Origin of the sequence: Streptomyces flaveolus (assembly GCF_044765825.1) — a bacterium.
Classification (GTDB): domain Bacteria; phylum Actinomycetota; class Actinomycetes; order Streptomycetales; family Streptomycetaceae; genus Streptomyces; species Streptomyces flaveolus.
On the sequence record NZ_JBIWKU010000006.1, the window covers coordinates 404,509 to 462,179 of the forward strand.

Sequence of the window (57,671 nt, forward strand, 5' to 3'; positions counted from 1 at the left end):
GCGGCTCGGGACACGTGCCGGTGTCCTCGCCGATCGAGTTGATCTCCGCGTTCGGCCTCGGGTCGCCCGCGTAGTCCCGCTGGTCCGTGCACTTCTTGCCGGACCCACCGGTGGGGGCGTCCGGCCCGGCGGTGGGGGACTGGGCGACGTTCGACGTGGTGGTGGAGGGCGCGGCCTTGTCGGCGCCACCGCCGTTGTCGCAGGCGGTGAGGGCCAGGCCGGCGGCCATGACGGCGAGGGCGAGTACCGGGAACGTGCGGCGAGCGGTCATGACGTTGTCCTCCACGGGTCTGGGCCTCATCGAGCAGGCGCTCTACGTCTCCCAGGAGGGCCCGGACGCCGGGGCGGGTTGCCCCGGCGCCGGCGTCAGGACACGTCTGTGACGAGCGGGGAGCCTCGTCGTGACGTTGTCTCAGGTCAGGCGGCGGGCGAGGGCGCGCAGGAGCGCCACCACCCCGGCCGGGCCGTCCACCTCCAGGTCGGCGCGCTTCCTCAGCTCCGTCACTTCGTCGCTGCCGCTGCACACCAGGAGCCCGGGGATGCCCTCGGCGCGGAGCCGGTCCGCGGCCGCGAAGGCGGGGAGGTCGCCGAGGTCGTCACCGGCGTAGAGGACGGATCCCGCGTCCACCTCCCGGACGTACTCCCGCAGGGCGGCGCCCTTGTCCATGCCCGGCGGGCGCAGTTCCAGGACCATGCGGCCCGGTTCGACGATCAGGCCGGTGCGGGAGGCCAGCTCGGCCAGCGGCGCGCGCAGGGCCTCGAAGGCGGCCTGCGGATCGGCGGCCCGCCGTGTGTGCACCGCGACCGCCCGGCCCTTCTCCTCGATCCACACGCCCTGCCCCGCCCCGGAGGCTTCCAGCACACCCGGCAGCCCGGCCCGGACGGCGGCCACCCCCGGGTGGGGCGGCGGCGCGGTGACCGTACCGGTGGCGGCGTCCCAGCGCTCGGCGCCGTAGTGGCCGAGGACGACGAGGTGGTCCAGGCCGGGGACGTCCGCGAAACCTCCGTGGTGGACGGCGACCTCGGCCGGACGGCCGGTGATCACCGCGACGGAGGCGACCTTCGGGGCGAGGGCCGCGAGCGCGGGCACCGCGTCCGGGTGCGCGCGGGCCAGGTCGGGGTCCGGCACGATCGGGGCGAGCGTCCCGTCGAAGTCGAGCGCGATCACCGCGCGGCCCGGGCGGGCGAGGAGGGCGTCGAGCCCCTCGCGGCCGGCCTCGGTCGCGGGCGTCGGCAGGTGGTCCGCGGGGACCTGGGAGTCGGGGGTGGATTCCTTGTGGCTGCCCATACGGCGAACCTATCCCGCAGGCGCGGGAACCAACCTCAGCGCTCGCCGCGCCGCGCCTCCCGCACCCGGCGCAGCCGGTTGACCGTCACCGGGTCGAGGGCCAGGGCGCGCGGGTCGTCCAGGAGCGCGTTGAGGAGCTGGTAGTAGCGCACGGGGGCCAGGCCCAGTTCCTCACGGATCGCTCGTTCCTTCGCGCCGGGGCCCGGAAAGCCGCGGCGCTCCAGCGCGAGGATGCCGCGCTCCCTTGCTCCGAGGTCCATGTACGGCACCGTAACGCCCGCCACCGACAGCGGCGCTATTCGGCGCTGCCCGCCCGCATCGCCGTCGCCTGGATCTGGCCGAGGACCTCCGAGGGGCTGCCGCCGGGGACGACCGCCTGGCCGATGCGCTTCTTGACGTCCGCGCTGACCGAGGCCCAGGAGGTCTTGCCGACCGGGTAGAGCTCGGAGAGCAGCAGTTCGTCCAGGAAGGGCTTGAGGTCCTTGTCCTCGGCGGCCGTGCTCATCGCCTCGGACGCGGAGGTGGTGACCGGCAGCAGGTCGTACTCGCGGGAGAAGTCGAGGACGTTCTCGTCGCTGTAGACGAAGTCGAGGAAGTCGCCGATCTCCTCCTGGTGGCCGTTCTTCTTGAAGGCCGTCATCCAGTCGGTGACGCCGAGCGTGTTCCTGCTCTCGCCGTCGGCGCCGGGCGTGGGCACCATGCCGTACTTCACGCCCTTGGCGGACGCCGTCTTCATCAGCGAGGGGTGGCCGTTGAGCATGCCGACGTCGCCGTTCGCGAAGGCGGTGAAGGCGTCGGCGCGGTTGAGCTTGCCGGGGGCGACCGGGCCGGTGAGGCCCTTGCCGACCAGCTCGTCCCTGAGCCAGGTGAAGGTGGTGACGTTCTGCGGCGAGTCGATGGAGTAGGTGCCGACGTCGTCGGTGTAGCCGCCTCCTCCGCTGAGCATCCACTGCATCGTCTCGGCCTGCGCCTCCTCGGCGCCCAGCGGCAGCGCGTACGGGTACTTCACGCCGTCCGCCTCGAGCGCCTCGGCCGCCTCGGCGAGGTCGTCCCAGGTCTTGGGCGGGGTGACGCCGGCCTTGTCGAAGAGGGTCTTGTTGTAGAAGAGCACGCGGGTGGAGGCGGCGAACGGCAGGCCGTACTGGACGCCGTGGACCTGGCCGGCCGTGGCCAGCTGGGAGACGAAGTCGGCCTGGACCGGGATGGAGAGCACGTCGTCGGCCCGGTAGAGCAGGTCCTTGGCCGCGTAGTCGGCGTAGGCGCCGATCTGCGCCATGTCGGGGGCCTCGCCGGCGTCGACCATCTCGCGGACCTTGCGGTCGACGTCGTTCCAGGAATAGACGGTGACGTCCACGTGCACGTCGGGGTGCTTGGCCTCGAAGGACTTGGCCAGCTCGTTCCAGTATTCCTGGGAGCTGTTGTCCTTGCTGTCGCCGTAGTCGGCGGCGACCAGTTTCAGCGTCACCTCGTCGGAGCCGCCGGTGAGCCCGCAGCCGCCGAGGACCGCCGTCAGCCCCAGGGCGGACACCGCCGCGATCGTTCCAGTCCTGCGCCGCTGCACTGTTCCTGCCCCGCCCCTGCTGTGTGTCGATCGGTTCGATCGTCCGCTTACCGGACTAAGGTCTACACCACGTGAGTGGACTAGACCTCTCCCGGGTGTACGGGCCACACTGTCCCCCGTGAAACATGTCATCGCCCTCGATGTGGGCGGCACCGGGATGAAGGCCGCCCTGGCGGGGCCGGGGGGCGAGCTGCTGCACCAGGCCCGCCGCGCCACCGGACGCGACCGCGGGCCCGAGGCCGTCGTCGCGGGCATCCTGGACTTCGCCGCCGAACTGCGCGCCCTGGGCGCCGACCGGTTCGGCGAGGGCGCCGTCGCCGCCGGTGTCGCCGTCCCCGGCATCATCGACGAGGAGCACGGCACCGCCGTGTACGCCGCCAACCTCGGCTGGCGCGACGTCCCGCTGCGCGCGCTGCTCAGCGAACGGCTCGGCGGCATCCCGGTCGCCCTCGGCCACGACGTGCGCACCGGCGGGCTCGCCGAGGGCCGCATCGGGGCCGGGCGGGGCGCCGACCGGTTCCTGTTCGTGCCGCTGGGCACCGGCATCGCGGGCGCCATCGGCATCGACGGCCGGGTGGAAGCGGGCGCCCACGGCTTCGCGGGCGAGATCGGCCACGTCGTCGTGCGCCCCGGCGGCACGCCGTGCCCGTGCGGGCAGCGCGGCTGCCTGGAACGGTTCGCGTCCGCGTCGGCCGTCAGCCAGGCCTGGGCCGAGGCCTGCGGCGACCCGGAGGCGGACGCCGCCGACTGCGCCAAGGCCGTCGAGTCGGGCGACGCCCGCGCCGCCCGCGTGTGGCAGGACGCCGTGGACGCGCTCGCCGACGGGCTCGTCACCGCGCTCACTCTGCTGGACCCGCGCGTCCTGATCATCGGTGGCGGCCTCGCGGAGGCCGGGGAAACCTTGTTCACACCACTGCGGGACGCCGTCCGGCGGCGCGTCACCTTCCAGAAGCTGCCGGAACTCGTTCCCGCGGCCCTGGGGGACACCGCCGGCTGCCTCGGTGCCGGGCTCATGGCCTGGGACCTGCTCGACACCACTCCCACGACCGCGACTCCCCCGGAGGTAACCACCTGATGGCCCCAAGCAAGGTTCTCGCCGGTGCCCGGGTGGTACTGCCCACCGGCACCGTGGACGACGGCCGCGTGATCGTCGACGGCACGCGGCTCGCGGACACGGCGCCCCCGGACGCGGAGACCGTCGACCTCACCGGTCACTGGGTGGTCCCCGGCTTCGTCGACCTCCACAACCACGGCGGGGGCGGCGCCTCCTTCGCCGGCGGCACCGCCGAGGAGATCCTCCGAGGCGTCCACACCCACCGCCTGCACGGCACCACCACGGTGGTCGCCTCCGCCGTCACCGGCGACCTGGACTTCCTCGCCCGGCACGCCGGGGTGCTCGCCGAGCTGGCCCAGCAGGGCGACATCGCCGGCATCCACTTCGAGGGGCCGTTCATCTCCCCGTGCCGCAAGGGCGCGCACGACGAGGAGCTGCTGCGCGACCCCGACCCGGCCGAGGTCCGCAAGCTGATCGACGCGGCGCACGGCCACGCGAAGATGATGACGCTGGCCACCGAGCTGCCGGGCGGCCTGGACTCCGTGCGGCTGCTCACCGAGCACGGCGTGATCGCGGCCGTCGGGCACACCGACGCGACCTACGAGCAGACGCTCCAGGCCATCGACGCGGGCGCGACCGTCGCCACGCACCTGTTCAACGCCATGCCGCCGCTCGGCCACCGCTCCCCCGGCCCGATCACGGCGCTGCTCGAGGACGAGCGGATCACCGTCGAGCTGATCAACGACGGCACCCATCTGCACCCGGCCGCGCTCCAGCTGGCCTTCCACCACGCGGGCGCGTCCCGGGTCGCCTTCATCACCGACGCGATGGACGCCGCCGGCTTCGGCGACGGCCGCTACATGCTCGGCCCGATGGAGGTCGAGGTCGCCGACGGCGTGGCCCGGCTGGTGGAGGGCGGCTCGATCGCCGGCTCCACGCTCACCCTGGACCGCGCCTTCAAGCGGGCGGTGACGGTGGACGGGCTGCCCGTCGAGGACGTCGTCGCCGCGATCTCCGCCAACCCGGCCCGGCTGCTCGGCCTCGCGGACCGGGTCGGCTCGCTGGAGCCCGGCAAGGACGCCGACCTGGTGGTCCTCGACGCCGGGTTCGACGTGGTGGGCGTGATGCGCCGGGGCGAATGGGTGGTCGGTCCGCAACTGGGCTGATCCGTCCCGAGTCCGCCTCCGGACCGGCCGACGGTGGCCGGTCCTGGGGCTGGGCCGACGGCCGTCCGTTTGGCATGATCGTGACTCCGGAAACGTCTTCGGAACACATGGCGGACACAGACCATCGGGGGAGGTCGGCACGGGTGATTCTCACGGTCACGCTGAACACCGCTCTCGACATCACGTACCGCGTCCGGTCCCTGCGGCCCCACAGCTCCCACCGGGTCACCGACGTGACCGAACGCCCGGGCGGCAAGGGGCTGAACGTGGCCCGGGTGCTCGCGGCCCTCGGGCACGAGGTGACGGTGACCGGCTTCGCGGGCGGCCTCACCGGACGCGTCGTGCGGGAAGGGCTGACCGGCGTCCACGGGGTGGCCGACGCGCTCGTGCCGGTCGCCGGAACGACCCGGCGCACCATCGCCGTCGTCGACCAGCGCACCGGCGACACCACCCAGCTCAACGAGCCGGGCCCGGCCGTCGCCCCCGCCGAGTGGAACGCCTTCCAGGAGGCCTACGCGGACCTGCTCGCCGGCGCCTCGGCGGTCGCCCTGTGCGGCAGCCTGCCGCCGGGTGTGCCGGTGGGCGCCTACGCCGGGCTGGTGCGCACCGCGCGCGCGGCGGGCGTGCCGGTGCTGCTGGACACCAGCGGGGAGCCGCTGCGCCGGGGCGTCGCCGCCCGCCCGGACATGATCAAGCCGAACGCCGACGAACTGGCCGAGCTGACCGGCTCGCACGAGCCGCTGCGGGCCGGACAGGCGGCCCGGCGGCGCGGCGCCGGGTCCGTGGTGGCCTCCCTGGGCGCCGAGGGCCTGCTCGCGGTGACCCCCGAGGGCCACTGGCGGGCGGCACCGCCCGCGCATGTCCGCGGCAATCCGACCGGCGCGGGCGACTCCGCGGTCGCCGGCCTGCTGTCGGGCCTGGTGGAGCACCTGCCCTGGCCGGACCGCCTGGCCCGCGCGGTCGCCCTGTCCGCGGCGACGGTACTGGCGCCGGTGGCGGGCGAGTTCGACCGGGCGACGTACGAGGAGCTGCTGGGCCGGGGGGTCGCGGTGACGGCGGAGGCCGGCGCCGCGTGACCCGCTAGTCCTTGACGTTGCCCTTCTTCAGGGAGAGCTGGTCCAGCAGGACGTTGCACTTGTCGCCGTCGCCGCAGGACAGCGAGATCGTGTTGGTGCCCTTGTTCAGCGTGGGCCAGGCATAGGTCTTGGTCCAGCCCTTGGCGAAGTCGCCGTCCGCCGCGCGCGCGAAGTTGCTCAGGTTCATCTTGCTGCCGAACGGCTTGCCGTTGACGGTGAGCGTCATCGACTGGTCCTCGCCGGCCGCGCTGTAGCGGGCGAAGAGGGTGTAGGCGCCGTCCTCGGGGATGCCGTTGACGGTCCAGGTGACCGAGGCGCCGGGCTGGTTGAGGTTGGTCACGTAGGCGCCGCCGTCCGACTCGGCGCCCTCGATGTCCGAGGCCGTCGCCACGCCGGGCGACAGCTGCAGCTGGCCCGCCTGGGCCGACGGCAGCTTCACCTCGTCGTCGGCGCTGCTGCTCGCCGACGGGGTCGGGTCGGTGCTCTGGGACTGGGTCGGGGCGGTGTCGCCCCCCGCCTCGTTGCCGCCCTTGTCGTCGTCCGCGCCGCTACTGGTCATGGCCACGGCGATGCCGATGACGACCGCGGCGACCACCGCGACCGCGCCGATCAGCAGGCCCTTGGTGTTGGGGCCGCGGCGTCCGCCGCCACCGCCGCCGCGGGACGGCTGCTGCGGGGCGGTGGGGGCACCGCCGCCGGGGATCGTCTCCGGCGCGGCGTAGTGCGCGTTCGGCCGGCCGTAGGCGCCCTGCTGCGGACCGTAGGCGCCCTGCTGCTGCGGGGCCGCCTGGCCGTACGCGGCGGTCGGGGCGGCCTGGCCCTGCGGTGCCCCGTACTGCCGTGTGCCGACGGGACGCACCCGGTTGACGGAGTTCGGGTAGCCGTAGCCGCCTGACGGCGGCTGGGCTCCGTTGGCCTGCCCGTCGGCGTACAGGTAGCCGAACGGGTCGTCGTCCTCGGGCGTGCTCGCGCCGTTGTTGCCGGGCGTCATCCCTAGGTCTCCTAACCAGGTGCGGTGCGTTTGCGGTTCAGGTGGTGAGAGGGCGAGCCTACCCGCTCCGACTGACCCGAACGGGTGACTCCGACCGCATCAGTACGCTGACCTGGGGATCATCCCGCACGGCGGTGCTGTTTGGGACGAGATCGTTTCTCTACGTACATCCGTTCGTCAGCGGACTTGAGGACTTCGTCCGCCGTCATGCCGCAGTGGGCCCATCCGATGCCGAAGCTGGCGCCGACGCGGACGGCCCGTCCCTCGGCCCGGATCGGCTGGATGATCTCGTTGCGCAGCCGTACGGCGAGGTCCTCGGCGTCGGCCCGGCCGAGTCCGTCGGCGAGGATGACGAACTCGTCACCGCCGAGCCGGGCCACCGTGTCGCCGTCCCGCACCCCGCCGCCGAGCCGGCGGGCGACCTCGATGAGGACGGCGTCGCCCGCGTTGTGCCCGAACCGGTCGTTGATCGACTTGAAGCCGTCCAGGTCGCAGAAGAGGACCGCGAGCCCCTTGGTGCCGTCGTCCCGGCCGTCGCCGGGGGCGACGGTGTGGACGTGGTGGTCGTAGACCCCGTAGGGATCGGCGCCGGAGCGGAAGTCGAAGGTGTGTCCCCCGGAGTCGGTCACGGGGTGCCCGTAGGCCGCGTCCATCGCGTCGGCCACCGCCGCGTGCGGGGACTGCGGGCGCCGGCACAGCCGGGCGGCGAGCCGGGCGCGCAGCTCGGCGGAGTTCGGCAGGCCGGTGAGGGAGTCGTGGGAGGCGCGGTGGGCGAGCTGGAGCTCGCGGCGCTTGCGCTCCTCTATGTCCTCGACGTGGGTGAGCAGGAAGCGGGGCCCGTCGGCGGCATCGGCGACGACGCTGTTGCGCAGGGAGACCCAGACGTACGTGCCGTCGCGCCGGCCCAGGCGCAGCTCGGCCCGGCCGCCCTCGGCGGAGGTGCGCAGCAGGGTGCCGATGTCCTCCGGGTGGACGAGGTCGGAGAAGGCGTAGCGGCGCATCGCGGAGGCGGGGCGGCCCAGCAGCCGGCACAGGGCGTCGTTGGTGCGCAGGATGCGGCCGTGCTGGTCGCCGCCCATCTCGGCGATGGCCATGCCGGAGGGGGCGTACTCGAAGGCCTGCCGGAAGCTCTCCTCGCTCGCCCTGAGGGCCTGCTGGTCGCGTTCGAGGCGGACCAGGGCGCGCTGCATGTTGGAGCGGAGGCGGGCGTTGCTGATGGCGATGGCGGCCTGGAAGGCGTACATCTGCAGGGCCTCGCGGCCCCAGGCGCCGGGCCGGCGGCCGTTGCGCGGGCGGTCCACGGACAGGACGCCGATCAGTTCGCCGCTGGTGTCGCCGCGTCGCGGGCCGGGCGCGTACATGGGGGCGAAGAGGCGGTCCGAGGGGTGCCACTCGTCCTCGAAGCGGGGCGCGGGCCCGTCGGTGTACCACTGCGGGACGTCGTCGTCGTCGAGGATCCAGCCCTCGGTGTGGGGTATGAAGATCAGGTCGCCCCACTGCTCGCCCATGCTCAGGCGGCGCTCCCAGGACTCGCGGGAGCCGGCCCGGCCGGTGATCAGGGCCTCGGCGGCCTGGTTGCCGGAGAAGGCCGCGACGACGAGGTCGCCGTCGGGGCGGACCAGGTTGACGCACGCCAGCTCGTACCCGAGGGCCTGGACGACGCCGTCGGCGACGGTCTGCAGGGTGTCCGCCAGGCTGCGGGCCGTGTTCATGTCGGCCATGACCTGGTGCAGTTGCCGCAGGGACGCAAGGCGGACGTAGGGCTCCGACTCGGTCTCCATGCTCGCCCTCCCCCCGAGACCTCGCAGCGAATCAAGGGTTCTCTTCGGCGTATCGTCCTTACCAGCTTCCGCCACTGAATCACAGCGCGCTGCCCACTCGGTACACAGGGTCAACAATTACTTCCTCTTGTGACTCAAGTCACAGCCAAAGATGAACAATTGAGTGGTGATTCTGCGTTTTCCGCGTGTGTTTACCGAACGCAAAATTTGTAGGTATGCGCACGACTCCTCCCGGACGCCTCCTCCCGGGGTCCTAGGCCGGTCCTAGGTCCCGGTTCGGACCGGGGTCCGATGCCGGGCCGGCGGGCCGCCGATTAGCGTGGCGGGGTGCCGAACACTCCCTCCCTCGCGTCCCCCGCACCCTCCGCGTTCTCGGTGCCGTCGCCGGCCTCCGGGCATGCTGAAGGGGTGAGCAACGACGAATTCCGTGCCGCCATGTCCCGGCTGGCCTCGGGCGTGGTCCTGGTGACCGCCCAGGAGCCGCCGCTCGACCCCGACGATCCGGGGGCGCCGCGCGGCGAGGACGTCGGGATGACGGCCACGGCGTTCATGTCGGTGTCCCTGGACCCGCCGCTGGTCCTGGTCAGCCTGCGGGAGGGCTCCCGGATGGACGACCTGCTCGACGAGCAGCCGCTGTGGGCGGTCTCCGTCCTGTCCGAGAGCCAGCGGCACATCGCGGGGCGCTTCGCGATGAAGGGGCGGGTCAGCGACCGGCTCCTCTTCGAGGACATCCCGTACGTGCGGGGCGAGGTGTCCGGGTCCCCGCTGGTGGGCGGCGCCCTGGCGACCCTGGAGTGCCGCACCGAGCAGCGCATACCGGCCGGGGACCACACCCTGGTGATCGGCCGCGTCCTGACCGCCGCCCTGCCGAGCGCGGACGGGGGGCCGCTGACGTACTTCCGGGGGCGGTACCGGCACTTGGACTGAGCGCTAAATTCGCTCGTCCGGCGTGCGGGCGCCTCCTAGGGTGCCCGCATGACGACCAGCACCACGCTCCGCCTGGAGCGGATCACCCCCGCGAACATCGAGGCCGCCCTCGCGATACGCGTACGCCCCGAGCAGGAGTTCGCCGTCTCCCCGGTGGTGAAGTCGCTCGCCGAGGCCTACGTCCGCCCCGAAAAGGCCTGGCCGCGCCTCATCCTCGACGGCGACCGTCCCGTCGGCTTCGTCATGGGCTTCTTCGGCATCGACTGGTACGACGACGGCAGCGCGCTGCGCTCCGGCCTGTGGCGCCTGAACATCGCCGCCGAGGAGCAGGGCCGGGGCTACGGCCGCTTCGCGGTGGAGTCGGTGGCCGCCGAGATCCGGCGCCGCGGCGGCAACGAGTGCTTCGTCACCTGGCACCCCGGCGAGAACGGCCCCGAGAACTTCTACCTGGGCCTCGGCTTCCGCCCGAACGGGGAGAAGGCCGAGGAGGAGACGGTGGGCGTGCTGGCGCTGACCTGAACGCGCCCCGAAGGGGCGCGGGGAACTGCGCGCTCAGCCACGACGAACCCGCAGGCACACTCGACAGTCACCCCCGCCCCCTCACCCCCAGTCCCGCGCGGAGCGCCCCCGCTTGGTCTCCGACCGCTGCTTCTTCTCCCGCAGCCGCCGCTCGTTGATGCCGCGCGGGATGCGGGTGGGCCTGCGGGTCTTGGGCGGCGGCGCGGTCGCCTCCGCGAGCAGCGCCGCGAGGCGCACGGCGGCGGCCTCGCGGTTGCGCCACTGGGAGCGATGCTCGGAGGCGCGCACGGTGACGACCCCGTCGGTCAGCCGACCGGCCAGCCGCTCCAGCGCCCGCCGCTTCCACACCTCGGGCAGCGCCTCGGTGCGCGCCAGGTCGAAGCGGAGCTCCACGGCCGTGTCCGTGGTGTTGACGTGCTGCCCGCCCGGCCCCGAGGAGCGCGAGAAACGCCAGACGAGCTCGGACTCGGGAAGCGAGACGGAGCCGCGGATGACATGGGGACCGGACATGCCGTCCATGTTCCCGTCCCGGGGCGGCCCACGTCACCCGAATATCCTCGGCCCCGGACTCGGTAAAGAAAGTAAAGAGACCTGGAACCTTGCGTACCCCTCTCGCGTTCATGGGGGTAGCTGTAGCTTTCTTGCCGTACGTACACGAGGGAAGGGACTCCCAACAATGGCTGTAAGCCTGTCCAAGGGTGGCAACGTCTCGCTCACCAAGGAGGCTCCGGGCCTGACCGAAGTCACCGTGGGCCTCGGCTGGGACGTCCGTACCACCACCGGCACCGACTTCGACCTCGACGCCTCGGCGATCGCGGTCAACACGCAGGGCAAGGTCTACTCCGACGCCCACTTCGTGTTCTTCAACAACAAGCAGACCCCGGACAACACGATCGTCCACACCGGCGACAACCGCACCGGCGAGGGCGCCGGCGACGACGAGGCGATCAACGTCAACCTGGCCGCCCTGCCGGCCGACATCGACAAGATCGTCTTCCCGGTCTCGATCTACGACGCCGAGAACCGCTCGCAGAACTTCGGCCAGGTGCGCAACGCCTACATCCGCATCGTCAACCAGGCCGGCGGCGCCGAGATCGCCCGCTACGACCTGTCCGAGGACGCCGCCACGGAGACCGCGATGGTCTTCGGCGAGCTGTACCGCAACGGCGCCGAGTGGAAGTTCCGCGCCGTCGGCCAGGGCTACGCCTCGGGCCTGGTGGGCATCGCCCAGGACTTCGGCGTGAACGTCTGACGTCCGTCTGCCCGTTGGCAGTTCGCAGGCCCCCCGGCCCGGTGCCGGGGGGCCTGCGGCGTCAGGGCAGCAGGCGCTGTTCCTTCGCCACCGAGACCGCGCCCGCGCGGGTGTCGACGCCCAGCTTGTCGTAGATGCGGCGCAGATGGGTCTTCACGGTGGCCTCGCTGATGAACAGGGCCCGGGCGATCTCCCGGTTGCCGAGACCGGTGGCGAGCTGCGCCAGGATGTCGCGTTCACGGCCGGTGAGGGAGGGGCGCGGGCTGCGCATGTTGGCCATGACCCGGCTGGCGACCGGCCCGGACAGCGCCGTACGGCCCCGCGCGGCGGCGTGGATCGCGGCGAACAGCTCCTCGGGGCGCTCGGCCTTGAGCAGGTAGCCGGTCGCGCCGGCCTCGATGGCGCGGGTGATGTCGGCGTCGGTGTCGTACGTGGTGAGCACCAGGACGTGCGGGGGCGGGCCGCCGGTGGCGGTGAGGCGGCGCGTGGTCTCCACCCCGTCGATGCCCTCGCCGAGCTGAAGGTCCATCAGCACCACGTCGGGTGCCAGCCGAGCGGCGAGGGCGAGCGCCTCCTCCCCGGTGCCGGCCTCGCCGACCACCTCGATGCCGGGGGCGCTGTCGAGCAGGGCCAGCAGTCCGGCGCGGACGACGACGTGGTCGTCGCAGACGAGGATGCGCACGGGGTCCGGGGCGGCCGGTTCGGTCATCGGGGTGCCTCCAGCGGGTCGGCCGGGTCGGTCCGGGGCGGGTCCAGGGGGACGGCGGCGGACACGACGGTGCCCTCGCCGGGGGCGGACTCGACGGTCAGGGTGCCACCGAGCCCGCGCAGCCGGGCACGCATGGCGGGCAGTCCGTGTCCGCGCACCCCGGACGGGGCGCCGGGCAGCGCCGCCGGGTCGAAACCGTGGCCGTCGTCGGTGACGTCCAGGACGGCCTGGTCCTCCAGGAGGGTCAGGGTGAGCGCCGCGGTGGAGGCGCCGGCGTGCTCCCGGACGTTGGCGAGGGCGCCCTGGGCGATCCTCAGCAGGGCCGACTGGACGCGATCGGGCAGCAGCGGGGCCCGGCCGCCGTCGTCCACGTGGACCCGCACGGTGAGGTGGTCGCCGGACTCCCGCTCGGCCAGGGCGCCGAGCGCCGCCACCAGGCCGCCGCCGCGGGCGAGGTCGGCCGGGGCGAGGTCGTGCACGAAACGGCGGGCCTCGGCGAGATTGTGCTCGGCGACGGACGCGGCGCCCCGGACGTGGGTGCGGGCCTTGCCCGGGTCGGACTCCCAGACCCGCTCGGCGGCCTGGAGCAGCATCCGCTGGCTGGACAGGCCCTGGGCGAGGGTGTCGTGGATCTCCATGGACAGCCGCTGGCGTTCGGCGAGGGTGCCCTCGCGGCGTTCGGCGGCGGCGAGTTCGCGGCGGGTGCGGATCAGGTCGTCGATCAGGGCGCGCTGCCGGGCCGCCTGCCGTTCGGTGTGCAGGAACACGGCCGTGGCGATGGCGGCGACGGCCGGCGGGGCGAGCAGCAGGTTCGGGTCGAAGCGCCCGGCGAGCCGGAGCTGCGCGGCGACGACGAACACCGTCAGGACGGTCACCAGCACGAGCGCCGCCCGGGCCGGCAGGGTCCGCAGGCCGGTGTAGAAGAGGGGCACCGCGCACCAGGAGAAGCTGGGGGCGAGGACGACGAGCACCATCCACACCGCGACCACCGCACCGAGCCAGGCCAGGCTCCGCCGCGTGGGCCGTGCCCCGGCGCCGCTGAGCACGGGCCCGAGCAGGTGCAGCGCGGCGAGCGCGAGGGACAGGGCGATGATCCAGGGGGTGCGGGGCTCGCCGGGGTGACGCAGCAGGAAGCGGGCGAGGGCGCCGCCGAGCAGCAGGAAGAACGCCACGTGCAGGACGGCACCGAGCCACCGGGTGTCCGGGTCGTAGGGCTTCGGCATCCGCGCACGCCTCCTTTCCACCGTGGTGTCCTTCCACGCTGAGCTGTGCGTTCACTCCCATGGTGACCTGCCCGGACGGTGGAGGGGTCAGCCGATCGGACGACCCCGCCGTCGCCCGTTCCGTCGCGGGGGAGCAGCCGGAACGGCGACCGCACACCCCGGGTGCGGAGCCGAGGGTGGAGAGCAGAAGGACGGAAGCGGCCCGCAGGGGCCTCGACGCGGACCGTCCGCCCCGACCCCGAGGAGCATCCACCATGAAGAAGTCCCTTTCCCGGCGCGCCCGTATCGCCACCGGCGGCGCCGTCCTCGCCGCCGTCGCCGCGGGCACCTTCGGCACGGTGGCGGCCAACGCCTCGGCGCCGGAGGCCGCCCCGGACGCCGCGGTGGCCGCCGCCCCCGCCGCCGCGGCCGGCAAGCGCGACACCACCACCTCCACGCACCTGACGATCGGCGCCGCCACCGAGGCCGCCCAGGCCGCGCTGAAGGCCGCCGCGAAGGACGGCCAGCGCGTCACGGTCGCCGTCGTCGACCGCAACGGCAACACGATCCTCACCATGCGCGGAGACGGCGCGGGCCCGCAGTCGTACGAGTCGGCCGTGAAGAAGGCGTACACCGCCGTCTCCTGGAACGCCACGACCACCGAGCTGGAGGGCCGCCTGGAGAACGCCCCCAACCTGAAGGACATCCCGGGCACGCTGTTCCTGGGCGGTGGCGTCCCGGTCACCGCCGGCAAGGCGCCGATCGCCGGTATCGGCGTCGCGGGTGCCCCGTCCGGCGCCCTGGACGAGAAGTTCGCGCAGGCGGGCGCGGAGGCGCTGGGCTAGGCCCTGCCGACCGACGGGCGCACAGGCCGGATCCGGCGGGCGTTTCACGTGAAACGCCCCCTAGGATCACGGCGTGCGCCTCATCCGTCTGCTCGTAGCCGCCGCCACCGTCACCGCCCTCGCGGCGTGCAGCAGTGGTGGCGGCGGTGGTGTCGACGGCACCCCCGGCGGTTCGGGCGTGCGCGACCCGTACTTCCCGAAGGCGGGCAACGGCGGCTACGACGTCGGCCACTACGACCTGGTTCTGGACTACGACCCGGGCACCGGGCGTCTCACCGGCACGGCGACGATCACGGCACGTGCCACCCAGGACCTGTCCGCCTTCAACCTGGACCTCAAGGGCCTGGACGTCGAGAAGGTCACCGTGGAGGGCCGGGAAGCCCGCTTCAACCGGGCCGGGCAGGAGCTGACCGTCCGCCCGCCGGACGAGCTGGACGACGGGGAGACGTTCCGGGTGCGGGTCCGCTACTCCGGCGAACCCGAGACCGTGACCGACCCGGACGACTCCGAGGAGGGCTGGCTGCCCACCGACGACGGCGCGGTCGGACTCGGCGAGCCGACCGGCTCGATGGCCTGGTTCCCCGGCAACCACCACCCCTCCGACAAGGCGACGTACGACCTCGCGGTCACCGTCCCCGAGGGCTACGGGGTCGTCTCCAACGGGCAGCCGGCCGGCGAGACGACCAAGGCCGGCCGTACGACGTACCGCTGGCACACCGCCGAGCCGATGGCGAGCTACGTCGCCACGGTCGCCGTCGGCGACTGGCGGATCAGCCGCTCGGTCACCGACGACGGCCTGCCGGTGTACACGGCCGTCGACCCGGAGCAGGCCGACGCGAGCCGGACGGTCCTCGCACAGATCCCCGCGATCATGAAGTGGGAGCGGGACGTCTTCGGCCCCTACCCCTTCTCCTCCACCGGCGCGATCGTCGACCGCCCGGACGACGCCGGCTACGCCCTGGAGACCCAGACCCGGCCCTACTTCCCCGGCGCCCCCGACACCGAGACCCTCGTCCACGAGCTGGCCCACCAGTGGTACGGCGACTCCGTCACGCCGAAGACCTGGCGCGACATGTGGCTCAACGAGGGCTTCGCCACCTACGCGGAGTGGCTGTGGACGGAGGACCACGGCGGCGACACCGCCCAGGAGACCTTCGACGCGCTCTACGACGGCGACTACTTCGACGACGAGGCGGCGAACCAGGCCGTCTGGGCGTTCCCGCCCGGCAAGCCGTCCGATGCCGCCCACATCTCCGACAGCCCGGTCTACCAGCGCGGCGCGATGGTGCTGCACCGCATCCGGCAGACGGTCGGCGACGACGCCTTCCGCGCCCTGCTGCGCGACTGGGCAGCCGCCCACCGCCACGGCAACGCGGACACCGACGACTTCACGGCGTTCGTGGAGAAGTCGGCCCCCGGGAAGGACTTCACGGAGATCTGGGACGACTGGCTGTACGGGGGCGGGAAGCCGGAGCGCCCGTGAGACGGGGCGCCGGCCGCCGCCTCACTCCTCGAACGCGTCGAGCAGCCGGGGCAGGTCCGGCGGCCACAGGGCCTCGGACGCCTCGGCGAGTTCCGCGCGGCTCCACCAGCGCCAGGTGAGGATGCCGTCCGCGGCGTGCGCGGCGGCGAGGTGCGGGCCGGTGGGCTCGCGCCGGGGGCCGTGGGCGACGTAGATGTGCTCGTGCTGGCGGACCGGGCCCACGCTCAGGTGGGTGAAGTCGTGTTCCCAGGTGCACAGCAGCGGACCGGGCTCAAGGTCCGTCCAGCCGGTCTCCTCGCGCAGTTCGCGCAGGGCGCCCTCGCGGGGGCTCTCGTCCTCGTCCAGGCCGCCGCCGGGCATCGCCCAGTGCACGCCGACCTCGACGTTGTCGTACCGCAGGAGGAAGACCGCGCCGTCGGGGTCGAGCACGGCGACGCGGGCCGCGCGGCGCGGGATGCGCAGCGGCTTGCGCAGCACCGTGCAGGGGCGGGCGGCTCGCAGGTCCCGGCGGTGACCGACGGTCTCGTAGCCGAGGGCGGCCCAGAAGGCGAGGGCGTCGCTGTTGCCGTCGAGGACGGCGAGCCGCAGACCGGCGTGGCCCGCGGCCCGGAAGCGGTCCTCGACCAGGGACGCGAGCCGCCTGCCGTGACCCTTCCGGCCCCGCTGCGCGTCCACCATCAGCAGGCCGATCCACGGGTCGGGATCGGCCGGGTCGGGATGCCGGGCGAGGGTGACCGCGATCCCGACCAGCCGGCCCGCGTCCCGGGCGAGCAGAACCTCCGCGCCCGGCCGCGCCAACTCGTCGGCCAGCGCCGCCGCCACCTGTTCCGGACGGATGTCGTCGGGGTCCGGGAAGTCGCCGCTGAGGGCGTGGAAGGCGCGGTGGGACGCGTAGAGGGCGGTCAGCTCGGTGAGGAGCGGGCCCGGGATGTCGTGGTCGGGAGCGAGCGTGAGCGGGGTGATGATCACGCGGGGCAACCTACCCCGCCCCGGTCCTGCGGTGGCCCGGAAGCGGGGGCATGACACCATCACCTGCGTGCTCGACATCGGCTACGCCCTCTCCACCCGTTTCCCCGACCCGCCGCAGACCGACTACCGCCGCGCGGACGTCCACGCCCTGCGGCACGACCTGTTCTGCGGGGACGTGTACCTCGCCGACACCAAGGAGGACCGGGAGATCTCCACGGCCTGGGGATGGGTGCCGGTGCTGGACTTCGCGTGGGCGCTGTGCGACATCGTGGAGCAGGTCGACCGGGACCCGGCGGGCTCCCGGGCCGCCCGGCCGCAGCACGCCGAGCTGGACTTCACCGAGTCCACCGACCGTCTGCTGTTCGAGCGCCGCTTCGGCTGGGTCGACATCGAGGCCGAGTGGCTGCCGGCGAGCGAACCGCCGCTGTCCTTCTCGCACACCGCCCTGCGCCGGGAGGCCCGGGACTTCCTCCACGACCTGATCGCGGACCTCACGGACATGCACGAGACCCTGGCGGAGAACCCGGCGATCTGGACCCTCCAGGCCCGCTTCCCCCGCGTCTCCTGACCGCGCCCGACCCGCTCGGCCGGGCCCTGGGCGCGCCCCCTACTCCTCCGCCAGCACCCGAACCCCCAGCTCCGCCGCCAGTACCGGCGCCAGGTCGAGCAACTGGGCCGGGCTGATCACCGACCCCGCCAGCCGGTCCACGCCGCGGGCCAGCTCCAGCGGAGCGGCACCGCGCAGGTCGACGTCCGTCAGGGTCGCCGCGCTGAGGTCCGCGTCCTTCAGGGCGCAGCCCACGAACGCGACCCGCTCCAGGCGCGCGCCCCCGAAGTCCGGCTCGACCAGGACACAGCCCTCGAAGACGACGTCCTTGAGCCGGGCCCGGCGCAGATTCAGACAGTCGATCTTCCCGCCGCGGATCAGGACCCGCTCCAGCGCCGCCCCGTGCAACTGCGTGCCGCCCAGCCGGGCGTCGACCAGCTCCACGTCGCGCAGCGTGGCCTCGGCGAGGTCCGTGCCGACGCCCCGCACGCCGGTGAGGACCGAGTCGAGCAGCCGGGCGCGCGGCAGGGACGTCTCGTCCAGCACGCACCCCGTCAGCGCGCAGTCCATGAAGCGGGCGCCCGCGCCGTCCTGTCCGGCGAAGTCCCTCTCCAGGAACTCCAGCCCGTCGTAGTCGCCGTCCGGCTCCAGTCCTCCGCCGCCGTACGGCTCCAGCGCCGGCAGCCGCACCTCGGGGCGCCGCACCGCCCGCACCGCCGCCGCAACGCCGCTGCCGCCCGCCACTCTCCTCGCCATGCCCCCATGCTGCACCCCGCCACTGACAACCGCCCCCACCTGCGGCTTCGTGATCTCCTCCGACCGCGTGTCACGTTTCCCGGCCGCTCATCCGTCGTACTCACGGAAAGACACGACACCAGGCGAACCCGACCCGAGGGAGCCCCCAGCCATGCACCGCATCACCGTCGTCGGCGGCGGCTTCGCCGGACTGACCGCCGCCATCACCGCCGCCGAGGCGGGCGCCGAGGTCACCGTCCACGAGGCCCACCACACGTTCGGCGGACGGGCCCGCACCGCCGACGGCCCGTACCGCACCAACGAAGGCCCGCACGCCCTCTACAACGGCGGCCCGCACTGGTCCTGGCTCAAGCAGCGCGATCTGATCGGCCCCCTCGCGCCCCTCCCGCCGCTGGAGGCGGCCCGGCTGCGGCTGCGCCACCGGGGCGCACTGCGCCGCACCCCGCCCCTCGCCATGCTCAGACTGCTGCGCCGGGGCATCGGACCGGCCCCCGTCGACACCGACTTCCTCACCTGGGCGACCGGCGTCGCGGGCGAGGAGGGCGCCCGTGCCGCCGCCCACTACTGCGCCGTCGCCCTCTTCCACCACGACCCCGGTTCGCTGTCCGCCGCCTTCGTGCAGGAACGCCTGCGCCGGGCGGCCAAGCTGCCGCCCGAGGCGCACTACCCGCGCGGCGGCTGGGCCGGCGTCATCGACCGGATGGCCGCCCTGGCATGGAACCTCGGGGTCCGGATGGAGACCCTGTCCCGGGTCGACACCCTCCCGGCGGACACCCCGGTCGTCGTCGCCACCTCCCTCGACGCCGCCCGCCGTCTGCTCGGCAACCCCGCGCTGACCTGGCCCAGCGGGCGCACCACCCTGATCGACCTGGCCGTGCGGTCCCGGCGCGGCGACGCCTTCGCGGTCTCCGACCTGGACGCGCCGGGCTGGATCGAGCGGTTCACCGCGCAGGACCGCACCCTGGCACCGGCGGGCCAGCAACTGATCCAGGGGCAGATCCCGATCGCTCCGGACGAGTCGAAGGCCGACGGCACCGCCCGCGCGGAGCACCTGCTCGACCTGGGCTTCCCGGGCTGGCGCGAGCGCGTCACCTGGCGGCGCGAGTCCGTCGCGAACGGCCGTACCGGCGCCGTCGACCCGCCCGGCACCACCTGGCGTGACCGGCCCGCCGTCGACCGCGGCGACGGCGTCTACCTCGCCGGGGACCAGGTCGCCGCGCCGGGACTGCTGTCGGAGGTCTCCTTCAACAGTGCCCTGACGGCCGTGTCCCTGGCGCTCGGCCGGAAGGAGCTTGACCTCAAGCAGGCTTGAGGTCGTTGAGTGGGCCCGGACCACGAGCCTCACAAGGGGGACCGCCATGCGCGCCATCCGTCTGCACACCTTCGGCCCGGCCGAGAACCTCGTCCTCGAAGAGGTCGAGGACGCCCGCCCGGGCCCCGGCCAGGTCCGCGTCGCCGTCCGCGCGGCGGGCGTCCACCTGCTGGACACCGCCCTGCGCGAGGGCGTGCGGGGGCCGGCGCCGGAGCTGCCCGTCCTGCCCACGGTCCCCGGCCGCGAGATCGCCGGTGTCGTCGACGCCCTCGGCGAGGGCACCCCCGAGCGCTGGCTCGGCCTGCGGGTCGTCGCCCACCTCGGCTTCGCGCCCGGCGGATACGCCGAACTCGCCGCCGTCGACGCCGGCCGCCTCCACGAGATCCCGGACGGCCTGGGCTTCGCCGAGGCCGTCGCCATGATCGGCACGGGGCGTACGGCGATGGGGATCCTGCAGTTCGCCGACCTCGGCCCCGGCTCCGTCGCCGTGGTCCCGGCCGCCGCGGGGGGCATCGGCACGCTGCTGGTGCAGTACGCGAAGAACGCCGGCGCCACCGTCGTAGGGCTGGCCGGAGGCCCGGCGAAGACCGCCCGCGTCGCGGCGAACGGCGCCGACCTCGCCGTCGACTACACCGACCCGGACTGGCCGGCCAAGGTCCGCGCCCATCTGGGCGGCCGGGCGGCGACCGTCGTCTTCGACGGCGTGGGCGGGGACGTCGCCCGGGAGGCCGTCGCCCTCCTGGGACCCGGCGGCCGGCACCTGGTCTTCGGCTGGTCGGGCAAGGGCCTGCGCGACGGCGGGCCCTACCTCGTCGACGGCGTGTCCCAGCAGGTGCTCGGTCCGGTGATGATGGAGAAGGCCGGCGGGCCCGACCCCGTCCGCACCCTCGAACTGCGCGCCCTCGCCGAGGCCGCCGAGGGCCGCCTCTCCCCCGCCGTGCACCGCTTCCCGCTCGCCGAGGCCGCGGCAGCGCACCGCGCACTCCAGGACCGGGGGACGACCGGGAAGGTGGTTCTGGAGCCCTGACCGGGCGACGGACCCACGGACGACCGGAACAGGATGCGTTACATCCCGATTCATGGTCTTCTGGCCAAATGAGTGCCACCCGGACAGGTGAGGGAACCGCCTCCGCGGACGCCGACCCCCGCCGCTGGTGGGGGCTGGTGGTGATCGCCCTGGCCCAGCTGATGGTCGTCCTCGACGCGACGATCGTGAACATCGCGCTGCCCTCCGCGCAGCGCGACCTGGGCATGTCCGACGCCAACCGCCAGTGGGTGATCACCGCCTACACCCTCGCCTTCGGCGGTCTGCTGCTGCTCGGCGGACGCATCGCCGACCTCGTGGGGCGCAAACGCACCTTCGTCATCGGGCTGATCGGCTTCGCCGCCGCCTCCGCGCTCGGCGGCGCCGCCGTGAGCCCCGCGATGCTCTTCGGCGCCCGGGCGCTGCAGGGCGTCTTCGCCGCCGTCCTCGCGCCCTCCGCGCTGTCCCTGCTGACGACCACCTTCACCGACTCCCGGGAACGCGGGAAGGCCTTCGGCATCTACGGCGCACTGGCCGGCAGCGGCGCCGCCGTCGGCTTCATCGTGGGCGGCGTGCTCACGGAGTTCCTGAACTGGCGCTGGTGCCTGTTCGTCAACATCCCCATCGCCGTCGTCGCCGTGACCGGCGCCCTGGTCCTGCTCCGCGACCGGCCCGGCCACGCCGACGTCCGCCTCGACGTCCCGGGCGTGGTCCTCGGCTGCGGCGGCCTGGTGGCACTCGTCTACGGCTTCAGCGAGGCCCAGCCGCGCGGCTGGTCCGACCCGCTCGTCCTGGCGCTGTTCGCCGCGGGCGTCGTCCTCCTGGGGATCTTCGTGTGGTGGCAGACCCGGGCGCCGGTGCCTCTGCTGCCGCTGCACATCATCCGCGACCGCAACCGCGCCGGCTGCTTCCTGACGATGATGCTGGCCGTCATCGGCATGTTCGGGCTGTTCCTGTTCATGACCTACTACCTCCAGGTCATCCTCGACTACTCCCCCGTGCAGACCGGCCTGGCGTTCCTGCCGTTGACCGCCACGATCGTCATCGGCTCCACCCAGATCTCCGCCCGGCTGCTGCCCCGCGTGGGCCCGCGCATGCTGATGGCCCCCGGCATGCTCCTCGCCTCCGGCGGCATGGTGATCCTCACGCAGATGACCGTGCACTCGCAGTACACCACCGACATCCTGCCCGCCCTGCTCCTGATGGGCCTCGGCATGGGCCTGACCTTCATGCCGGTCTTCTCCACCGCCACCGCCGGTGTCGCCCCGCAGGACGCCGGTGTCACCTCGGCGACGGTCAACACCTCGCAGCAGGTGGGCGGCTCGATCGGCACGGCACTGCTCAACACCGTCGCGACCAGCACCAGCGCCTCCTGGATCGCGTCCCACCTCACCGACCCCACCCGGCGGGAGGAGATCATCAAGGAGGGCATCGTCCACGGCTACACGGTCGCCATCTGGCTCGCCGCCGGCATCATGCTGCTGGCGGGCGTGATCGCGGGCCTGATGGTCACGGCCAAGGCCCCGAAACACGGCACCCCGGCCGACAACCCGGTCCCGGAACCGGTGGGCTGAGGCTCCACGGGCCGCCCGCACCCACGCCGCGGCGCGGAGCGCTCAGTGGCGGCCCGCCACCCGGTCCGCCAGCAGCGCCAGCCGGGACGACGACGCGCGGTGCGTCGTGCGCTCCCGCCGGTCCGCCTCCCGGTACACGGCGTACATGCCCTGCACGCCCAGCCAGCGCAGCGGCTCCGGCTCCCAGCGGCGCACCCGGTGCCCCACCCACGGCAGGTCGGTCAGCTCGGTGCGGCCGCCCTCACCCGAGTCCCGCCGCACCAGGTCGCCCAGGGTCCGCCCGGCCAGGTTGGCGGTGGCCACACCGGAACCGACGTAGCCGCCCGCCCAGCCCAGCCCCGTCGACCGGTCCAGGGTGACGGTCGCGCACCAGTCGCGCGGCACCCCCAGCACCCCCGACCACGCGTGCTCGATCCGCAGCCCGGCCAGGGAGGGGAAGAAGCGGACCAGGATCTCCCGCAACGCCTCGACGGTCGCCGCCTGCGTCGTGCCGTCGTTGTCGGTGCGGGAACCGAAGCGGTAGGGCACCCCGCGCCCGCCGAGCGCGATCCGGCCGTCGGCGGTGCGCTGCGCGTACATGTAGGCGTGCGCCATGTCGCCGAGGGTCTGACGGCCCGCCCAGCCCACCGACTCCCACTGCTCGTCGGTGAGCGGCTCGGTGGTGATCATCGAGGAGTTCATCGGCAGCCAGGTCCGCCGCTGGCCCTTGAGCGAGGCGGTGAAACCCTCGGTGCAGCGCAGTACGTAGGGCGCCCGGACGGTGCCGTAGGGCGTCACCGCCTGCCGGGGCCGGATCTCCGTGACCGGCGTCGACTCGTGGACCGTCACCCCGAGGCGCTCGACGGCCGCCGCGAGCCCCTTCACCAGCTTCACGGGATGCAGCCGCGCCCCGTGCGGCGTCCACGTCGAACCGACGGCGCCCGCCACCCTGATCCGCTCCGCCGTCTCCCGGGCCCCGTACAGCTCCCGGTCCTTCTCGCCGAACGCCAGCTCGGCCTCGTGGAACGCCTTCAGCCGGGCCGCCTGTGCGGGCGTGCACGCCACTTCCAGCACCCCGCCCCGGTGGACGTCGGCGTCGATGCCCTCCTCGGCGGCGGCCCGGATCACCTCGTCCACGGTGTCGTTCATCGCCCGCTGCAGCCGCACCGCCGCCTCGTGGCCGTGCAGCTTCGCGTACCGGTCGCGGCCCGCGATGCCGTTGTACAGCCAGCCGCCGTTGCGGCCGGAGGCGCCGTAACCGCAGAATCGCTGCTCCAGGACCGTGATCCGCAGGGACGGTGCCGCCTTCTTGAGGTAGTACGCCGTCCACAGTCCGGTGTAACCGCCCCCGACGATCACCACGTCCGCCGACGCGTCCCCGGCGAGCGGCTCCCGCACCGCCGGGAGACCGTCGTCCGCGTACCAGTAGGAGATGCCACCGTTCACGACGCCGCTGCTCGGGCTGCTCATGAGCAGGACGTTAACCCTGGTGAAGGTCCGTTGTCTGCTTCGGATTCCGTGGACTTTCGGCGCCCGCACGGCGCCTCGGCAGATGACAAAGCACATGACCGGGCCGCCGCCCGCCGGTACCGTCACCGGACGTGATCGACGTTCCGGCCGCCCTCGCGGCATCCCAGGCGAAGTACAACGGGGAAGCGGGCCGCGCCTTCATCGACGCGCTGCCCGAGCTGGCGGCCGGCTTCCTGGACCGCTGGCGACTGCGCCTCGACGGCCCCCCGATGCACGGCTGGGCGGCCCTGGTGCTGCCCGTCCTGCGCGGCGACGGCACACCGGCCGCGCTCAAGCTCCAGATCCTCGACGAGGAGACGGCGGGCGAGCCCCTCGCCCTGCGGCTGTGGGACGGCGACGGGGCGGTACGCCTGCTCGACCACGATCCCGCCACCGGCACCATGCTGCTGGAGCGCCTCGACCCGACCCGCACGCTCGGCCACGTCGAGGACTCCCGCGCGGCGGTCCTCGTCGTCGCCCGGCTGCTCGCCCGCCTCACCGCCACCCCTGCCCCGCCCGGCCTGCGCGGCCTCGGCGACATCGCGGCGGCCATGCTGGAGCGCACGCCCCGGGCCCTGGCCCACATCCCCGACCCCGAGGCCCGCCGCCTGGTCACCGACTGCGCCGCCGCCGTGCGCGAGGTCGCCTGCGAGCCCGGCGACCGGCTGCTGCACTGGGACCTGCACTACGAGAACGTCCTCGCCTGCGACCGCGCCCCCTGGCTCGCCATCGACCCCAAACCGCTGGCCGGCGACCCCGGCTTCGACCTGCTCCCCGCCCTCGACAACCGCTACGACCCGGCCGAGACCCGGTGGCGCTTCGACGCCCTGACCGACGTCCTCGGCCTGGACCGCGAACGGGCCCGCGCCTGGTCCCTCGGCCGCGTTCTGCAGAACCTCCTGTGGAACGTGGAGGACGGCGACCCGCTCGAGGCCGTGCAGCTGGAGACCGGGCGGCAGTTGCTGACCTGGTGAGCCGTCGGCATCCGTGCGTCGCCGCGTGGTGCGGCAGCGGGGAGCCGCGGCAGGACCGGGGTCAGGGCCGGTCTCCGCTCAGGGCGGCGGGCAGTTCGGTCCGGCGGCGTATGCGCAGCTTGCGGTAGGTGCTGGTCAGATGGGTCTCCACGGTGCGCCGGGCCAGGTGCAGCAGCTCGGCGATCTCGGTGTTGGTCCGGCCCGCGGCGGCCAGTTCGGCGATCCGTCGTTCGCTGTCGGTCAGCGCCCCGGAGCCGGTACGTGCGGTCGCCGGGCCGCGGGCGCCGCTGTCGCGAAGGACCTGGCCGATCAGGGTGAGCAGCCGCGCGGCGCCCGTGAGTTCGGCCAGTTCCGCCGCCTCGCGCAGACGGTCGCGGGCGCGGCCCCGTTCCCCGGCGGCGAGGAGCTGGCGCCCCTGGGCCAACAGCGCCTCGGCCAGCTCCGTCGCGGCGCCGGCGGGCGCGTCCCGCAGGGTGTTCACGGCCTCCTCGGCCAGCTTCAGGCCGCGCCGCCCTCCGGTCGCGGTGCCCAGCACGCGCAGGGCCCGGCCCACCGTGCGCGGGGTGTTCCACACGCGGGCCAGCCGCAGTTCCTCCGTCGCCAGGGCCAGTGCCTCCTGGCCGCCGCCCAGCGCCAGCCGGCACTCCGCGACCGCCGTCCGCCACGGGGTGACGACCGGGCTGACCACCTCGCGGGCGGTCTGCCGCCGTCCGCACTCCAGGAAGTCGTGCAGCGCTCCCGCCGTGTCGCCGGCGGCGGCCCGCTGCACACCCCGCGCGTACAGGAAGCGGTTGAGCTCCCAGGACTCGGGGGCCCTGCGCAGGTCGAAGGCGGCCGCGAGGCGTCCGGCCTCGTCGACCCGGCCGGTGTGGACGAGCGCCATCAGGGTGTGGGCGTCCCGGTTGGCGGGCCCGGTGCGGGGTCCCTCCGTGTGCGGAGACCCGGCGAGGAGGCGAGCGTGGTCGCCGCGGGCCGCGGTGATGTCGGCGCGGGTGTTGAGGAGCGCGTGGTGCATCGGGTGGAGCAGTGCGGGGTGCTGCCCGGTCAGGCCGCGCTCCACGAGCCGTTCCGCCTCGTCCAGTTCGTCGGCCCACTGGGCCACCGCGGCGGCCGTGCCCAGCAGGAAGGGCTCGGCGAGCGGGTCGGTGGGCTGGGCGAGCAGGCCACGTACGCGCGTCATCGCCTCCCCGGCCGAGATCAGCCCGGCCGTCGCCGCGTACCGGACCAGCAGCGCCTGCCCGGCGGTGCCCACCAGCTCCGGGGAGTGCTCGCCGGTCTCGCACAGCCACCGGTACACCTCCTGCCGGGTCGCCAGGTCCTCGTCGGACAGCAGCGCGCCCGCGGCCTGCACGGTGCGGGTGAGGCCAGGGTGGCCGGACAGCCGGCCCTCGGTGCGGCGCAGCACCTCCATGGCCGTACGGATCTCCCCGCGGCCCGCGAGGGCGGTGCCGAGGGCGACGGCCGTACGCACCCGGTTGCGCGGGTCGGCCGGCAGGTGCTGGGCCTCCGCGAGGCGCGCGATGGCCGCGGGTGCGTCGGCCGACGCGTACTCCAGGGAGCCCAGTTCGGTCAGCAGCCGCTGCCGCTGACCGTCGTCGAGCGGCTCGTCCAGCGCCCGGCGCAGATAGCCGACGGCGTCGCCGGGCCGGGCGTCGTGCACGGCGACCGTCACCGCGTCCCGCAGTACGCGCAGGGCCCAGGGCAGCCCGACGGCCGGCGCCCGCAGCAGGTGGCGGGCGACCGCTTCCACCCGTCCGCCCCGGCGCAGCAGTGCCTCCGCCGCCGCCCGGTGCGCGGCCTCCCGGCGGGGTCTCGGCCACCCGGTGAGCACGGCGTCGCGCAGCAGGGGGTGCGCGTAGCGGGGGCGGCCGGCGCCGTCCCGCCGCAGGAGCCCGAGCCGCGTGCAGGCGGCGAGCCATCCGGCGACCCGGGCGGGGTCCGCTCCGGCGGCCTCGGCGAGCAGGTCCACCGGCTCACCGGCGTCCGCCCCGGCCGGGGGCCCCGCCGGGTCGTCGTCCCCGGCCGGCGGCCACGCCTGCTCCAGCGCCGCGAGGCACCGGGCCACGTCGGCCGTCGCGGCGCCGGCGCTGTTCAGCCACCAGGAGACGGCCGCCGGGTACGACCCGGGGTACAGCTCGGCGCAGGTGCCGGGCAGGGGAGGGACGCCGTGGGGTGCGGGACGGTCCGGGTGCGGGGTGCCGCCGAGGTCGTCCAGCAGGGCGTGCAGCAGCAGCGGGCTGCCGGCTCCGGCCCGTACGCACTGGGCCGTCCAGTGCGGGCCCGCCTGTGGGAAGGCCGCCCGCACCAGGGCGGCGGCCGCCGTGTCGCCGAGCGGGGCGAGGGTGTGGGTGCGCACGAGGGAGGGCGACAGGGCCTGGCTGAGACCGGCCGGCCGTGGGTCGATGTCGTACTGGCTGCGCTCGGTGGCCACCAGCAGCACCGGTAATCGGTCCAGCCGCCGGGCCGCCTCCAGCAGCCAGCGGCGCGAGGACTCGTCGGCCAGGTGGATGTCGTCGGCGGCCACCAGCAGCGGTCCCTCGGCCGCGTACGACCGCAGCAGCCGCCACATCCGGGCCGCGCTGCCGCGGTCGTCACCGTCGGGGGAGAGGTCGGTGAAGTCCGGTACCGGTCCGAGGAGTTGCAGGACCGCCCCGAAGGGCACCGCGGTGTCCTCGGGCGAACAGCGCGCGCGCAGCACCCGCATGCCGAGGTCCGCCGCGCGGCGCACGGCGCTCTCCAGCACGGCGGTGCGGCCGGTTCCGGTGGCGCCGCGCACTAGGACGAAGCCCCCGGTGCCCGCCCGGGCCCGCTCGGTCTCGGCCGTCAACAGCGCCCGGGCGTCGTCGCGTTCACGAAGCGGTCCGGTCATCGGGTGCCTCCTGTGGTGAATGGTGCTCCCCCGGCCTGTGAGACGGGCGAACGCGGGCCCGGGTGGTGTGAGGTGGCCCACGCGCGGGAACGGTGTTCCCTGGCCCGCGCGGTGGCTGTGGCGAGGCTCACGGTGGTGCGCGGCCCCGGCCACGGACCCGCGCACCCGCGCGCAGGACCCTCCTGACCTGCCCGAACGCCCACCCGAGGTGTGTCCCTCACGGTGCCCGTCCTGGTCTCGTGGTGTGACTCGTGGTGCTCCACGATTGCGCGGCCGCGGCAGCCGAAGAAGTGTGGAACACGCTCATCCGCTACCGGCCCCTGCAGGTTGGCGGGCTCCTGAACAGGGGGGAATCGGTTGCTCAGCTCACCCCGGACCACCACCACGGCCACCCTCGGCGCCGGCCGGGTCACCCATGCCGTCGACGGGCGTGTTCCGGTGGCGGTGTCCGCTCCGGACCCGATCAGCCGCGAGGGCGCGATCAGCCAGTTGCGCCGGCACCCGGAGGTCGACCTGCGCGAGGAGTCCGGCCCCGGCACGGTGGCGCTGCTCATCGAGGACGCGCTGGACGAGACGGCGCTCACCCGGCTGCGCAGGATCGTGCGCAGCGAGGGCGCGCGCGCCGTGCTCGTGGTCGGCGCGATCCGCGAGACCGAACTGCTGGACGTCGTCGAGTGCGGGGTCGGCGCCATCGTGTGGCGCCACGAGGCCACCGCGCACCGGCTGGTGCAGGCGGTCCTGGCGGCCTCCCGCGGCGACGGCGACCTGCCCGCGGACCTGATCGGGCGGCTCATCAGCCAGGTGGGAACCCTGCATCGGGGGGCGGCGGGCCGCCCCGGCGCCCCCTCGCTGGGCCTCGCACCCCGTGAGGTGGACGTCCTGCGACTGGTCGCCGACGGCCTCGACACCGGGGAGATCGCCGGCAAGCTGTCCTACTCCGAACGGACCGTCAAGAACGTCATGCACGGACTCACCACACGGCTCCATCTGCGCAACCGCGCGCACGCCGTGGCCTATGCCCTGCGGGAAGGCTACATCTGACCGAACGGGCAATCGAAAGCGGCGCGACGGGACCGCGCGGGCAGACCGTCCTGCCCGGGCGCCGTCCCCGGCGCGCCTGCGGGTCGGACGGCCCCCGGGGCACGATCGACGGCGGACGGCAGGCCGGGCGGAACGGCAGTGCGGGCAGGGCGGGAGCGCAAGAGTGATCCACGAGGTGGACGAGGTCCTCAAGACCCTCCTCGGCGGCGGGGCGTTGACGGGCTCGGGCATCGACGTGTCCTTCGAGGCACCCACGCGTGACTGGGCGGCCCGGCGCAACGCCCCCGTGGTCAACGCCTACCTGTACGACATCCGGGAGGACGTGGCCCGGCGCCAGCGCGGCCAGATGGCGGTGCGCGGCGAGGACGACATCGTGGTGCGGCGCCGCCAGCCGCCGCGCTGGTTCCGGCTGTCGTACCTGGTGACGGCCTGGACGAAGACCCCGCAGGACGAGCACCGGCTGCTGTCCGCCGTGCTCGCGACCCTGCTGCCCCGCGAGATCATGCCGCCCTCCGAACTCCCCGGCTCCCTGGGCGCGCTGGGCCTTTCGGTGCCGCTGACGGTGGCCGGCATCCAGACGGAGTCCCGGTCCCTCGCCGAGATCTGGTCCGCCCTGGGCGGCGAACTGAAGCCGTCCCTGGACCTGGTGGTCACCGCGCCCTTCCCCGCCTTCCCGGAGTACGACGCCGGTCCCCCGGTCACCGAGGGAGCCGTGGTCCGGGTGCGCGACCTGGCCGACGACACGGCGGAGCCCGCCGGACGCGCCCACCGGCCCCACCAGGTCGCCGCGGCGCGGGCCGCCCGCAGGACCCGGTCCGGCCGGCCCACGGACCCGCGGTGAACGCCCCGTACACCACCGCGGACGGCCCGGCGCCGCACGCGGGCACCCCCAGCGACCCCGCCCACGCGCTGCTCGCCCGGCTCGCCGTGCTGCGGGAGCGGGTGACCGTCCTCGCCGAGCAGCGGGCCGCCACCGATCCCACCGCCGACGACCCGCTGCGGGGTCTCTACCTGTCCGAGGAGGCGGTACGGCACCTGCTGCGCACCTGGCCCCCGGACACCGGTGACGACGGCCCCCGGACGGCCACCGGTGTCGCCCCCGGCGAAGGCCCCGGCGACGTCCACGGCGGGGAGACGGCCGACCGGCTGGCCCGGCTGGCCGCACGGGCGGCGCTGACCGAACTGGACGTCGCCGTCCTGCTCGTGGCCCTCGCCCCCGACGTCGACCGCACCTTCGAGCCGCTCTACGGCTACCTCAACGACGACGTCAGCCGCCGCCGGGCCACCGCGGGCCTGGCCCTGGAGCTGTGCGCCGTGCCCGCGCACGCGGCGGCGGCCCGCGCCCGCCTGCACGCCTCCGCACCGCTGCGCGCCCTCGGCCTGCTGGAGGTCGAGGAGCCCGAACGCCCGTTCCTGACCCGGTCGCTGCGGGTTCCCGACCGGCTGACCGGCCACCTGCTCGGCGACGACACCCCGGACGCCGCGCTGCTCGGCCGGCTGCACCCGGTGCCGGAACCGCTGCCCGCCGACCCGGCCGCCGAGGACTTCGCGCACCGGCTCGCCGCCCGCCTGCTCGCCGGACCGGTCACCGTCCACCTCCGCGAGCGGCACGAGGGGGACGGCCTGGCCGCGATCGCCTCCGCGCTGCGCCTCGCCGGTCTCGACGCGCTGCACTGCCCGGACCCCGGGGACCAGGTCCCCGAGCTGTTGCGCGAGGCCCGCCTGGACGGCCGGGCCGTCGTCGTCACGGGCCTGCCCGAGAAGCCGGGCCCGCTGGTGCGGGCGCTGACGGCCGCGAGCGACGTGACCGTCCTGCTGACGGACACCCGCCCCTACGACCCGCACTGGTCCCCCGACGATCCGCTGGTCCTGGACGCCCCGGGCCGCCGGGCCGGCGGGGCGCCCGCCTGGCGGGCCGCGCTCGGCACGGACGCCGACGGCTTCGACCTGGCCGCCACCGTCGCCCCGTACCGCCTGGGCGGCGACCGCATCCGGCGGGCCGCGCAGGCCGCCCGCGCGCTGGCCGCCTTCGACGCCGGCCCGGTCACCGCCGGCCACGTCCGGCTCGCCGCCCGCCGCCAGTCGGCCTCCGGCCTGGAAAGCCACGCCCGGCGCATCCGCCCCGCGGTGGACTGGGGGGACCTGGTCCTGCCCGATCAGCCCCTCACGCAACTGCGGGAACTCGCCCTGCGCGCCCGCCACCGCGACCGTGTGCTCGGCGACTGGCGGCTCAGCGCCGGCGGCGGCCGCGGCCGGGGCGTCCTCGGGCTGTTCGCGGGCGAGTCCGGCACCGGCAAGACCCTGTCGGCGGAGGTGGTCGCCGCCGACCTGGGCCTGGACCTGTACGTCGTCCAGTTGTCCTCGATCGTGGACAAGTACGTCGGCGAGACCGAGAAGAACCTGGAACGGATCTTCACGGAGGCCGACCGCACCGACGCCGTGCTCCTCTTCGACGAGGCCGACGCCGTGTTCGGCAAGCGCTCCGAGGTCAAGGACTCGCACGACCGGTACGCCAACATGGAGAGCGCCTACCTGCTCCAGCGGCTGGAGTCCTTCGACGGCATCGCCCTGCTCACCACCAACCTGCGGGCCAACATCGACGAGGCGTTCACGCGGCGGCTGGACCTGGTGGTCGACTTCCCGTTCCCGGACGCCGGGCAGCGGCTGGCGCTGTGGCGGCACGGCCTGGCGCACGTCCCGTCCGCCGACGGCATCGACCCGGCGCCCCTGGCCCGGGAGTTCGAGCTGGCCGGCGGTTCGATCCGCAGCGCGGTGGTCACCGCCGCCTACCTGGCCGCCGGGCGCGGGGACCAGGTGACGGCGGGCGACCTGCTGGAGGGCGCCCGCCGCGAGTACCGCAAGGCGGGGCGGCTGGTGCCGGGCGAGGGCGGCTGGTGACCGTCAGTCCTGGTCCGTCCGGACGATCCGCCACTCCGCGTCGTCGGAGCTGGCGCAGTCGTAGATCATCAACCGGGCGAAGAGGTTGCCCCCGTCGACGCCGTCCAGGTCCAGGCACGCGTTGTTGCTGGCGAAGTTGCGGATCCAGTAGACGCCGCTCTGCTGCTCGTCGAGCCACCAGAGCTGGTTGTCGGCGGTCGTGCCGTCGCAGTGGAACTCGGCGACGGGCGTCCCGAAGGGCCGGGCACCGTACTCGCCCAGGTCCATGCAGTACTTGTCCTTGACGTTCCGGATCTGGAAGAGAGCCGCCCCGCCGGGACCGCCCTTCTCGTCCGTCACCTCCAGGTCCCAGATCTGGTTGTCCCCGTCGGTGTCGTCGCAGACGGCCTGCTGGACCGGGCCGTCGATCTCCCCCTTCTCACGGCCGGGCAGTTCGGCGCACATGTCGCTGGCGGTGTTGCGCAGCAGGACGTTCCGGGCGGGCACCACGGGCGGCTCGCTCTTGGGCTTCTGGGAGGGCGAGGCGCCGCCCCCACCGCCACCGCCGCCGCCGTCGTCCTTCGGTTCCTCGGCGGCCGGCGGCTCGGGTGCCTCGACGGGAGCCGACGCGGCCGCGCTGGGCAGCGGCTCGGGCGGGGCACTGGGCCTGGGTGCGAGCGCGGCGCCCGCCTGCTCCGTCTGCTCGGTGGCACTGGAGCGGACCTGGGGCTTGTAGGAGATCCAGATCATGACGAAGGCGATGGTCAGGGCCAGGGCTATGCCGAAGAACGTGGCGAGCCAGCGGGGCAGGAACCCGCGCTGCACGTACGTCCCCTCGACCGCCGTCGGTTCGACGCCCGACCGGCGCACCGCCAGCGAGTACGGCCGCTCCTCCTTCGCGCCGAACCAGATGATCCGGCGCGGCCTGAGCGTCGTGTCCACGAACGCGGCACGCCCCGGCTCGATCTGCACGTTCCCCGGACGGATCTCGTACGTCAGGTGGTCCCCGGTGTCGCTGCCCGCGACCGACGCCGTCACCTTGGTGTTGCCGAGGTTGTCCACCGCGAGCCGCGGCCGGCCCCGGAACCTGCCCTTCACCGTCGGCGGCACCAGTTCCGCCCGCACCTCGGTGAACGGCGTGATCGTCAGGTTTCCCTCCGGGACCGTCACCGCTTCCGGATGCTCGGTCGGCGTGATCCGCACCGCGTACGGATTCGGGCCGGCGGTGGCGTCGGGGGTCCGCGGCGGCGCGAACGTCAGCTCGACGGTGCCGGTCGTACCGGGGTACAGCCGCAGCGTCTGCGGCTCGACGGTCGTCCAGGGGGCCACGTCCCCGACGGGTTCGAACCGGTACTCGTCGACGACGTCGCCGGTGTTGCGCAGCCGCAGCCGCACCCGTGTGCTGCTGCCGGGATCGACCGTGACGGACGCGGGCTCCAGGGAAGTCCAAAGGCTCACGCCGCGACGCTACGGGCGTCTCCCACGGCCGTCACTGGCTTCCGGGGCAGAGTTCGGTGCACCATCGGTCCGCCCCCCGCGGGCGGCCGGGCAGCGCCGCCCGCCGGGGTCAGGACTGCGGGGCCGCGAAGAGCGCGTTGAAGTACATCCGCCCGACGCGGTCCTGGATCTTCGCCCGCCTCGTCTTCTTCGCGAAGCCGCGCCCCTCCTCCTCGTCGTACTTGGTGTTGCCCAGCTCGGCCACGATCGCGGCCAGCAGCCGCTGCTGCCCGGCGTCGCCGCTCGCCTGGACGTAGTTGACGAGGGCCTGCCAGGGGTTGCCCAGGTTGAGGCCCTCCTCCCGGGCACGGTCCCGGACGGCGCTGGAGATCGTGTTGTCGGAGCTGGTGTACTCCATGCGCAACTGCCCCGTCAGGGCGTTCTCGTTCACCAGGACGTTGTGGTACTCGACCAGGGCCCGGCGCCCGCCCGACATGTCGACGTCGAAGCCGTCCTGGTGCTGCTTGAGGTGTCCCATCTCGTGCTGGATGGTCTGGGCGACGGTGAAGCCGCCCTCGGCGGTGCTGTTCACCAGGATCAGCCCGTACTGGGCCAGGTAACCGCCGCCGCCCGCCTGGGCCACGACGTCGCTGGCCGGCGTGCTGCCGTCGTGCCAGCCGTTGACCTCCTGGACGGTCAGCCTGCCGTCCGCGGGGGTCAGGCCGACCACGTTGCCCGCGGGGTAGTTCTCGAAGGGCGTGTCGGCCCGGACGCCGGGCGGCACCTCCACGATCTTCACGGCGCGGGTGATGCCCAGCGCCGTCGTCGCCGACTCGACCAGCGCCGGGTCCAGGGCCCGCTGCACGGGACCGGTCGTCAGGCCGCCCGTGGCGCGCTGGACGGTGTCCTCGCGCTCACCCGCCCGTGCGTCGACCGCTCGCTGCGCGACGACCGAGGGGGCGGTGGCGGCGCCCGAGGCGAAGGCGGCGCCGTCGGCGACCGCCGCGCGTTCGGAACCCTGCCCCGGGTCGGTGACGGTGACGCCCGCGCCGTTGTCGTTGCCCGTCTCGCGGACGCCCCTGAGGTTCTTGTCCAGGTGACTGGCCTCGTGGGCGAGGATCTCCGTGTTCCCGACGGCCGACGGCCCCAGGAAGATGTGGCTGCCGACCGTCATGGCCTGCGCGCCCATCGCCGCGGTCGCCCGCTGCGCCGTCGGGTTGTCGTGCACGCGGCCTGCGGAGAGGTTGTCGTTCTGGTAGAAGGACTTCGCCTTGGCGAGGAAGGGGCCGGGCAGGGGGCTGCTCGGGGTCGCCATCGCGGCGTCGAGGAGGCCGCGCTGGGCCGTCGGGCCGGTGTCCGCCGCCTGCCCGTGCCCGCACCCGGGTCCGTGTTCGTGCCGCTCCGCCTCGACGGCCCGGGCCACGGCCGCGTTCCCCGCCCTGTGCTGGAGGTCCAGCATCCGCTGGACCGGCGCGCTCGGCCGGATCACGGGGCGGTGGGTGTCCCGCTCGTCGGACGGTCGGCTCCGCGTTCCGTGCGCGCGCACGATGCTCCCTTCGACACCGGACGGTTGACCCCCCAGCCTGACCGGTCCGCCCCCGCCGCCGGCAGGTCCGCGAGGGCAGGCATGGGGGCAGCCGGTCCGGCCCGGCCTACCCGTCCGCGAACCGCCGCGCCTGCGACGCCGGCATCCGGATCACCACCGGCGTCACCAGGACGCCGTCCCGCACCCCCACGGCCGCCGGGCCGCGCAGCCGCTGCGTGTGCCGGTGCCGGACCCGGGCCACGGCGCGGAACTCCAGGGTGAACTGGACGAGCGCCGAGGCCTCCTTGGGCTTCTGCAGCGGCACCGTGCCGGCCGCGTTGCCCGCCGTGCCGGTGGGACCGCCCTCGGCTCCGAAGGCGCCGGGCGTGTTGGTCATGCCGGACTGGTCGACCCGGACCGGACCGGCGCCTCCGCCGAGGCCGCCCGCGCGCCCGCGCCGGCCCGCCTGCCGATGCTCGACACCCGCCGGCCGGCCGTCCTCCGGCGTGCTCTGCGCCACCGTCTCGAAGGTCATCTCCTCACTCTCGCCCAGCAGCCGGCCGTCCAGCAGCCGCGCGTGCAGCGAGCAGTCGATGTCCTGCCCCTCGAGACCGGAGGCGTGCACCGGCGGCAGTTCGGCTCCGCCCGCGACCAGCAGGGGCAGCGCGGCCTGGAGCCACTCCGTGGAGACGGCCTCGCGGTGCGCGTAGTACGCGGCGTTCCCCGGCCTGCGGAAGCGGGTGTCGGCGTGCGCGTCGGCCATCGCCCCGCCGATCAGCGCCCTGACCTGCGGTGCGCCCCGGAACCCGTCGGCCTGCGCCTCCAGCGGGAGCGTCGCCCCGGCGGCCCGCCAGGCGCTCAGGCCCCCCGGGGAGGCCTCGTGGGCGCCGGCCGCGACCGCCGGGTACTGCCCGGGGGCGCGCTCCTGCGGCACCGGGCCCATCCGGGCGAGGGCCGCGAGGTCCTTCTCCAGCGCGCGGTGGACCAGGCTCGCGTCGAAGCCCACGGTGGCCAGCCGCCCGCCCGCGGAGCGCAGTTCGAGTTCGGCCCGGACCGGGATGCTCACCTTCGTGGACGGGGCGTCGCCGACGATGGCGCGGAGTCCGGTCTGGGTCCGGGAGGTCCGGGACCGGCCGGTGGACTCCGTCCGGCCGGCGAGGGGGCCCGCGGTGCCGTCGGCCTGCCCGACGGCACCGTCCTCGGACCGGGCGCCGCCCGTCAGCCCGCCGGCGAGGCCGTCGGTCCGGCTCTCCTGGTGACCGTGCGCGCTCTGGGCCGCGGCGACCGTCGCGTACTCCATCTCCCGGTCGCCGGCGGACGGTCCGACGACTGTGCCGGGGCCGGTGCGCCGGACGTGGAAGACGGCCCAGTAGGGCGTCGCCCGGCGGCCGGGCGTGCTGCTGTTGCGCAGCAGTTCCACGGGCACGCCGCCGTCCATGGCGCCGGCGAGGAGGCCGGTGGCGCCGTCCCGGTCCAGGACGCGCAGCAGGCGCTGGACGTTGTCGAAGGTGTCGTCGAGCCGGCGGCGCGGCAGCAGGTCGTCGGCGAGGCTCCGGTCGTCGACGGCCGCGCGCAGCCGGTTCAGCAGCGGGACGAAGTCGGGGAGTTCGTCGATCAGGCCGAAGCCGACGGGCAGCGTCCCGGCGTGTCCGGGCAGGGCGCTTCCCGGTGCCGCGCCCCGCGCCGTGCCGGGGTCGCCGGAGCCGGACGCGGACGCGGCGTCCCGGCCGTCCTCGCGGTCCGGCTGCTTCCCCTTCCCGCCGGGCTCCGGTGCCGCCGACCCGAACAGCCCGTCCGGGCCCAGCAGGGCGAGCGCGTCCCGCTGTTCCCGCGCCCGTTCCTCCGGGTCGCGCAGGCCCGCCGCCGCGAGCTGGGCGGCGGTGAGCCACAGGCCGACGGCGCCGGGGACGGTGCGGTGCCCGGCGGCGGCGTAGGGGCCCGAGCCGTTGACGGTGACCTCGGCGACCATGCTGACGTCCAGGTCGCACTGCACGAGGTAGAGGGGGCGGGAGCGCGGGTTGACGGCGTTGCGCTCCACGGTGCCGCTGAGCGTGCCGGCCGCCGCGTCGCTGGTCGCCGTGGCGCCCCGGTAGGAGGCCGACTCGGCCAGGCCCCAGCCGTCGCCGCCCTCGGCGCCCCGGCCCGAGACCGTGAAGCCCGTGCTCTTCGTCCGGGCGCGCTGTCCCGAGCCCTGGTGCCCGCCCAGTGCCATGTTCTCCATGCCGGCGCCGGTGGAGCGGTGCCGTACCCGGGGGCGGGTGAGGGCGAAGCGGGTGCCGACCGCGCCGTCCAGCGCGGTGAGCCGCCGGGGGTGCCGCAGGTCGGCGACGACCCAGCCGGAGGTGACGCCCTGCCGCAGGGCCGCGGTGACCGCCTGCGGGGCGAAGCGGTCCTCGACCGCGAGCCGCGGGGCCAGCCCCTCCGTCTCGAAGGCGGTGTCCCCGCGTGCGTCGCTGCGCCCCCGGCGGGCGGCCTGCGCCAGGAGCTGGAACGCCAGGTCACGCACCGGCTTGGCGTCGCCGACGGTCTCCACGAAGTCCCAGTCGCGCAGGCCGCGGCCGGGTGCCCGGGTGGTCAGGTCGCCGATGCCGGAGGCGTCCAGGGGCCCGGTCCGCGTCCGGCCCGCCGTGCGGTGCCGGTCCAGCCGGGCGTGCGTCTCCTCGTCGACGGTGAAGGCGGTGGGCGTGCTCAGGCGCACGTCCTGGCCCTCCTCGTCGAAGCGCAGGGGGTTGTCCCGCAGGCCGCGGTCGTCGGACGAGGCGATCCGCTCGGCCTCGGGCCGGTGCCGTCCGGGGCGGCCCGGCGTGACGGCGCGCTTGGCGGTGCGTTCCCGGCTGGTCATGGTGACGTCGACGCCGAGCCACAGCTTGGTGCCGAAGGTGCTGGTCGACACGTCGCCGCTGTTCAGCGAGTCGGTACGGGTGACGGGGCCGCCCTGGGAGCGGCGGCTGGACTCCACCGCCGCGTCGGCCACGGCGCCCACGCTCAGCGCGCCCGGCACCAGGGAGCCCCGGACGCCCGCCTGCGCGCCGGCCCGCCGGGAGGTGGCGGCACCGCTCTGGCCGCCCGACCCGACGCCCGCGCTGCTGCGCACCAGCCAGTCGGCGGTGTCGCCGAGGTAGGTCAGGGCGCCGATCTGCCCGCGCACCCGGACCTGTACGTCGTGGGAGGCCAGGGCCGTCTTGCGGCGCAGCCGCACCGGGACGCCGGTGGACAGCAACTGGTCCTTGTTGGCGCGCAGGTTGGTCTCCGACAGGACGGTGACCAGTTCCCGGTAGTTGCGCCGCTGGGCCTCGGCGTCGGCGCGGCCCGCGTCCCGGCCCGTCGCCTGCGCGCCGAACGGGGGCAGATAGCCGGCCAGCCGCGGCTCGGTGGCGAACAGCCGGGTCACCGCCGCGATCAGGGGCCGGGTGTCCAGGTGCGTGAGGGCCACGCTGGATCCGGCCGCGTCGAACGGCAGCCGTCGTTCGGTCTTCTCGGGCAGGCCGTCCGGCCCGGTCACGGGCGTTCCGTCGGGCCCGGTCCGGTCCGGCTTCGTGTACAGCTCGCCCGGCTCGGTGCCGGCCGGCAGCGGCAGCCCGAGGTGGTGGGCCTCCTCGGCGCGCAGGGTGACCCAGGCGTCGAGGACGTGCTCCGCGCCGCGGCGCGCGGGCCGCGCGGTGTGCCCCGGGGCGGCCGGCCCGGTGCCCTGCACGGTGAGACGCACCCGGGCGCGGTAGAGCACCTTGCCGCCGCGGACCTCGGCGCCCTGCCGGGTGGCGGCGGTCTGGTCGGCGGCGGTGAACCGCATGCGCCGGTACCCGGCGACGCCCATGCCCGAGAAGCGCACGGCGGGCCCCGCGCCCGGTGCGCCGAGGCCCACGGCGGGGCCGGCGCCGGCGGTGCCGTTCGATCCCTTGCCCACGGTGGCGCCCGCTCCGTGGGACACCTGCTGGTGGGTGCGCAACTGGGTCTGCCCGGCTCCCCAGCCGGGGACCAGCGAGACGATGTCGGCCCGCATCCGGTAGGCGCTCGCCGCCCCGGCCGCTCCGGCGTCCAGGTCCTCGCTCGCCACCCAGCCCGCGAGCATGCGGGGCAGGTCCTGGAGGACGGTCGTGGTGCTGGTGGCCTCGTAGAGCCGGGCGCGTCCGGCCGAGCCGGGGGCGACCGCCGCGGGATGCAGCACGGAGGCGACCGTGTCGAACAGCCCGCCGCCGCCCGCGTGCGGGGCCGCGCCGTCCTCCACGGAGATCGCGGCCATGGAGGTGGCCTGCCGCACCGCCTTCCGCCGCCGCGCGCCGAGCTCGGGCCCGTGGGCGGGCGGGACGGTGCCCATCGGCACCAGGTGCTCGCTCGGCACCCGCATCGTCAGGGTGCCGGCGCCGTGGAACTCCTGGGGTGCCGTGCCGGGGCCCTGCCGGTCGACGCGGACGGTGTAGGTCACCCGGCGCGTGCTGCGTACCGTGCCGCCCGCGCTGCGCACCGTCCGGGGCTCGGACACCGTCCGCGTGGTGTGCACGTCGCGGTCGGTGCGCAGGGCGGCGCCCGCTGCCAGCTCGGCACCGGCCCACACGCCCGGGGCGGGTGTGGGGGCCAGCACCGTGCCGGAGCCGCTGAGGCCGAACTGCCGGGAGCGGACGGCGTCGGTCGCCACGGTGGCCGCCGCGCTGTGCTGCTGGTCCACCTTGGTGGCCGGGTCGGTGGCGGCCTCCGCGGCCGCCGTCCGCGTCGCCGACAGCCGGGGCGTGGTGGCCGCCGGGTTCGGGAACACGGAGGGCCCGGGGCCGGCGCCGGAGCCGGGGCCGACGGAGACCGTGACGTCGTAGTCGGCGTCGGCGCCCCGCACGGAGAACGCGCGGCCTCGGCCGTAGAACGACTCCGGGCGGCCGGCCAGCTCCCGCCGTACGGCGGCGACGTCGCCGTCCGTCCGTCCGGTGACCCGGGTGAGGACGTGCCCGACGAACTCGTGGCCGGTCAGCCCGCCGGCGGTGGAGAGTCCCGCCGACGTCATGTCCCGCAGGTACGGGGGCAGCACCAGGAGGGGCGGCGGCGTGCCGTCGCCCCGGCCCGCCTCGGTCGGTCCCCCGCCCGGGCCGGCCGCCGGCGCAGTGCGCCGGGCGGGGCGCCGGGGCCGCGGGACGCCGGTGTCGCCCTGCCGTCCCGGCGGCGCCTCCTCCTCGGCGATCGGGGCCAGGGGCGCCCGCGCCACCACGGGCGGTCCCGGCGTGCTCGCCGGGGGCGGTGCGGTGCGGTTGCCGAGGAGGCGGGCGGCCGCGCGGTTGCCGGCGGCACCCTGCACGGCCCACAGCGCCCGCGGGCCGAGTGCGGACGCGGCGGCGGAGGGGACGCCGGCCGGGAGGTGTGCGGCGCCGGCGTCGCCGGGCACGGTCCGCGGGGGCACCGCCGCCGGGCCCGTCCGGTCCGCCGCGGACCCACTCGTGCCGGACTCGTCCCGCCGTCCCCGCATCGCACGCCCCCGCCCGACGAGGCGCCGGCCCCGTCCCGTCCTCGTCACCGGCTCGGCGTGGTGCGGAGCCCGGCCAGGCGGGGAGGCTAACCCATGACCGGAGTGGGCCACAGGGTGACGTACGGGGGAACGGAGCCCGCGCGGGGGCGCGCCGGCCGGATGCCGGGCCTGCGACCAGCGGCTGAGCCGTCCGGCCTGCCCCTACGGGCACAGCCGGGGGCAGTGTCGGTGCCCCCGCTCCGGCCCCCCGGGTCGTTCCGGCGGGGGCAACGCGCGCGCGAGGCTGAGGGGCGTCCTGTCTCGTACCCCGAGGAGAGCAGAGCATGCCGTCCTACCTGTCGCCCGGCGTCTACGTCGAGGAGGTGGCCAGCGGCTCGCGCCCGATAGAGGGGGTGGGCACCTCGGTGGCGGCCTTCGTCGGACTCGCGCCGACCGGACCGCTGAACGAGCCCACGCTGGTCACCAACTGGACCCAGTACGTCGCGGCGTTCGGTGACTTCACCGACGGGTACTACCTCGCGCACTCCGTCTACGGGTTCTTCAACAACGGCGGCAGCGCGGCCTACGTCGTCCGCGTGGGCGGCTCCGCCGAGGACGCCGCCGGTGAGGGCCCGGGCACGGCCGCCGCCCCCTCGGTCACGGGCGGCTCCGCTCCCGCCGCGCTGCCCGCCGCCGAACCCCGGCAGCTCGGGACGTTCGCCGTGACCGCCACCGCCGCGGGCGAGAACGGCCCGCTGTCCGTCGAGGTCGCCGACCCCGAGGGCGAGGGCCCCGCCGAGCGCTTCAAGCTGATCGTCAAGGACGGCGACCGGCCGGTCGAGACCTTCGACGTGAGCGCCAAGAAGGGCAACCGCGCCTACGTCGTCACCCAGGTCAAGGAGCGCTCCAAGCTCATCACCGTGACGGAGGCCGCGCCGTCCGCGCAGCTGGCCCGCCCGGAGAACCAGACCGTGACCCTGCCCGCGCCGCCCGCCGCCCCGGCCGGCAAGGCCGCGCCCGCCCCCCGTGGCGAGGTCGCGCACCCCGGCCCGGCGCAGTACCTCGGCGACTCCGCGGACCGCACCGGCTTCGGCGGCCTGGAGGCCGTCGACGAGGTCTCCATGGTCGCCGTGCCCGACCTGATGGCCGCCTACCAGCGCGGCGCGATCGACCTGGAGGCCGTCAAGGCCGTCCAGCTCGGTCTCATCGCCCACTGCGAGCTGATGGGCGACCGCGTCGCGGTCATCGACCCGCCGCCCGGCCTGAACGCCCGCCAGATCCGCGTCTGGCGCCAGGAGACGGCCGGCTACGACTCCAAGTACGCGGCCCTCTACTACCCCTGGATCAAGACCTTCGACCCGGCGTCCGGCCAGTCCCGCCTGGTCCCGCCGAGCGGTCACGTGTCCGGCATCTGGGCCCGCAACGACTCCGAGCGCGGCGTGCACAAGGCCCCCGCCAACGAGGTCGTCCGCGGCGCCGTCGACCTCGAACTCCAGATCACCCGCGGCGAGCAGGACCTGCTCAACCCCATCGGCGTCAACTGCATCCGCGCCTTCCCGGGCCGCGGCATCCGCGTCTGGGGCGCCCGCACCCTCTCCTCCGACCCGGCGTGGCGCTACCTGAACATCCGCCGGTACTTCAACTACCTGGAGGAGTCGATCCTGATCGGCACCCAGTGGGTGGTGTTCGAGCCGAACGACCACAACCTCTGGGCCCGCATCCGCCGCAACGTCTCGGCGTTCCTGGTCAACGAGTGGCGCAACGGCGCCCTGTTCGGCCAGAGCCCCGAGCAGGCCTACTACGTCAAGTGCGACGAGGAGACCAACCCGCCGGAGTCCGTCGACCTCGGCCGGGTCATCTGCGAGATCGGCATCGCCCCGGTCAAGCCCGCCGAGTTCGTGATCTTCCGGCTGGCCCAGTTCTCCAGCGGCAGCGGGGAGCTGGAGGAGTAGGCGGCACCCGCCCGCTCCCCGTAAGCCCCCTCCCATCCCCAGAAGGACAGCGAACACATGAGTCTCCAGCCGGGTGACGCCCTCACATCACACAACTTCGGTCTCCAGATCGACGGTGTGATGGTCGAGTATCTCGCCGAGGTCAGCGGCCTCACCCTCGAACAGGACGTCATCACCTACCAGCAGAACAGCGCGCAGGGCCGGGCGGAGGTGGCGCTGCTGCCGGGCGTGCAGAAGAACGGCCAGTGCACCGTCGTGCGCGGCATGACCCAGTCGGCGTCGTTCACCCAGTGGATCAACGACTCGATCCGCGGCCAGATGAGCACGGCCCGCAAGAACGCGTCGATCATCATGATGGACTACCAGGACAACCCGGTGAAGCGGTACAACCTGCGCAACGCCTGGTGCAGCAAGATCGACACGAGCACGGTGAAGGCGGGCGAGGCGGCGGCCCTGACCGAGACCGTCACCATCGTGTTCGAAGAACTGGTCATCGAGTAATGCGGCGTACGGCTGCCAAGGCACCCGCCGCGGCACCCCCGACTGCGGCGGCGGGAGCGGACTTCCCCCGTTCGGCTCCCGCCGCCGCGCCCGCCGAGGTCCCGGCCGACCCGGGGCCCCGGCAGCAGCTCGTCACGGAGTTCCCCTTCGAACTGCCGCGCGGTTACGTCGACGAGTCGGGCACGGTGCACCGGGACGGTGTGATGCGCCTGTCGACGGCCCGGGACGAGCTGGTCCCGCTGCGCGACGTGCGCGTGCAGGAGAACCCCGCGTACCTGTCGGTGGTGCTGCTCGGCCGGGTCATCACCCGGCTCGGCACGCTGCCGATGGTGCACGACGGGATCGTGGAGAACATGTTCGCCTCCGACCTGGCGTTCCTCCAGGACTTCTACCGTCAGATCAACGCGGAGGGGCACACCCGCGCGGCCGTGCAGTGCCCGCACTGCTCGGAGCCCTTCGAGGTGGAACTCGGCGGGAGCCGCCTGGGGGAATCGTGACGTACGCGACCGACCGGCTGCACGAGGAGATCGCGTACGTCGCCTACCACTTCCACTGGGGCCTGGACGCGATTCTGGACCTGGAGCACCAGGACCGGCGCCGGTACACGGAGCAGATCGCGTCCCTCGTGACGCGCGGCGCGGCGGAGGGCTGAGCGGTGGGATTCCTGGACCGGCTGCGGGGACGGCAGGGCGGCACCGGCGGGGCGGACTCCGAGAGCCCGGCCCCGCACGGGGACGCGCCGAGCACGGCCGGCACGCCGAGCACGGCGAGCCCGGCGGAGGTGCCGGCCACGGCCGGTGTCCCGGCGCCGCCCGTGGCCGTCGCCGCGTGGACGGCCCTGCCGCCGATCCAGCGGTCGACGGGCGGCCGGCGTCCCGGCGTCGCGGACGCCGGGTTCGGCGGACGGCTGCCGACCTGGCAGAACCCGTCGTTCAGCGGGGCGCCGTCCCCGGCGGTCCTCGACCCGGCGGCCGGCCACGGCCTGCTCTCGGGGGCGTTCGCCGAGCCGGCGCGGCCGGGCGCGGAGTCCGGGCCCCGTACGCGGGGGCTGCCGCCGGCGTCCCCGGCGGGCGCTCCCGCCGTGCAGCGCATGCCGGTGGCGCCGCTGCGGGCGATACCGGGCACGCCCGCGTCGTCCCCGGCCGCGCCCGCCTCGGCCCCGGCCGCGTCGCCGTCGGCGCGGGCGGGGATTGCGCCGTCCGCCGCCGCGCCGGCCGCGTCCCGGACGCCGGTCCAGCGGTCGCGCTCCACGGGGCCGGCGTCGCCGCCGGCTCCGGCGGGACCCCCGGCCCGGGGCGCGCACGGCGTCCGCGCGACTCCCGTGCCGCCCGCCGCGCCGCGCACGCGGGACCTGCTCACCAGGGCTCCGTCCGCGCCGGCGGCCGTGCAGCGACGTGCCCTGCCCGCGACCCGGCGCACGCCCGACGCCGCTCCCGCCTCCTCGGGCACCGCTCCGTCGTCGGCGGACGGTGACCGAGGAGGCCCCGGCACGCCTCCCGCCGGGTCCGCCGGCCCGGCGCCCGCGCCTGCCGCGGCGCCCGTCCAGCGTGCGGCACACCCGCACGGCACCGCGCCCGCACCACGGACGCCCACCTCCGGTCCCCGGGCGACGGCCGCGTCCCCGGACGGCCCGGCGACCGCCGACGCGTCTTCGGGCCCCGTCCGCCTGCCCGGCCCCACGACCGGCACCCCGGCACCGGGCGACGCCCCGGCTCCCGGTACCCCGGTCCAGCGGGCGGCCCACGACGCGCGGCCCACACCCCGCGGCACCCCGACCCCGCGCACCGCCGCACGGCCCGGGAACGCCCCGGCGGCGGACACCCCGGCGGCCGGCACACCGGTCCAGCGGGCGACGTCCACCCCGCGCACGGGTCCGACCGGCACACCGGCCCCGCGTACGCCGTCGACGTCGCGCACGAGCCCGGCCACGAACGCCCCCGCACCCGGAACTCCGGCCCAGCGAGCGACGTCCACCCCGCGCACGAACCCGACCGGCAACGGCAACACCCCGGCGGGCAGCCCCGCCGCGCCCGGCGCACCGGCCCGGGGCACGCCGTCGACGCCACGCACGAGCCCGGCCGCGAACAGCCCGGCGGCCGGCACACCGGCCCAGCGGACGACGCCCACCCCGCACACGAACCCGACCGGCGACGCCTCGGCGGCCGGCACTCCGGTCCAGCGGGCGACGCCCGCCCCGCTCCCGAAGCCGGCCGGCAACCGGACCACGGAGGACACCCCGGCGCCCGGCACACCGGCCCAGCGGGCCACCTCCGCCCCGCACACGGACCCGACCGGCGACGGCACCACCCCGGCGGCCGGCACCCCCGCGCGCGAAGGCGCCCCCGGCGGCCGGGCGACCGACCTCCCGGTGCAGCGTGCGGTGTCGCCGCAGGGCCCGCAGTCCGCCCGCACACGTACGGGTCCCGCCCCCGCCGGCAACCGGTCCTCGTCCGCCCCCCGCAGCACGCCGCCCGCCGCACCCGTGCCCCCGCGCGGCTCCGCGCCGAACACCACGCCCGCCTCCGGCACCGCTCCCGGCGGCACACGGCCCACCACGCCGGTGCAGCGGGCCGTGTCCGGCTCCGCGCCGTCCGCGGGCGACCTCCGGGCCCCCGTACCTGCACCCGTACCTCACCACCCGGCCACCGGTCTCCCGGTACAGCGGGCCGTCGCCCCGGGCGGCACCGCGCCCGGCAGCGGCACGTCCGCACCGGCGGCACCCCCGCGGAGCCGGCCCTCCGCGCCCGCCGCTCCGGCGACGCCCGCCACCGGCGACACCCCCGCGACGAGCACCCCGGCCCAGCGGTCCGCGCCCGGCACCGTGCGCCCGGCCGCGGCCCCCCGCACGCCCGACGGCAACCGCGGCGGCGGGGCGACCGGCACGGCACCCGACGCCTCGGCCCCGCCCGTCCAGCGGGCCGTCTCCCGGACCGTCCCCGCAGCGGTCGGACCCCGGCCGGCCGCCACCGGCCGGCCGCCGGCGGAGTCCTCCACCGCGGGACGCCACCCCGGCGCCACCGCGCCGCCCGCCACCTCCACGTCACCGCGCACCGCCGGCAGCGCGGCCGCGAACCGCCCCGCCGACGCGGGCGCCGCCACAACCCCCGCCCAACGGCGGACGACGCCCGGCGGGCCGCCCGCAGCGAAGACCTCGCCGTCGCACCGGGCCGACGGCACCCCGGCCCCGGCGACGCCCACCGGCACCTCCGCCGTACGCCCGGGCACGGTGGCACCCCCGGTGCAGCGCGCCACGGACGGAGCACCCGCGTCCGGGCCTGCTCCGGCGCCCGCCACGGCGCCGGCCCCCGTCCGCCGGTCGCCGTCGGCTGCCGCTCCGGGGGCCTCCGACCGCCCGGCCCGTCCGACGGCCGACGCGGCCACCTCCTCGCACTCCGCCGGCCGCACGGCCGTACGCCCCGGCCCGGTGGCCCCCGGCACCGCACCCCTGGTCCAGCGCAGCACCGCCGCACGCCGTCCGGGCCTGGGCACCCCCACCTCCGCACCGGCCCCCGTACGCCCGGCACCGGCACCGGCCCCGGCATCCGAGCCCGCGCGCCCGGCACCCGGCACGGCGGCCCTGCCCGGCGACCGGCGTCGCCCCCCGCTCGGCGCGCCCCTCACCACCGCGCCGGCCGACAGCACGCCGCTCACCACGGCGGCCCCCGGTCCCCGCACCGGTACGCCCACGTCCCCGCCGGTCCAGCGCGCCACCGCACCCTTCATCCCCGGGCTCCGGACCCCGGTGCCGACCGCCGACGTCTCCCCCACCCCCGCCTCCACGCTCCCGCCGGCCACCCCCGGCCCCGGTACACCCCTCACGGGCCCCCTCGCACCCCCGGTCCAGCGCGCCACCGCCTCCGCACCTCCACCGGCCCACCCGGCCACCCCCGGCCCCGGCACGCCCGTCACGGGCCACCCCGCGCTCCCGGTCCAGCGCGCCACCGCCCCCACACCCTCGCCGGCCCGGCACGCCGCCACCCCGGCTCTCCCGCCACCGGCGGTATCCGTGGCGCCCGCCACCCCGGCCGGCCCGCCGCCCCTGCCGATGCCCCCCGCACCGCTGCCCCCTGCGCCTCCGCCCGCCGTCCCGGACGTCGCCGCGCCCACGGTCCAGCGCGCGGCCGCCAGGGCCGTACCGCTGCGCCGGCCCGCCCCGCTCACCGCCGCCGGCGGTCCGCTGCCCGTGGCGCCCCTGACCCCTCCCTCGGCGGCCCCGCACCCCCCGCTCCAGCGCACGGCGCCGGCGAGGCCCGCCGCGGACACCGCACCGGCGCACACGGTCCAGCGTGTTCCCGGTCGCAGCATCGGCGCCCTCGCCGCCGCGGCGTCGGCCACCGTCGCCTCCACCCTGGGACACTTCCGGACGCCCTCGTCCCAGCAGTCACGGGTGAACGACCCGCCGCCGCCCCACGAGCCGCCCCCGTCGTACAGCGCGGCCACCGCCCCGCCCGGCGGCCGTCCGCCCTCCGCGCCGCCCGGCCCCGCGGCGGGCCCGCCGCCCGCGTACACGGCGGTCCCCGAGGGCGGGTTCGACCCGCGCGAACTCACCGACTTCCAGCTCGACGAGCTGGTGCACCGGATCATCGGCCGCGTCACCCGCCTGGTCCGCACCGAACTGCGCATGGACCGCGAGCGGATCGGAAGGCTCCGCGACCCCCGCGCCTGACCGGCCACCCCTCGCGCCCCACGGCTCACCCGACAGAAAGGCCATCCCGATGCCCCGCCAGGACCCGGGCTCCACGATCTGGTTCACCCTCACCATCGACGGCGAGAGCCTCGGTTACTTCAACGGGTGCGAAGGCCTGTCGTCCCAGGTGGAGGTCGAGCAGCGCCAGGAGGGCGGCAACAACGGGTTCGTCTGGCAGCTGCCGACCCGCGTCACCTTCTCCACCATCCGGCTGACCCGCCCCCTCACCCCGGACACGGCCAAGGTCGCCAAGTGGATCTCCTCCGTCCAGACCGGCATCAAGCGGCCCACCGCGCAGATCTCGGCGCTGCGCGCGGACGGGTCACTGGTCGCCCGCTGGGGCCTGATCGAGGTACTGCCCGTCAGCTGGCAGGGCCCGAGCCTCGACCCCGCGAGCCCGGCCGTGGCCACGGAGGTCCTGGAGATCGCCCACCACGGGTTCACGGACTGACGGCGCCGCGGAGCAGAGAGGAGAACCCATGGCCACCAGCAGCAAGGGCGCCGGCAAGAGCCTCGTACGCGCCAACCTCGCCATCCACGAGCCGCCCACCGGTACGACCACCACGCCGGGCGCGCTGATGCGGACGTTCGGCTTCGAGTTCAACCCGGCGCACCTGTCCCTGACGCAGCGCGCCCAGTGGAAGGCGACGCCGACCATGGCCGTACGGGACGGCTCGAAGCCGGAGTTCATGGGTGCCGACCCGCGGGAGATGACCCTGGAGATCTTCCTGGACTCCTCGATGAAGCCCAACGGCAACACCGTGATGAAGAAGGTCGAGTCCCTGCTGCGCTGCTGCGACGTGACCGTCAAGAGCATCGCCGCCAAGCAGCCGTCACCGCCCTGGGTGGTCTTCGAGTGGGGTTCGTTCTCCACGGCGCGATTCACCGCGTACGTCTCCTCCGTCGAGGCGCAGTACACCCTCTTCGGCACCACCGGAGTGCCCATCCGCGCCACCTGCCAGGTGTCGCTGGTGGAGATCCCCGGCCCGACCGAGGGCCAGAACCCGACCTCCGGCGCCCTCACCGCCCGGCGTGTGCACCGGGTCGTCGCGGGGGACTCGCTCCAGTCGCTGGCGTGGAGCGAGTACGGCCGTGCCCAGGCCTGGCGGGCGATCGCCGAGGCCAACGGCATCGACGACCCGTCCCGCCTGGCGCCCGGCACCGAACTCATGCTGCCCGCCGCCGAGGAGGTGCCTCACTGATGGTGCGGCACGCTTTCTCCAGCATCGTCGAGGTCAGGATCGGCGGCGCCAAACTGCCCGCCGACATCGCCCCCATGCTCGTGGAGGGCTGGGTCGATCAGGGCGTCGGCGTACCCGCGGCGTTCCGCCTCACCTTCCGCGACCCCTACCGTCTGGTCCTCGGCAAGCTGAACGTGCAGTTCGGCACCAAGATCGTCATCACCCCGGTGGCCGACGGGCAGGGCGTCGGCAACCCCCTGCTCACCGGCGAGGTCACCGGCCTGGAGGCCGACTACGACGGGACCGGCAGCTTCACCGTCATCCGGGGCTACGACTACGGGCACCGCATGATGCGCCAGCGCCGCGTGGCCGCGTACCGCAACCAGAAGGCCTCCGACATCGCCCGCAAGCTCGCCGCCATGGACGGCGTGTCCATCGGCCGCATCCAGCCGACGAAGGGCATGTACGCGTTCATCAGCCAGTCCAACGTCACGGACTGGGACTTCCTGTCCCGGCTCGCCGACGAGAACAACATGGTCATGTCCCTGGACGCCAAGGGGAAGTTCCGGTTCGTCACGCCGCAGCCGTCGGCCGGTGCGCCCTCGCCGCAGACGGACGGCGACAAGAGCACCTTCGTGCTCCAGGCCGGCCACGACATCCTGCGGCTGCGGGCCGCCGTCACCGCCGCCGACCAGGTGGGCAGGGTCGAGTCGCGCGGCTGGAACGTCACCACCAAGAAGAAGATCACCGAGATCGCGCCCGCCGTCACCGACCCGGGCATCAGCATCGGCTCGACACCCGGCGAGGCCGCCGGGAAGTTCACCTCCGCCAAACTCGTCGAGACCGCCAACCCCTACGACCGGCAGGACGAGGTCCAGCACGCCGCGAAGGCCCTGGCCGCCGACGTCACCTCCTCCTTCGCCGAACTGGAGGTCGCCGTCTACGGCCATCCCGACCTGCGGCCCGGCGTCCCGGTGGCCCTCTCCGACGTCGGCAAGCCCTTCGAGGGCAAGTACACCGTCACCTCGGTGCGCCACGTCTTCGGCGACGGCAAGCACTACGAGTCCTGGATCACGGTCAGCGGACGCCAGTGGCGCTCCCTGTACGGGCTGGCCTCGGGCGGCGGGGGCGGCGGCGGGGACGCCGCGAGCGCCGCCCGGCTGCCCAGCGTCGCCAACGCCGTCGTCACCGACGTCCAGGACCCGCTCAGACAGGGCAGGGTCAAGCTCCAGTTCCCCTGGCTCGACGACACCTACGTCAGCGACTGGGCGCGCAGCGTGCAGCTCGGGGGTGTCGGGGGTGGCGGCGTCTTCCCCATGGACGTCGGCGACGAGGTGCTGGTCGCCTTCGACCGGGGCGCGCTGGACCACCCGTTCGTGATCGGCGGTCTCTACAACGGCCGGGACCTGCCCACCAAGGTCCCCGACGTCCCCCTGCACGACGGGCTGCGGAAGAAGGCCGCCCGGCACACCCTGTCCGACCGCCAGGGCAACCGGGTCGACCTGCTCAGCCAGCAGACCGGCGGCCGCAAGCAGGGCGTGCGGATCGCCAGCGGCAACGACAAGCTGATCATCAACCTCGACCGCACCCGCACCGAGATCACCGTCGACAGCAAGGGCTCGGTCAGCATCACCGGCAGCCGCTCGGTGTCGGTGGAGGCCGGCACCAGCCTCAGGCTGCACGGCCGCCAGTCCGTCCTGATCGACAGCGGCGGGCCGCTCACCCTCAAGGGCAAGGGCCTGGTCAGTCTCACGTCACTGGGCGGAGCGGTCGACGTGAACGCGATGGGCGGCGCCATGAACCTGTCGTCGAGCGGCATGACGTCGATCAACGCCACCGGCATGGTCTCGGTCAACGCCGTGGCGAACGTGAACATCAAGGGCCTCAAGGTCGATCTCTTCGGCGCCGTGTTCGTCAACACCGTGAAATACCCCCTCCCCGCATGACCGGACGCACGACCGGACGACCGCACCGGCACGCCCGGACCGCGGGAACAGGAAGAAGAAGGCAGGTGGCTCCCTGATGGCCGAACAGTTCGTCGGCGCCGGCTGGGCGTTCCCCATGCGCATCGGACCCACCGGCGGCATCGCGCTGGTCAGCGGCGAACGCGAGGTCGAGGAGGCCATCCGCCTCGTCCTCGCCACCGCGCCCGGCGAACGGCCGATGCGCCCCGAGTTCGGCTGCGCCATCCACGACCTCGTCTTCGCCCCGGTCAACGAACAGACCGCCGGCCGCATCCAGCACGAGGTGTACATCAGCCTGGACCGCTGGGAACCGCGCATCGAGGTCCACGAGGTCGACGTCAGCACCGGCACCGACCAGAGCGTCCTCTACATCGACGTCCGCTACTCGATCCGCGGCACCAACAACCCGCGCAGCCTCGTCTTCCCGTTCTACGTCATCCCCTCCCACGACGAGCCGGACCTCACCGACGGCCCCACAGGCCTCCCGGGCTCTCCCGAAAGCGACCACTGATGTCCCTGCCCTCCCCCAACCTCGACGACCGCCGCTTCCAGCAGTTCGTCGACGACGCCAAGCGCTACATCCAGCAGCGCGCCCCGGAGTGGACCGACCACAACGTCTCCGACCCCGGCGTCACCCTCGTCGAGACGGTCGCCCACATGGCGGACCAGATCGTCTACCGGCTCAACCGGGTCCCCGAGAAGAACCACCTCGCCTTCCTCGACCTGGTCGGCATCACCCTCTTCCCGCCCTCCGCCGCGCGCACGGACGTCACCTTCTGGCTGTCCGCGCCCCAGGAGGACGCGATCCTCGTCCCGGCCGGTGCCGAGGTCGCCACCCTGCGGACCGAGCGCGACGACGCCGTCGTCTTCGCCACCGAGGAGGACCTGACCGTCGTACCGTGCGCACTGCGCCACCTCGTGGTGCAGCACCGCGGCGAACCCGTCACGGACCGCACCACGGACCTCGCCGAGGGCAAGGACCTGTCGTGCTTCGCCGAGGCCCCCAACCCCGGTGACTGCATGCTCATCGGCCTCACCGCCGCCACCCCCGACTGCGCCCTCGCCCTCGAACTCGACAGCCGCGTCGACGGCGTCGGCGTCGACCCCCGCCAGCCGCCCCTCGTCTGGGAGGCCTGGACCGAGGACGGCTGGCAGCCCTGCGAGGTCGACCGCGACGGCACCGGCGGCCTCAACCGCCCCGGTGACGTCGTGCTCCACGTCCCCGGCGGCCACGTCCTGTCCCGCAACGGCGGCCAGGAGGCGGGCTGGATACGCTGCCGGGTCACCGACCCGCTGCCCGGCCAGCCGTTCTACACCACCTCGCCCACCATCCGCTCCGCCGAGGCGTTCACCATCGGCGGCACCACCCGCGCCGTCCACGCGGAGACCGTCCACGACGAGGCCCTCGGCGAGTCCACCGGCCTGCCCGGCCAGCGACTGCGGCTCGCCCACGCCCCCGTCGTCGCCGACGACCCGCCCCTCCTCCTGCAGACCGCCGCCGACGCCGGCTGGCAGGACTGGCAGGTCGTCCCGCACTTCGCGGCCTCCCGCCCCGACGACCACCACATCACCCTGGACGCCGCCACCGGCGAGATCGCCTTCGGCCCCGCCGTCCGCGAACCCGACGGCACCCTGCGCCAGTACGGCACCGTCGCCCCCAAGGGCGCCGTCGTCCGCGCGCGCCGCTACCGCACCGGCGGGGGGCGGGCCGGCAACGTGGCGCGCGGCGCCGTACAGGTCCTGCGCACCTCCATCCCGTACGTCTCCGAGGTCGTCAACCGCGAGGCCGCCCGCGGCGGCGTGGACGGCGAGACCGTCGAGGAGGCGAAGCTCCGGGCGCCGATCACGCTGCGCGCCCAGGAACGCGCCGTCACCCTGCGCGACTACGAGGAACTCGCCCGCCGCGCCGCCCCCGAGACCGCCCGCATCACCTGTCTGGAGGGCCAGGAGGGCGACCACGGGGCCTACGCGGTCCGCGTCCTGGTCGTCCCGCAGGCCGTCCCCGACCCGGGCGGGCGGCTGCGCTTCGAGCAACTGGTTCCCGGCGACGCCCTCCTGGCCCGCATCACCCGCCACCTCGACGAACGCCGCCTCATCGGCACCCGCCTCGCCGTCGGCCCGCCCTACTACCAGGGCGTCACCGTCGTCGCCACCGTCCACGCCTTCCGCGGCGTCGACACCGACCGCGTGCGCCGCCAGGCCCACGACGCCCTCTACCGCCACCTCGACCCGCTCACCGGCGGCGCCGACGGCAGGGGCTGGCCCTTCGGCCGTCCCGTGCAGAGCGGCGAGGTCTTCGCCGTGCTGCAACGCGTCCCCGGTGTGGAGCTCGTCGACGAGGTCGTCCTGCACCCCGCCGACCCCCTCACCGGCAAGCGCGGCGACCCGACCGACCGCATCGACCTCCAGCCGCCCTCGCTGGTCTTCTCCTTCGACCACCGCGTCCGCGTGATCGGAGACGGCACGTGACCACCACCGCGTACCGGGGCTCCGTCGACGGGCTCGGCTCGTCCCTCCCCCTGGGCACGATGCTCCCCGCCGTCTTCGCCGACGACGACCTCGCCCAGCGCTTCGTCGGCGGTCTCGACGACGTCCTCGCCCCCATCCTCAACGTCCTCGACTGCCTGGACACCTACTTCGATCCGGCCCTCACCCCGGCCGACTTCGCCCAGTGGCTCGGCACCTGGGTCGGCGCCGAGACCGACGGCACCGAACCGGAACCCCGGCTGCGCGCCGCCGTCGCGGCGGCAGCCCGCCTGCACCGCGTGCGCGGCACCCGGCAGGGCCTGTCCGAGGCGGTGCGGCTCGCGTTCGGCGTCGCCCCGGACATCACCGAGAGCGGCGGTGCGGCGTGGAACGCCCGCCCCCTCGGCCCGTTCCCCGGCGCCGCCCGCCCCCACCTCCACGTCGCCCTGCGGCTGCCGGACCCGTCCCCGGCCGACACCCACCGCCTGGACACCCTCGTCGCGGCAGCCCGCCCCGCCCACATGCCCTACACCGTCGAAGTGACCGCCTCCGAAAGGACCCCGGAGAGATGACCACGCAGAACTGCGCCGAGTGCGGAACGCGCGCGGAACCGGGCCAGTCCTTCTGCGACGCGTGCGGCGCCGTACTCCGCTGGGAACAGGCCGGCACGGCCCGCGCCGCCCGTCCCGCCGCCGGGGACGCCTCCGGCGCCGCGGACACGCCCGCCACGACCGCACCGGCCGACGCCGACCGGTCCACCCCCGGCGCCGACGGCACCGGCGACGGCTGGGCGCCCCCGCCCGCCACCGACACCCCCGCCCCGCGGCACCCGGACACCCGGAACACGGCCCCGGGAGCCGCCACGGGCATCCCGGAGCCCGGCACGCACGCCTCGGGGACCGTCACGGACACCCCTGGGGCCGGCACGCACCCCTCGGGGGTCGCGGACAGCCCGACGACCGTCACGCACGCCGCAGGGGCCGGCACGGGCGCCCCGGGGGCCGGCGGAGGCATCCCGACGCCCGGCACGAGTCACGCGGGAGCCGATACGGGCCACCCGGGGGCCGGCGCCGGCGCCCCGGGGACCGCGCAGGGCTCCGTCACCGGTGCGCCCGCGGGAGCGGCAGGAGAGGCGGCGAGTGCTCCGGCACCCGCGGGCACCGCCGACACCGTGAGCGCCGCGCGAGCCGCCAGGGCGGCGAGGGCGGCCCGAACCGCCAGAATCACGGCAGGCGCCGCGGCATCCACCGCACCGGCCGCGGGCACCACCGCACCGGCCGGAACCACCGGCCCCACCGCACCCCAGCCCTCCGCCCCCGCACCCTCCTGGCAGGCCGGCGCCACGCACTCCCCGGCGCCCGGAGTCCTCGGCACCACAGCACCGGCGACGCCCACCGGACCGAGCGCACCCTCCTGGCAGGCCGGCGCCGCACACTCCCCGGCACCCGAACCGACCGCACCCACGACCGGCCCCGCCCACCCCGCGACACCCGCCCGCGCGGACGGCGACCCGCCCGACCCGTACACCGCCGCCGATGCCTCGGCCCCCCGCACCCGCGACGTGGACGAGACCGCGCCCACCGCCCCGATCCCCTCGGCGCCCGAGCCGGCCCGGCCGAACGGCCTCGGCGACACCATGAACCACCGCGCACGGTCCCTGCTCGTCCCCGTCGCCGACCCGGAAGCCCGCGCTCCCGCCCCGCCGCCCGCCGTCGCCCCGGTCCTGCCCGGCCGCCCCGACGCCGACCGGCCGCAGGTACGCGCCCCGGGCCGGCAGCCCGGCATCGCCGACGGCCCGCCCTGCCCGTGGTGCTCCACGCCCAACCGGCCCGACCGCCACTACTGCGTCCGCTGCGCGATGCCCCTGACCGCCACCGGCGAGAACGCACCGGGGCCGGCCCCCTGGTGGCGCCGCCTCTTCGGCGGCCGGCGCCGTGAGACCCCCTGGGCGGGCGACCGGCCCCGCCTGCGTCGCGTGTTCGACCGCATCGGCACCTGGGTCACCCTCGCCGTCGTCGTCACCCTGGCGGTCCTGGGCTTCGTCTACATCCCCGACGGCATCCAGGCCACCCGCGACCACTTCGCCAAGCGCGCCCCGGTCGCCCCGGACAGGATCACGGCCTCCCGCTCCTTCCCCGGGCACTCACCGCAGCTCGCCTTCGACAAGCGCAGCAACACCTGGTGGGGCCCGGGCGTCTCGCAGTCCGGCCGGGGAGAGTGGATCGAGGTCGGCTTCACCGAGCCGACCCGGCTGCTGGACGTGATCATCACGCCGGGCGTCTCCACCCAGCCCGACCGGCTCGGCGAGTCGGCTCTGCCGCACCGCATCAAGGCGACGATCACCAGGAAGGACGGCAGCACCACGACCCGCGACCTCACCCTGGACCAGGGCGCCGGCGGCCAGCGCCGCCCCTTCAGGGTCGGTGAGGTCACCAAGGTCCGCTTCACCGTCGAGTCGGCCCACGCGGCCTCGGCCGACAAGCAGGTCGCCATCGCGGAGATCGAGTTCTTCGGCCCGTCCAGCGCGAACCGCACCTGACCCGAACTGCGAGCAGCAACGTCGACGCCCCCGCGATCCGAGATCACGGGGGCGTCGCCCCTGACGGGACCGGAGCCCCCTGTCGGATCGCCTGCACCGTGTTGCAGTGCTGAAAGCCGCTGCCGTCCGCTGCTGTACCGCACCACTCAGCGCAGTGCTCTGAGTGATCGTGCTCGGCTGCGTCGACGGCAGGCCGATACGTGAGCCGGGCGACCGAAACTCCTTGCGCCCGAAGGAGCGGGGCTGGAGGATCACTTCAGCATTTTGACCGGATCTTTAAAAGGGGGGTCATGCACGACAGATACCGCGCCACGGCTGTGGCGCTGGGCGCCGTCGCGCTCTCGTTCACACTCGGCGCGTTCCCTGGCACCGCCTACGCAGCCGGCAAGGAACACGGCCCCCGGGCTGGAGAGACGCCGCTGAGTCGGGAGGGCTACTGGCCCTTGGAGGCAGCGCCCGGCGGAGTCGCTCCGAATGTGGAGCCCGGGGGCCTGCCGCTGATGTTGAACGGCGATGCCTGGATCTACCACAACGAGGACATTTTCGGGGATCCCGCCCTGGTTGATCAGGGCGACCTCCGGCTCGACGGTGACGGTGACTGGGCGGCGACGTCCGCGGCACCGGTCGGCGGGGACGGGAGCTTCACTCTCGGCGCCCGCGCTCGCCTGGCCGCGGCCGACAACAGGACGCAGACCGTTCTGTCACTTCCGGGCTCCGACGCCGACCGCATCGCGATCCGGTACCAGGCGGCAAGCGGGAAGTGGGAAGTCGTGGTGTCCACCAAGGACAAGGTGAACGCTCCGCACGTCGTCATCACCGAGGAACAGGATCTGCCCGACGACAATCCCTACGGCGTGGGCGATCACTTGGCCGTCGTCTTCGACGCCCCTGCTCATGAGCTTCGCCTTTATGTGAACGGGCAGCTGGCCAACACCTCCACGGCCGTGGACACGACCTCGTGGACTGCCTCGGGCGGCCTTCAGGTGGGCCGCTCGGCGCACAGCGGTGAGTACTTCAAGGGCACCGTGGACGAGGTGCGTGCCTACTCCGGCGTCGCGAGCCCGACCATGCTCCAGCAGATGGCCGCCCTGACGGGACTTCCCGACCTCTGAGTGCCAGGCGGGCCGGCCACACCCCAGGGTCGTGAAGCCTGCCCGGCACTCCCGAGCCCTGCACGCGGGACACCCGCATGCAGGGCTCGGGCATGCGTGCCACCTCAACTCCGCTCCACTGATCGGCGCCTGCGTCGGTACCTGAAGCATCGTCTCCGAGCAGGGGAAGAGCCGTGGTCGACTGTCGGCATGGGGCTCCGCTGGTCGGACGTGGACCTTGAGCATCGGGTGCTGCGGATCAGCAATCAGGTGCAGCGCGTGGGCGGGGAGCTCTACGAGGACACCACCATGAGCGGCCGGGCGGGGTCGAGCTGTCCCCGTCCGCGTACGTCTTCACCACCCGCACCGGCCGCCCGATCGAGCCGCAGAACATCAACCGGTCGTTCTTCCGCATCGCCGACGCCGCCGGCCTGCATCGCATCCGTCTGCACGACGCCCGGCACGGCTGCGCCACGCTCCTCACCGCTGCCGGTGTCGCGCCCCGCATCGTGAGGGAGATCCTGGGCCACAGCCAGATCAGCATCACGATGGACGTCTGCACGCACGCGACGTCCGACACGCAGCGCGAGCCCATCAGCCACATGGACCGCCTGCTCAGGCGCCGCGTCGACCGTGAGTGACCGCCCGCGTTGATGTCACCCGTGGATGTCGAACGCCCCGGACCGATCATCGGCCGGGGCGTTCTCGCTGTTCAGCGACAGAGCCCCCTGTCGGATTCGAACCGACGACCTTCGCTTTACAAGAGCGGCGCTCTGACCAGCTGAGCTAAGGAGGCAGGCATCGCGCGGCGGCGCGCGCGGAGGCTGCTCCACTGTACACAGAGCCGGTGAACGATGGGATTCGAAAATTTCGGCGAAGTTCACAGGGCCACAGGTACTGACAGATCACATGAACGCCGGGTACCGTCCTGAGCCAGTTCACCCGCGTGGACTACACCAACCACCTTCCTACAACGGATCGTCCGGCACGTTCCTGCCGGTAGAAGGGGGCCCATCACCATGGCCACAGTCCAGTTCGACAAGGCGACCCGCGTATACCCGGGTTCCGACAAGCCCGCCGTCGACGGTCTCGACATCGACATCGCGGACGGCGAGTTCCTCGTCCTGGTCGGCCCGTCCGGCTGCGGCAAGTCCACCTCGCTCCGCATGCTCGCGGGGCTCGAGGACGTCAACGGCGGCGCCATCCGCATCGGCGACCGCGACGTCACCCACCTGCCGCCGAAGGACCGGGACATCGCCATGGTGTTCCAGAACTACGCGCTGTACCCGCACATGACGGTCGCCGACAACATGGGCTTCGCGCTCAAGATCGCCGGCGTCAACAAGGCGGAGATCCGGCAGAAGGTCGAGGAGGCGGCGAAGATCCTCGACCTCACCGAGTACCTGGACCGCAAGCCGAAGGCGCTCTCCGGTGGTCAGCGCCAGCGTGTCGCGATGGGCCGCGCGATCGTGCGTGAGCCGCAGGTGTTCCTCATGGACGAGCCGCTGTCCAACCTGGACGCCAAGCTCCGTGTCTCCACCCGCACCCAGATCGCCTCGCTGCAGCGCCGGCTGGGCATCACCACCGTCTACGTCACCCACGACCAGGTCGAGGCCAT

General features: G+C 74.8%; 45 protein-coding genes, 1 tRNA gene and 2 pseudogenes (1 of these 48 running past the window's edge). 31 read left to right on the forward strand and 17 right to left on the reverse strand.

What is annotated here, in order from left to right; all coding sequences use genetic code 11:
- The 4 genes and pseudogenes from ACIRG6_RS20885 to ACIRG6_RS20900 form a co-directional block, all read right to left on the reverse strand.
- Positions 1-271 (reverse strand): annotated as a pseudogene (locus ACIRG6_RS20885) (hypothetical protein); the annotation flags it as partial.
- Positions 272-412: 141 nt separating this feature from the next.
- A complete protein-coding gene (gene otsB / locus ACIRG6_RS20890; RefSeq protein ID WP_403323989.1) occupies positions 413-1,288 on the reverse strand; it encodes a trehalose-phosphatase in 876 nt (291 codons plus the stop codon).
- Positions 1,289-1,323: 35 nt separating this feature from the next.
- Positions 1,324-1,548 (reverse strand): DUF3263 domain-containing protein, encoded by a 225-nt coding sequence (locus ACIRG6_RS20895; protein WP_318213358.1) that lies wholly within the window; start codon positions 1,546-1,548, stop codon positions 1,324-1,326.
- A 35-nt stretch (positions 1,549-1,583) separates the two neighbouring features.
- A complete protein-coding gene (locus tag ACIRG6_RS20900; protein ID WP_364674162.1) occupies positions 1,584-2,849 on the reverse strand; it encodes an ABC transporter substrate-binding protein in 1,266 nt (421 codons plus the stop codon).
- A gap of 157 nt (positions 2,850-3,006) precedes the next feature.
- On the opposite strand from ACIRG6_RS20900, the gene ACIRG6_RS20905 reads away from it, so the two are divergent.
- The 3 genes from ACIRG6_RS20905 (at position 3,007) to ACIRG6_RS20915 (ending at position 6,145) form a co-directional block, all read left to right on the forward strand.
- Positions 3,007-3,924, forward strand: a complete 918-nt coding sequence (locus tag ACIRG6_RS20905) for an ROK family protein (protein WP_391983883.1) — start codon at positions 3,007-3,009, stop codon at positions 3,922-3,924.
- Positions 3,924-5,069, forward strand: a complete 1,146-nt coding sequence (nagA, locus tag ACIRG6_RS20910) for an N-acetylglucosamine-6-phosphate deacetylase (protein ID WP_350724751.1) — start codon at positions 3,924-3,926, stop codon at positions 5,067-5,069. Before ACIRG6_RS20905 ends, nagA begins: the two co-directional genes overlap by 1 nt.
- Before the next feature lie 143 nt (positions 5,070-5,212).
- The gene (locus ACIRG6_RS20915; RefSeq protein WP_403323993.1) at positions 5,213-6,145 is read left to right on the forward strand and encodes a 1-phosphofructokinase family hexose kinase; all 933 of its coding nucleotides are present in this window, start codon (positions 5,213-5,215) and stop codon (positions 6,143-6,145) included.
- Between the two features lie 4 nt (positions 6,146-6,149).
- Here ACIRG6_RS20915 and ACIRG6_RS20920 read toward each other — a convergent pair whose 3' ends face one another.
- Positions 6,150-7,136 (reverse strand): carbohydrate-binding protein, encoded by a 987-nt coding sequence (locus tag ACIRG6_RS20920; RefSeq protein ID WP_239765835.1) that lies wholly within the window; start codon positions 7,134-7,136, stop codon positions 6,150-6,152.
- A 119-nt stretch (positions 7,137-7,255) separates the two neighbouring features.
- Positions 7,256-8,917 carry a diguanylate cyclase CdgB gene (cdgB, locus tag ACIRG6_RS20925; RefSeq protein WP_351133007.1) on the reverse strand — a complete coding sequence of 554 codons (1,662 nt, stop codon included), beginning with the start codon at positions 8,915-8,917 and terminating at the stop codon, positions 7,256-7,258.
- Between the two features lie 327 nt (positions 8,918-9,244).
- Between cdgB and ACIRG6_RS20930 the strand changes: the two genes are divergently transcribed.
- Entirely contained in the window at positions 9,245-9,844 is a 600-nt protein-coding gene (locus ACIRG6_RS20930; RefSeq protein WP_364674170.1) for a flavin reductase family protein, read from the forward strand.
- A 48-nt stretch (positions 9,845-9,892) separates the two neighbouring features.
- Complete coding sequence (locus ACIRG6_RS20935; protein WP_364674172.1) at positions 9,893-10,363, forward strand: GNAT family N-acetyltransferase; 471 nt, start codon at positions 9,893-9,895, stop codon at positions 10,361-10,363.
- A gap of 81 nt (positions 10,364-10,444) precedes the next feature.
- Here ACIRG6_RS20935 and arfB read toward each other — a convergent pair whose 3' ends face one another.
- Positions 10,445-10,882 (reverse strand): alternative ribosome rescue aminoacyl-tRNA hydrolase ArfB, encoded by a 438-nt coding sequence (gene arfB / locus ACIRG6_RS20940; protein ID WP_350724741.1) that lies wholly within the window; start codon positions 10,880-10,882, stop codon positions 10,445-10,447.
- A gap of 157 nt (positions 10,883-11,039) precedes the next feature.
- On the opposite strand from arfB, the gene ACIRG6_RS20945 reads away from it, so the two are divergent.
- Positions 11,040-11,615, forward strand: coding sequence for a TerD family protein (locus ACIRG6_RS20945; protein ID WP_019326664.1), 576 nt, complete (start codon positions 11,040-11,042; stop codon positions 11,613-11,615).
- 61 nt (positions 11,616-11,676) lie between these two features.
- Here the strand turns inward: ACIRG6_RS20945 and ACIRG6_RS20950 are convergent, their stop codons facing one another.
- Both ACIRG6_RS20950 and ACIRG6_RS20955 read right to left on the reverse strand, forming a co-directional pair.
- Positions 11,677-12,324, reverse strand: a complete 648-nt coding sequence (locus ACIRG6_RS20950) for a response regulator transcription factor (RefSeq protein WP_365020247.1) — start codon at positions 12,322-12,324, stop codon at positions 11,677-11,679.
- Positions 12,321-13,547 carry a sensor histidine kinase gene (locus tag ACIRG6_RS20955; protein ID WP_364818078.1) on the reverse strand — a complete coding sequence of 409 codons (1,227 nt, stop codon included), beginning with the start codon at positions 13,545-13,547 and terminating at the stop codon, positions 12,321-12,323. The genes ACIRG6_RS20950 and ACIRG6_RS20955 overlap by 4 nt, the downstream gene beginning before the upstream one ends.
- A gap of 254 nt (positions 13,548-13,801) precedes the next feature.
- On the opposite strand from ACIRG6_RS20955, the gene ACIRG6_RS20960 reads away from it, so the two are divergent.
- Both ACIRG6_RS20960 and ACIRG6_RS20965 read left to right on the forward strand, forming a co-directional pair.
- Positions 13,802-14,371, forward strand: coding sequence for a GlcG/HbpS family heme-binding protein (locus ACIRG6_RS20960; RefSeq protein WP_364674182.1), 570 nt, complete (start codon positions 13,802-13,804; stop codon positions 14,369-14,371).
- Between the two features lie 73 nt (positions 14,372-14,444).
- Positions 14,445-15,854: a M1 family metallopeptidase gene (locus tag ACIRG6_RS20965; RefSeq protein ID WP_403323998.1), complete on the forward strand. Its 1,410-nt coding sequence runs from the start codon at positions 14,445-14,447 to the stop codon at positions 15,852-15,854.
- Between the two features lie 21 nt (positions 15,855-15,875).
- Here the strand turns inward: ACIRG6_RS20965 and ACIRG6_RS20970 are convergent, their stop codons facing one another.
- Positions 15,876-16,823, reverse strand: a complete 948-nt coding sequence (locus ACIRG6_RS20970; protein ID WP_364818072.1) for a bifunctional GNAT family N-acetyltransferase/NUDIX hydrolase — start codon at positions 16,821-16,823, stop codon at positions 15,876-15,878.
- Between the two features lie 67 nt (positions 16,824-16,890).
- On the opposite strand from ACIRG6_RS20970, the gene ACIRG6_RS20975 reads away from it, so the two are divergent.
- Complete coding sequence (locus tag ACIRG6_RS20975) at positions 16,891-17,391, forward strand: hypothetical protein (protein WP_189234051.1); 501 nt, start codon at positions 16,891-16,893, stop codon at positions 17,389-17,391.
- Between the two features lie 39 nt (positions 17,392-17,430).
- Here the strand turns inward: ACIRG6_RS20975 and ACIRG6_RS20980 are convergent, their stop codons facing one another.
- Complete coding sequence (locus ACIRG6_RS20980) at positions 17,431-18,126, reverse strand: pentapeptide repeat-containing protein (protein WP_364674190.1); 696 nt, start codon at positions 18,124-18,126, stop codon at positions 17,431-17,433.
- A gap of 151 nt (positions 18,127-18,277) precedes the next feature.
- Here ACIRG6_RS20980 and ACIRG6_RS20985 point away from each other — a divergent pair, with 151 nt between their 5' ends.
- The 3 genes from ACIRG6_RS20985 to ACIRG6_RS20995 all read left to right on the forward strand — a co-directional run bounded on the left by ACIRG6_RS20985 (position 18,278) and on the right by ACIRG6_RS20995 (position 22,036).
- Positions 18,278-19,438 carry an FAD-dependent oxidoreductase gene (locus ACIRG6_RS20985; protein ID WP_403324001.1) on the forward strand — a complete coding sequence of 387 codons (1,161 nt, stop codon included), beginning with the start codon at positions 18,278-18,280 and terminating at the stop codon, positions 19,436-19,438.
- Between the two features lie 46 nt (positions 19,439-19,484).
- Entirely contained in the window at positions 19,485-20,465 is a 981-nt protein-coding gene (locus ACIRG6_RS20990) for a zinc-binding dehydrogenase (RefSeq protein WP_364674195.1), read from the forward strand.
- 68 nt (positions 20,466-20,533) lie between these two features.
- Positions 20,534-22,036 carry an MFS transporter gene (locus ACIRG6_RS20995; RefSeq protein WP_403324004.1) on the forward strand — a complete coding sequence of 501 codons (1,503 nt, stop codon included), beginning with the start codon at positions 20,534-20,536 and terminating at the stop codon, positions 22,034-22,036.
- 42 nt (positions 22,037-22,078) lie between these two features.
- On the opposite strand, the gene ACIRG6_RS21000 is transcribed toward ACIRG6_RS20995, so the two are convergent.
- The gene (locus ACIRG6_RS21000; RefSeq protein ID WP_239765820.1) at positions 22,079-23,485 is read right to left on the reverse strand and encodes an NAD(P)/FAD-dependent oxidoreductase; all 1,407 of its coding nucleotides are present in this window, start codon (positions 23,483-23,485) and stop codon (positions 22,079-22,081) included.
- A gap of 131 nt (positions 23,486-23,616) precedes the next feature.
- Here ACIRG6_RS21000 and ACIRG6_RS21005 point away from each other — a divergent pair, with 131 nt between their 5' ends.
- Positions 23,617-24,498: an aminoglycoside phosphotransferase family protein gene (locus tag ACIRG6_RS21005; protein WP_403324007.1), complete on the forward strand. Its 882-nt coding sequence runs from the start codon at positions 23,617-23,619 to the stop codon at positions 24,496-24,498.
- A gap of 61 nt (positions 24,499-24,559) precedes the next feature.
- On the opposite strand, the gene ACIRG6_RS21010 is transcribed toward ACIRG6_RS21005, so the two are convergent.
- Complete coding sequence (locus ACIRG6_RS21010) at positions 24,560-27,367, reverse strand: AAA family ATPase (RefSeq protein WP_364674206.1); 2,808 nt, start codon at positions 27,365-27,367, stop codon at positions 24,560-24,562.
- 357 nt (positions 27,368-27,724) lie between these two features.
- On the opposite strand from ACIRG6_RS21010, the gene ACIRG6_RS21015 reads away from it, so the two are divergent.
- From ACIRG6_RS21015 to ACIRG6_RS21025, 3 genes are all read left to right on the forward strand, one after another.
- On the forward strand, positions 27,725-28,408 hold the full coding sequence (locus ACIRG6_RS21015; RefSeq protein ID WP_392146082.1) for a helix-turn-helix transcriptional regulator: 684 nt from the start codon (positions 27,725-27,727) through the stop codon (positions 28,406-28,408).
- 163 nt (positions 28,409-28,571) lie between these two features.
- Positions 28,572-29,249 carry a DUF4255 domain-containing protein gene (locus ACIRG6_RS21020; RefSeq protein ID WP_403324010.1) on the forward strand — a complete coding sequence of 226 codons (678 nt, stop codon included), beginning with the start codon at positions 28,572-28,574 and terminating at the stop codon, positions 29,247-29,249.
- Positions 29,246-31,306, forward strand: coding sequence for an ATP-binding protein (locus tag ACIRG6_RS21025; protein ID WP_403324011.1), 2,061 nt, complete (start codon positions 29,246-29,248; stop codon positions 31,304-31,306). The genes ACIRG6_RS21020 and ACIRG6_RS21025 overlap by 4 nt, the downstream gene beginning before the upstream one ends.
- A gap of 3 nt (positions 31,307-31,309) precedes the next feature.
- Here ACIRG6_RS21025 and ACIRG6_RS21030 read toward each other — a convergent pair whose 3' ends face one another.
- From ACIRG6_RS21030 to ACIRG6_RS21040, 3 genes are all read right to left on the reverse strand, one after another.
- Positions 31,310-32,743 carry an RICIN domain-containing protein gene (locus ACIRG6_RS21030; protein ID WP_403324012.1) on the reverse strand — a complete coding sequence of 478 codons (1,434 nt, stop codon included), beginning with the start codon at positions 32,741-32,743 and terminating at the stop codon, positions 31,310-31,312.
- A 109-nt stretch (positions 32,744-32,852) separates the two neighbouring features.
- The gene (locus ACIRG6_RS21035; RefSeq protein WP_350726132.1) at positions 32,853-34,268 is read right to left on the reverse strand and encodes an eCIS core domain-containing protein; all 1,416 of its coding nucleotides are present in this window, start codon (positions 34,266-34,268) and stop codon (positions 32,853-32,855) included.
- Between the two features lie 106 nt (positions 34,269-34,374).
- Positions 34,375-39,612, reverse strand: coding sequence for a hypothetical protein (locus tag ACIRG6_RS21040; RefSeq protein ID WP_403324015.1), 5,238 nt, complete (start codon positions 39,610-39,612; stop codon positions 34,375-34,377).
- Between the two features lie 404 nt (positions 39,613-40,016).
- Here ACIRG6_RS21040 and ACIRG6_RS21045 point away from each other — a divergent pair, with 404 nt between their 5' ends.
- From ACIRG6_RS21045 to ACIRG6_RS21110, 14 genes and pseudogenes are all read left to right on the forward strand, one after another.
- Positions 40,017-41,624, forward strand: coding sequence for a phage tail sheath subtilisin-like domain-containing protein (locus tag ACIRG6_RS21045; RefSeq protein WP_364674218.1), 1,608 nt, complete (start codon positions 40,017-40,019; stop codon positions 41,622-41,624).
- Positions 41,625-41,681: 57 nt separating this feature from the next.
- On the forward strand, positions 41,682-42,125 hold the full coding sequence (locus ACIRG6_RS21050; protein WP_239765811.1) for a phage tail protein: 444 nt from the start codon (positions 41,682-41,684) through the stop codon (positions 42,123-42,125).
- On the forward strand, positions 42,125-42,622 hold the full coding sequence (locus ACIRG6_RS21055; protein ID WP_350726126.1) for a hypothetical protein: 498 nt from the start codon (positions 42,125-42,127) through the stop codon (positions 42,620-42,622). The genes ACIRG6_RS21050 and ACIRG6_RS21055 overlap by 1 nt, the downstream gene beginning before the upstream one ends.
- Entirely contained in the window at positions 42,619-42,777 is a 159-nt protein-coding gene (locus tag ACIRG6_RS21060; protein ID WP_019326686.1) for a DUF6760 family protein, read from the forward strand. The genes ACIRG6_RS21055 and ACIRG6_RS21060 overlap by 4 nt, the downstream gene beginning before the upstream one ends.
- Positions 42,778-42,780: 3 nt before the next feature.
- On the forward strand, positions 42,781-46,791 hold the full coding sequence (locus ACIRG6_RS21065) for a hypothetical protein (protein WP_403324018.1): 4,011 nt from the start codon (positions 42,781-42,783) through the stop codon (positions 46,789-46,791).
- Between the two features lie 49 nt (positions 46,792-46,840).
- A complete protein-coding gene (locus ACIRG6_RS21070; RefSeq protein ID WP_318213378.1) occupies positions 46,841-47,263 on the forward strand; it encodes a phage tail protein in 423 nt (140 codons plus the stop codon).
- Between the two features lie 28 nt (positions 47,264-47,291).
- Positions 47,292-48,014, forward strand: a complete 723-nt coding sequence (locus tag ACIRG6_RS21075; protein WP_403324020.1) for a CIS tube protein — start codon at positions 47,292-47,294, stop codon at positions 48,012-48,014.
- Complete coding sequence (locus tag ACIRG6_RS21080; protein WP_350722220.1) at positions 48,014-49,939, forward strand: VgrG-related protein; 1,926 nt, start codon at positions 48,014-48,016, stop codon at positions 49,937-49,939. The genes ACIRG6_RS21075 and ACIRG6_RS21080 overlap by 1 nt, the downstream gene beginning before the upstream one ends.
- A gap of 76 nt (positions 49,940-50,015) precedes the next feature.
- Positions 50,016-50,468, forward strand: coding sequence for a GPW/gp25 family protein (locus ACIRG6_RS21085; protein WP_364674230.1), 453 nt, complete (start codon positions 50,016-50,018; stop codon positions 50,466-50,468).
- Entirely contained in the window at positions 50,468-52,426 is a 1,959-nt protein-coding gene (locus tag ACIRG6_RS21090) for a putative baseplate assembly protein (RefSeq protein WP_364674233.1), read from the forward strand. The genes ACIRG6_RS21085 and ACIRG6_RS21090 overlap by 1 nt, the downstream gene beginning before the upstream one ends.
- A gap of 59 nt (positions 52,427-52,485) precedes the next feature.
- A complete protein-coding gene (locus ACIRG6_RS21095; protein ID WP_239766519.1) occupies positions 52,486-52,995 on the forward strand; it encodes a phage tail protein in 510 nt (169 codons plus the stop codon).
- Positions 52,996-53,594: 599 nt separating this feature from the next.
- The gene (locus tag ACIRG6_RS21100) at positions 53,595-54,962 is read left to right on the forward strand and encodes an NADase-type glycan-binding domain-containing protein (protein WP_403324098.1); all 1,368 of its coding nucleotides are present in this window, start codon (positions 53,595-53,597) and stop codon (positions 54,960-54,962) included.
- Positions 54,963-55,279: 317 nt separating this feature from the next.
- Positions 55,280-56,074, forward strand: a complete 795-nt coding sequence (locus ACIRG6_RS21105) for a LamG domain-containing protein (protein ID WP_403324023.1) — start codon at positions 55,280-55,282, stop codon at positions 56,072-56,074.
- A gap of 189 nt (positions 56,075-56,263) precedes the next feature.
- Positions 56,264-56,694, forward strand: a pseudogene (locus tag ACIRG6_RS21110) (tyrosine-type recombinase/integrase); the annotation flags it as partial.
- 81 nt (positions 56,695-56,775) lie between these two features.
- Here ACIRG6_RS21110 and ACIRG6_RS21115 read toward each other — a convergent pair.
- Positions 56,776-56,849, reverse strand: a tRNA-Thr gene (locus ACIRG6_RS21115).
- 223 nt (positions 56,850-57,072) lie between these two features.
- Here ACIRG6_RS21115 and msiK point away from each other — a divergent pair.
- Positions 57,073-57,671: the 5' portion of a diacetylchitobiose ABC transporter ATP-binding protein MsiK gene (gene msiK, locus ACIRG6_RS21120; protein WP_239765803.1), read on the forward strand. Its footprint extends 538 nt past the window's final position; the window shows 599 of its 1,137 coding nt (coding positions 1-599); its start codon is at positions 57,073-57,075; the stop codon falls past the right edge of the window.

What these genes read in the sequence shown, in the direction of transcription:
- ACIRG6_RS21080 (WP_350722220.1), top strand. Translation starts at nt 48,014, where the DNA reads ATGGTGCGGCACGCTTTCTCCAGCATCGTCGAGGTCAGGATCGGCGGC.
- nagA (WP_350724751.1), top strand. Translation starts at nt 3,924, where the DNA reads ATGGCCCCAAGCAAGGTTCTCGCCGGTGCCCGGGTGGTACTGCCCACC.
- ACIRG6_RS20995 (WP_403324004.1), top strand. Translation starts at nt 20,534, where the DNA reads ATGAGTGCCACCCGGACAGGTGAGGGAACCGCCTCCGCGGACGCCGAC.
- ACIRG6_RS21045 (WP_364674218.1), top strand. Translation starts at nt 40,017, where the DNA reads ATGCCGTCCTACCTGTCGCCCGGCGTCTACGTCGAGGAGGTGGCCAGC.
- ACIRG6_RS21000 (WP_239765820.1), bottom strand. Translation starts at nt 23,485, where the DNA reads ATGAGCAGCCCGAGCAGCGGCGTCGTGAACGGTGGCATCTCCTACTGG.
- ACIRG6_RS20985 (WP_403324001.1), top strand. Translation starts at nt 18,278, where the DNA reads ATGCACCGCATCACCGTCGTCGGCGGCGGCTTCGCCGGACTGACCGCC.
- ACIRG6_RS20950 (WP_365020247.1), bottom strand. Translation starts at nt 12,324, where the DNA reads ATGACCGAACCGGCCGCCCCGGACCCCGTGCGCATCCTCGTCTGCGAC.
- ACIRG6_RS20920 (WP_239765835.1), bottom strand. Translation starts at nt 7,136, where the DNA reads ATGACGCCCGGCAACAACGGCGCGAGCACGCCCGAGGACGACGACCCG.
- ACIRG6_RS20895 (WP_318213358.1), bottom strand. Translation starts at nt 1,548, where the DNA reads ATGGACCTCGGAGCAAGGGAGCGCGGCATCCTCGCGCTGGAGCGCCGC.
- ACIRG6_RS21075 (WP_403324020.1), top strand. Translation starts at nt 47,292, where the DNA reads ATGGCCACCAGCAGCAAGGGCGCCGGCAAGAGCCTCGTACGCGCCAAC.
- ACIRG6_RS20960 (WP_364674182.1), top strand. Translation starts at nt 13,802, where the DNA reads ATGAAGAAGTCCCTTTCCCGGCGCGCCCGTATCGCCACCGGCGGCGCC.
- cdgB (WP_351133007.1), bottom strand. Translation starts at nt 8,917, where the DNA reads ATGGAGACCGAGTCGGAGCCCTACGTCCGCCTTGCGTCCCTGCGGCAA.
- ACIRG6_RS20945 (WP_019326664.1), top strand. Translation starts at nt 11,040, where the DNA reads ATGGCTGTAAGCCTGTCCAAGGGTGGCAACGTCTCGCTCACCAAGGAG.
- ACIRG6_RS20990 (WP_364674195.1), top strand. Translation starts at nt 19,485, where the DNA reads ATGCGCGCCATCCGTCTGCACACCTTCGGCCCGGCCGAGAACCTCGTC.
- ACIRG6_RS20955 (WP_364818078.1), bottom strand. Translation starts at nt 13,547, where the DNA reads ATGCCGAAGCCCTACGACCCGGACACCCGGTGGCTCGGTGCCGTCCTG.
- ACIRG6_RS20905 (WP_391983883.1), top strand. Translation starts at nt 3,007, where the DNA reads ATGAAGGCCGCCCTGGCGGGGCCGGGGGGCGAGCTGCTGCACCAGGCC.
- ACIRG6_RS21085 (WP_364674230.1), top strand. Translation starts at nt 50,016, where the DNA reads ATGGCCGAACAGTTCGTCGGCGCCGGCTGGGCGTTCCCCATGCGCATC.
- otsB (WP_403323989.1), bottom strand. Translation starts at nt 1,288, where the DNA reads ATGGGCAGCCACAAGGAATCCACCCCCGACTCCCAGGTCCCCGCGGAC.
- ACIRG6_RS21055 (WP_350726126.1), top strand. Translation starts at nt 42,125, where the DNA reads ATGCGGCGTACGGCTGCCAAGGCACCCGCCGCGGCACCCCCGACTGCG.
- arfB (WP_350724741.1), bottom strand. Translation starts at nt 10,882, where the DNA reads ATGGACGGCATGTCCGGTCCCCATGTCATCCGCGGCTCCGTCTCGCTT.
- ACIRG6_RS21095 (WP_239766519.1), top strand. Translation starts at nt 52,486, where the DNA reads ATGCTCCCCGCCGTCTTCGCCGACGACGACCTCGCCCAGCGCTTCGTC.
- ACIRG6_RS21050 (WP_239765811.1), top strand. Translation starts at nt 41,682, where the DNA reads ATGAGTCTCCAGCCGGGTGACGCCCTCACATCACACAACTTCGGTCTC.
- ACIRG6_RS21070 (WP_318213378.1), top strand. Translation starts at nt 46,841, where the DNA reads ATGCCCCGCCAGGACCCGGGCTCCACGATCTGGTTCACCCTCACCATC.
- ACIRG6_RS21090 (WP_364674233.1), top strand. Translation starts at nt 50,468, where the DNA reads ATGTCCCTGCCCTCCCCCAACCTCGACGACCGCCGCTTCCAGCAGTTC.
- ACIRG6_RS20980 (WP_364674190.1), bottom strand. Translation starts at nt 18,126, where the DNA reads ATGGCGAGGAGAGTGGCGGGCGGCAGCGGCGTTGCGGCGGCGGTGCGG.
- ACIRG6_RS21010 (WP_364674206.1), bottom strand. Translation starts at nt 27,367, where the DNA reads ATGACCGGACCGCTTCGTGAACGCGACGACGCCCGGGCGCTGTTGACG.
- ACIRG6_RS20935 (WP_364674172.1), top strand. Translation starts at nt 9,893, where the DNA reads ATGACGACCAGCACCACGCTCCGCCTGGAGCGGATCACCCCCGCGAAC.